This window comes from Limnohabitans sp. T6-20, assembly GCF_003063505.1.
Taxonomy (GTDB): domain Bacteria; phylum Pseudomonadota; class Gammaproteobacteria; order Burkholderiales; family Burkholderiaceae_C; genus Limnohabitans_A.
Map to the genome: position 1 here is coordinate 843,445 of NZ_NERW01000002.1, position 55,077 is coordinate 898,521.

The 55,077-nt window shown below is 58.6% G+C and carries 58 protein-coding genes and 1 riboswitch (2 of these 59 cut by a window edge); of the genes, 40 read left to right on the top strand and 18 right to left on the bottom strand.

What is annotated here, in order from left to right; translation table 11 throughout:
- The 3 genes in view from pheT to B9Z33_RS09960 are tightly spaced (at most 23 nt apart) and all read left to right on the top strand, a layout consistent with a single transcriptional unit that may run on beyond the window.
- Nucleotides 1-844, top strand: the final stretch of a protein-coding gene (gene pheT / locus B9Z33_RS09950) for a phenylalanine--tRNA ligase subunit beta (protein ID WP_108286816.1). Its footprint begins 1,586 nt before the window's first position; the window shows 844 of its 2,430 coding nt (coding positions 1,587-2,430); the start codon falls outside the window, past its left edge; its stop codon occupies nt 842-844.
- A 7-nt stretch (nt 845-851) separates the two neighbouring features.
- Complete coding sequence (locus B9Z33_RS09955; RefSeq protein ID WP_108286817.1) at nt 852-1,202, top strand: integration host factor subunit alpha; 351 nt, start codon at nt 852-854, stop codon at nt 1,200-1,202.
- A 23-nt stretch (nt 1,203-1,225) separates the two neighbouring features.
- Nucleotides 1,226-1,561: a DUF1840 domain-containing protein gene (locus B9Z33_RS09960; RefSeq protein ID WP_108286818.1), complete on the top strand. Its 336-nt coding sequence runs from the start codon at nt 1,226-1,228 to the stop codon at nt 1,559-1,561.
- A gap of 9 nt (nt 1,562-1,570) precedes the next feature.
- Here the strand turns inward: B9Z33_RS09960 and B9Z33_RS09965 are convergent, their stop codons facing one another.
- Entirely contained in the window at nt 1,571-2,053 is a 483-nt protein-coding gene (locus B9Z33_RS09965; protein ID WP_108286819.1) for a DUF192 domain-containing protein, read from the bottom strand.
- A 93-nt stretch (nt 2,054-2,146) separates the two neighbouring features.
- Nucleotides 2,147-2,410 carry a cold-shock protein gene (locus B9Z33_RS09970; protein ID WP_108286820.1) on the bottom strand — a complete coding sequence of 88 codons (264 nt, stop codon included), beginning with the start codon at nt 2,408-2,410 and terminating at the stop codon, nt 2,147-2,149.
- Between the two features lie 156 nt (nt 2,411-2,566).
- Here B9Z33_RS09970 and clpS point away from each other — a divergent pair, with 156 nt between their 5' ends.
- The gene (gene clpS / locus B9Z33_RS09975) at nt 2,567-2,926 is read left to right on the top strand and encodes an ATP-dependent Clp protease adapter ClpS (protein WP_108286821.1); all 360 of its coding nucleotides are present in this window, start codon (nt 2,567-2,569) and stop codon (nt 2,924-2,926) included.
- A 57-nt stretch (nt 2,927-2,983) separates the two neighbouring features.
- Nucleotides 2,984-5,323: an ATP-dependent Clp protease ATP-binding subunit ClpA gene (clpA, locus tag B9Z33_RS09980; protein WP_108286822.1), complete on the top strand. Its 2,340-nt coding sequence runs from the start codon at nt 2,984-2,986 to the stop codon at nt 5,321-5,323.
- A 152-nt stretch (nt 5,324-5,475) separates the two neighbouring features.
- Here clpA and B9Z33_RS09985 read toward each other — a convergent pair whose 3' ends face one another.
- Nucleotides 5,476-6,450: an NADPH:quinone oxidoreductase family protein gene (locus tag B9Z33_RS09985; protein WP_108286823.1), complete on the bottom strand. Its 975-nt coding sequence runs from the start codon at nt 6,448-6,450 to the stop codon at nt 5,476-5,478.
- 145 nt (nt 6,451-6,595) lie between these two features.
- On the opposite strand from B9Z33_RS09985, the gene surE reads away from it, so the two are divergent.
- The 5 genes from surE to rlmD all read left to right on the top strand — a co-directional run bounded on the left by surE (nt 6,596) and on the right by rlmD (nt 11,316).
- Nucleotides 6,596-7,366 carry a 5'/3'-nucleotidase SurE gene (gene surE, locus B9Z33_RS09990; protein WP_108286824.1) on the top strand — a complete coding sequence of 257 codons (771 nt, stop codon included), beginning with the start codon at nt 6,596-6,598 and terminating at the stop codon, nt 7,364-7,366.
- Nucleotides 7,363-8,154: a protein-L-isoaspartate(D-aspartate) O-methyltransferase gene (locus tag B9Z33_RS09995; RefSeq protein ID WP_108286825.1), complete on the top strand. Its 792-nt coding sequence runs from the start codon at nt 7,363-7,365 to the stop codon at nt 8,152-8,154. Before surE ends, B9Z33_RS09995 begins: the two co-directional genes overlap by 4 nt.
- A 14-nt stretch (nt 8,155-8,168) precedes the next feature.
- On the top strand, nt 8,169-9,005 hold the full coding sequence (locus B9Z33_RS10000) for a peptidoglycan DD-metalloendopeptidase family protein (protein ID WP_108286826.1): 837 nt from the start codon (nt 8,169-8,171) through the stop codon (nt 9,003-9,005).
- Nucleotides 9,006-9,016: 11 nt separating this feature from the next.
- A complete protein-coding gene (locus tag B9Z33_RS10005) occupies nt 9,017-9,814 on the top strand; it encodes a 3'-5' exonuclease (RefSeq protein WP_108286827.1) in 798 nt (265 codons plus the stop codon).
- Nucleotides 9,815-9,879: 65 nt separating this feature from the next.
- On the top strand, nt 9,880-11,316 hold the full coding sequence (gene rlmD, locus B9Z33_RS10010; RefSeq protein WP_199220323.1) for a 23S rRNA (uracil(1939)-C(5))-methyltransferase RlmD: 1,437 nt from the start codon (nt 9,880-9,882) through the stop codon (nt 11,314-11,316).
- Nucleotides 11,317-11,388: 72 nt separating this feature from the next.
- Here the strand turns inward: rlmD and B9Z33_RS10015 are convergent, their stop codons facing one another.
- A complete protein-coding gene (locus B9Z33_RS10015; protein ID WP_108286828.1) occupies nt 11,389-12,081 on the bottom strand; it encodes a Bax inhibitor-1/YccA family protein in 693 nt (230 codons plus the stop codon).
- A 182-nt stretch (nt 12,082-12,263) separates the two neighbouring features.
- Here B9Z33_RS10015 and B9Z33_RS10020 point away from each other — a divergent pair, with 182 nt between their 5' ends.
- The gene (locus tag B9Z33_RS10020; RefSeq protein WP_108286829.1) at nt 12,264-12,671 is read left to right on the top strand and encodes a heme-binding protein; all 408 of its coding nucleotides are present in this window, start codon (nt 12,264-12,266) and stop codon (nt 12,669-12,671) included.
- 87 nt (nt 12,672-12,758) lie between these two features.
- Here B9Z33_RS10020 and B9Z33_RS10025 read toward each other — a convergent pair whose 3' ends face one another.
- Nucleotides 12,759-13,064, bottom strand: a complete 306-nt coding sequence (locus tag B9Z33_RS10025) for a c-type cytochrome (protein ID WP_233252787.1) — start codon at nt 13,062-13,064, stop codon at nt 12,759-12,761.
- A gap of 197 nt (nt 13,065-13,261) precedes the next feature.
- Here B9Z33_RS10025 and ilvD point away from each other — a divergent pair, with 197 nt between their 5' ends.
- From ilvD to B9Z33_RS10050, 5 genes are all read left to right on the top strand, one after another.
- Nucleotides 13,262-15,118 carry a dihydroxy-acid dehydratase gene (gene ilvD, locus B9Z33_RS10030; RefSeq protein WP_108286831.1) on the top strand — a complete coding sequence of 619 codons (1,857 nt, stop codon included), beginning with the start codon at nt 13,262-13,264 and terminating at the stop codon, nt 15,116-15,118.
- A gap of 59 nt (nt 15,119-15,177) precedes the next feature.
- Nucleotides 15,178-15,984, top strand: coding sequence for a prolipoprotein diacylglyceryl transferase (lgt, locus tag B9Z33_RS10035; protein ID WP_108287097.1), 807 nt, complete (start codon nt 15,178-15,180; stop codon nt 15,982-15,984).
- A gap of 72 nt (nt 15,985-16,056) precedes the next feature.
- On the top strand, nt 16,057-17,439 hold the full coding sequence (locus B9Z33_RS10040) for a twin-arginine translocation pathway signal (RefSeq protein ID WP_108286832.1): 1,383 nt from the start codon (nt 16,057-16,059) through the stop codon (nt 17,437-17,439).
- Nucleotides 17,440-17,756: 317 nt separating this feature from the next.
- The gene (locus B9Z33_RS10045) at nt 17,757-18,752 is read left to right on the top strand and encodes a tripartite tricarboxylate transporter substrate binding protein (protein WP_108286833.1); all 996 of its coding nucleotides are present in this window, start codon (nt 17,757-17,759) and stop codon (nt 18,750-18,752) included.
- A gap of 59 nt (nt 18,753-18,811) precedes the next feature.
- Nucleotides 18,812-20,353, top strand: a complete 1,542-nt coding sequence (locus tag B9Z33_RS10050; protein ID WP_108286834.1) for a malonyl-CoA synthase — start codon at nt 18,812-18,814, stop codon at nt 20,351-20,353.
- Between the two features lie 50 nt (nt 20,354-20,403).
- On the opposite strand, the gene B9Z33_RS10055 is transcribed toward B9Z33_RS10050, so the two are convergent.
- Together B9Z33_RS10055 and B9Z33_RS10060 are read right to left on the bottom strand one after the other, a co-directional pair.
- Nucleotides 20,404-21,726, bottom strand: coding sequence for an ABC transporter substrate-binding protein (locus tag B9Z33_RS10055; protein ID WP_158270207.1), 1,323 nt, complete (start codon nt 21,724-21,726; stop codon nt 20,404-20,406).
- Nucleotides 21,727-21,820: 94 nt separating this feature from the next.
- Complete coding sequence (locus B9Z33_RS10060) at nt 21,821-22,264, bottom strand: universal stress protein (protein WP_108286836.1); 444 nt, start codon at nt 22,262-22,264, stop codon at nt 21,821-21,823.
- 105 nt (nt 22,265-22,369) lie between these two features.
- Between B9Z33_RS10060 and B9Z33_RS10065 the strand changes: the two genes are divergently transcribed.
- The 9 genes from B9Z33_RS10065 to B9Z33_RS10105 all read left to right on the top strand — a co-directional run bounded on the left by B9Z33_RS10065 (nt 22,370) and on the right by B9Z33_RS10105 (nt 30,318).
- Nucleotides 22,370-24,757, top strand: coding sequence for a cation-translocating P-type ATPase (locus B9Z33_RS10065; RefSeq protein WP_108286837.1), 2,388 nt, complete (start codon nt 22,370-22,372; stop codon nt 24,755-24,757).
- 10 nt (nt 24,758-24,767) lie between these two features.
- Nucleotides 24,768-24,905: a cbb3-type cytochrome oxidase assembly protein CcoS gene (gene ccoS, locus B9Z33_RS10070; protein WP_019428923.1), complete on the top strand. Its 138-nt coding sequence runs from the start codon at nt 24,768-24,770 to the stop codon at nt 24,903-24,905.
- 71 nt (nt 24,906-24,976) lie between these two features.
- Nucleotides 24,977-26,413, top strand: a complete 1,437-nt coding sequence (gene ccoN / locus B9Z33_RS10075; RefSeq protein WP_108286838.1) for a cytochrome-c oxidase, cbb3-type subunit I — start codon at nt 24,977-24,979, stop codon at nt 26,411-26,413.
- 13 nt (nt 26,414-26,426) lie between these two features.
- Nucleotides 26,427-27,053 carry a cytochrome-c oxidase, cbb3-type subunit II gene (ccoO, locus tag B9Z33_RS10080; protein ID WP_108286839.1) on the top strand — a complete coding sequence of 209 codons (627 nt, stop codon included), beginning with the start codon at nt 26,427-26,429 and terminating at the stop codon, nt 27,051-27,053.
- Nucleotides 27,054-27,065: 12 nt separating this feature from the next.
- Nucleotides 27,066-27,206 carry a cbb3-type cytochrome c oxidase subunit 3 gene (locus B9Z33_RS10085; protein WP_108287098.1) on the top strand — a complete coding sequence of 47 codons (141 nt, stop codon included), beginning with the start codon at nt 27,066-27,068 and terminating at the stop codon, nt 27,204-27,206.
- A 36-nt stretch (nt 27,207-27,242) separates the two neighbouring features.
- Nucleotides 27,243-28,160 (top strand): cytochrome-c oxidase, cbb3-type subunit III, encoded by a 918-nt coding sequence (ccoP, locus tag B9Z33_RS10090; protein ID WP_108286840.1) that lies wholly within the window; start codon nt 27,243-27,245, stop codon nt 28,158-28,160.
- Nucleotides 28,161-28,234: 74 nt separating this feature from the next.
- A complete protein-coding gene (ccoG, locus tag B9Z33_RS10095; RefSeq protein ID WP_108286841.1) occupies nt 28,235-29,701 on the top strand; it encodes a cytochrome c oxidase accessory protein CcoG in 1,467 nt (488 codons plus the stop codon).
- Between the two features lie 45 nt (nt 29,702-29,746).
- Entirely contained in the window at nt 29,747-29,995 is a 249-nt protein-coding gene (locus B9Z33_RS10100; RefSeq protein ID WP_369916728.1) for a nitrogen fixation protein FixH, read from the top strand.
- A 29-nt stretch (nt 29,996-30,024) separates the two neighbouring features.
- Nucleotides 30,025-30,318 carry a hypothetical protein gene (locus tag B9Z33_RS10105; protein WP_108286843.1) on the top strand — a complete coding sequence of 98 codons (294 nt, stop codon included), beginning with the start codon at nt 30,025-30,027 and terminating at the stop codon, nt 30,316-30,318.
- 47 nt (nt 30,319-30,365) lie between these two features.
- On the opposite strand, the gene fnr is transcribed toward B9Z33_RS10105, so the two are convergent.
- Nucleotides 30,366-31,091: a fumarate/nitrate reduction transcriptional regulator Fnr gene (gene fnr, locus B9Z33_RS10110; protein WP_108286844.1), complete on the bottom strand. Its 726-nt coding sequence runs from the start codon at nt 31,089-31,091 to the stop codon at nt 30,366-30,368.
- A 208-nt stretch (nt 31,092-31,299) separates the two neighbouring features.
- Here fnr and hemN point away from each other — a divergent pair, with 208 nt between their 5' ends.
- From hemN to B9Z33_RS10125, 3 genes are all read left to right on the top strand, one after another.
- Nucleotides 31,300-32,682, top strand: coding sequence for an oxygen-independent coproporphyrinogen III oxidase (gene hemN, locus B9Z33_RS10115; protein ID WP_108286845.1), 1,383 nt, complete (start codon nt 31,300-31,302; stop codon nt 32,680-32,682).
- A 69-nt stretch (nt 32,683-32,751) separates the two neighbouring features.
- A complete protein-coding gene (locus B9Z33_RS10120) occupies nt 32,752-33,429 on the top strand; it encodes a sulfite exporter TauE/SafE family protein (RefSeq protein ID WP_108286846.1) in 678 nt (225 codons plus the stop codon).
- 92 nt (nt 33,430-33,521) lie between these two features.
- On the top strand, nt 33,522-34,244 hold the full coding sequence (locus B9Z33_RS10125) for an SIMPL domain-containing protein (protein WP_108286847.1): 723 nt from the start codon (nt 33,522-33,524) through the stop codon (nt 34,242-34,244).
- Nucleotides 34,245-34,274: 30 nt separating this feature from the next.
- Here B9Z33_RS10125 and B9Z33_RS10130 read toward each other — a convergent pair whose 3' ends face one another.
- The 3 genes from B9Z33_RS10130 to B9Z33_RS10140 all read right to left on the bottom strand — a co-directional run bounded on the left by B9Z33_RS10130 (nt 34,275) and on the right by B9Z33_RS10140 (nt 35,888).
- Nucleotides 34,275-35,090, bottom strand: coding sequence for a sulfite exporter TauE/SafE family protein (locus B9Z33_RS10130; RefSeq protein WP_108286848.1), 816 nt, complete (start codon nt 35,088-35,090; stop codon nt 34,275-34,277).
- A gap of 247 nt (nt 35,091-35,337) precedes the next feature.
- The gene (locus B9Z33_RS10135; RefSeq protein WP_108286849.1) at nt 35,338-35,664 is read right to left on the bottom strand and encodes a cell division protein ZapA; all 327 of its coding nucleotides are present in this window, start codon (nt 35,662-35,664) and stop codon (nt 35,338-35,340) included.
- Complete coding sequence (locus B9Z33_RS10140) at nt 35,661-35,888, bottom strand: cell division protein ZapB (RefSeq protein WP_108286850.1); 228 nt, start codon at nt 35,886-35,888, stop codon at nt 35,661-35,663. Before B9Z33_RS10140 ends, B9Z33_RS10135 begins: the two co-directional genes overlap by 4 nt.
- Before the next feature lie 71 nt (nt 35,889-35,959).
- A riboswitch (cobalamin riboswitch) is annotated at nt 35,960-36,207 on the top strand.
- Between the two features lie 67 nt (nt 36,208-36,274).
- Between B9Z33_RS10140 and B9Z33_RS10145 the strand changes: the two genes are divergently transcribed.
- From B9Z33_RS10145 to wrbA, 8 genes are all read left to right on the top strand, one after another.
- Nucleotides 36,275-38,257: a TonB-dependent receptor gene (locus B9Z33_RS10145; protein WP_108286851.1), complete on the top strand. Its 1,983-nt coding sequence runs from the start codon at nt 36,275-36,277 to the stop codon at nt 38,255-38,257.
- A gap of 3 nt (nt 38,258-38,260) precedes the next feature.
- A complete protein-coding gene (locus tag B9Z33_RS10150) occupies nt 38,261-39,067 on the top strand; it encodes an ABC transporter substrate-binding protein (protein ID WP_108286852.1) in 807 nt (268 codons plus the stop codon).
- 19 nt (nt 39,068-39,086) lie between these two features.
- Complete coding sequence (locus B9Z33_RS10155; RefSeq protein WP_233252788.1) at nt 39,087-39,935, top strand: ABC transporter substrate-binding protein; 849 nt, start codon at nt 39,087-39,089, stop codon at nt 39,933-39,935.
- Nucleotides 39,932-40,948: an iron ABC transporter permease gene (locus B9Z33_RS10160; protein ID WP_233252789.1), complete on the top strand. Its 1,017-nt coding sequence runs from the start codon at nt 39,932-39,934 to the stop codon at nt 40,946-40,948. Before B9Z33_RS10155 ends, B9Z33_RS10160 begins: the two co-directional genes overlap by 4 nt.
- Nucleotides 40,945-41,709: an ABC transporter ATP-binding protein gene (locus tag B9Z33_RS10165; protein WP_108286854.1), complete on the top strand. Its 765-nt coding sequence runs from the start codon at nt 40,945-40,947 to the stop codon at nt 41,707-41,709. The genes B9Z33_RS10160 and B9Z33_RS10165 overlap by 4 nt, the downstream gene beginning before the upstream one ends.
- A 4-nt stretch (nt 41,710-41,713) precedes the next feature.
- Nucleotides 41,714-43,213, top strand: coding sequence for a cobyric acid synthase (locus tag B9Z33_RS10170; protein ID WP_108286855.1), 1,500 nt, complete (start codon nt 41,714-41,716; stop codon nt 43,211-43,213).
- A gap of 9 nt (nt 43,214-43,222) precedes the next feature.
- Nucleotides 43,223-43,465 carry a glutaredoxin gene (locus tag B9Z33_RS10175; RefSeq protein WP_108286856.1) on the top strand — a complete coding sequence of 81 codons (243 nt, stop codon included), beginning with the start codon at nt 43,223-43,225 and terminating at the stop codon, nt 43,463-43,465.
- A 143-nt stretch (nt 43,466-43,608) separates the two neighbouring features.
- Nucleotides 43,609-44,211: an NAD(P)H:quinone oxidoreductase gene (gene wrbA / locus B9Z33_RS10180; RefSeq protein WP_108286857.1), complete on the top strand. Its 603-nt coding sequence runs from the start codon at nt 43,609-43,611 to the stop codon at nt 44,209-44,211.
- A gap of 101 nt (nt 44,212-44,312) precedes the next feature.
- On the opposite strand, the gene B9Z33_RS10185 is transcribed toward wrbA, so the two are convergent.
- A complete protein-coding gene (locus B9Z33_RS10185) occupies nt 44,313-45,785 on the bottom strand; it encodes an RNB domain-containing ribonuclease (protein WP_108286858.1) in 1,473 nt (490 codons plus the stop codon).
- 213 nt (nt 45,786-45,998) lie between these two features.
- Between B9Z33_RS10185 and B9Z33_RS10190 the strand changes: the two genes are divergently transcribed.
- A complete protein-coding gene (locus B9Z33_RS10190) occupies nt 45,999-46,982 on the top strand; it encodes a TauD/TfdA family dioxygenase (protein WP_108287100.1) in 984 nt (327 codons plus the stop codon).
- 36 nt (nt 46,983-47,018) lie between these two features.
- Here the strand turns inward: B9Z33_RS10190 and B9Z33_RS10195 are convergent, their stop codons facing one another.
- The 5 genes from B9Z33_RS10195 to nth form a co-directional block, all read right to left on the bottom strand.
- Nucleotides 47,019-47,603 (bottom strand): DUF2894 domain-containing protein, encoded by a 585-nt coding sequence (locus B9Z33_RS10195; RefSeq protein ID WP_108286859.1) that lies wholly within the window; start codon nt 47,601-47,603, stop codon nt 47,019-47,021.
- On the bottom strand, nt 47,600-48,274 hold the full coding sequence (locus tag B9Z33_RS10200) for an OmpA family protein (protein WP_108286860.1): 675 nt from the start codon (nt 48,272-48,274) through the stop codon (nt 47,600-47,602). The genes B9Z33_RS10195 and B9Z33_RS10200 overlap by 4 nt, the downstream gene beginning before the upstream one ends.
- Nucleotides 48,274-50,643, bottom strand: a complete 2,370-nt coding sequence (locus tag B9Z33_RS10205) for a DUF802 domain-containing protein (RefSeq protein WP_233252790.1) — start codon at nt 50,641-50,643, stop codon at nt 48,274-48,276. The genes B9Z33_RS10200 and B9Z33_RS10205 overlap by 1 nt, the downstream gene beginning before the upstream one ends.
- Entirely contained in the window at nt 50,640-51,431 is a 792-nt protein-coding gene (locus tag B9Z33_RS10210) for a DUF3348 family protein (RefSeq protein WP_108286861.1), read from the bottom strand. The genes B9Z33_RS10205 and B9Z33_RS10210 overlap by 4 nt, the downstream gene beginning before the upstream one ends.
- A 197-nt stretch (nt 51,432-51,628) precedes the next feature.
- Nucleotides 51,629-52,261 carry an endonuclease III gene (gene nth, locus B9Z33_RS10215; RefSeq protein ID WP_108286862.1) on the bottom strand — a complete coding sequence of 211 codons (633 nt, stop codon included), beginning with the start codon at nt 52,259-52,261 and terminating at the stop codon, nt 51,629-51,631.
- 53 nt (nt 52,262-52,314) lie between these two features.
- On the opposite strand from nth, the gene B9Z33_RS10220 reads away from it, so the two are divergent.
- From B9Z33_RS10220 to B9Z33_RS10230, 3 genes are all read left to right on the top strand, one after another.
- A complete protein-coding gene (locus B9Z33_RS10220) occupies nt 52,315-53,511 on the top strand; it encodes a PLP-dependent aminotransferase family protein (RefSeq protein WP_108286863.1) in 1,197 nt (398 codons plus the stop codon).
- 160 nt (nt 53,512-53,671) lie between these two features.
- Nucleotides 53,672-54,484 (top strand): alpha/beta fold hydrolase, encoded by an 813-nt coding sequence (locus B9Z33_RS10225; protein WP_108286864.1) that lies wholly within the window; start codon nt 53,672-53,674, stop codon nt 54,482-54,484.
- A complete protein-coding gene (locus B9Z33_RS10230) occupies nt 54,481-54,696 on the top strand; it encodes a DUF3820 family protein (protein ID WP_108286865.1) in 216 nt (71 codons plus the stop codon). Before B9Z33_RS10225 ends, B9Z33_RS10230 begins: the two co-directional genes overlap by 4 nt.
- Nucleotides 54,697-54,854: 158 nt before the next feature.
- On the opposite strand, the gene serB is transcribed toward B9Z33_RS10230, so the two are convergent.
- Nucleotides 54,855-55,077 carry the final stretch of a phosphoserine phosphatase SerB gene (gene serB / locus B9Z33_RS10235; protein ID WP_108286866.1) on the bottom strand. The gene runs 500 nt beyond the window's last position, so the window shows 223 of its 723 coding nt (coding positions 501-723); the start codon falls outside the window, past its right edge; its stop codon occupies nt 54,855-54,857.

Sequence of the window (55,077 nt, forward strand, 5' to 3'; positions counted from 1 at the left end):
CTTGGCGGGCAACGCCAACCCTATCCGCTTGCTCAACCCCATCGCCAGCCAGATGAGCGTGATGCGCTCGAGCCTGATCGGCTCCCTGCTGCAAGTGGTCAAGTTCAATGCCGACCGCAAGGCCGACCGCGTGCGTGTGTTCGAGCTGGGCCGTGTGTTCCTGCGCAACGCCGCAGTACAAAGCACCGACACCACGGTGGAGGGTTTTGACCAACCCATGCGTGTGGCAGGGATGGCTTGGGGCCCGGTTGAGCCTTTGGGTTGGCAGGGCAAGTCCCGCAACGTCGATTTTTACGACGTCAAAGCCGACGTGGAACAGCTGCTGGCCCCGCGCCAAGCCGAATTTGTGGCCGCCGACCACCTCGCCTTGCACCCCGGTCGTTCGGCGCAAGTGCTGCTGGACGGCGTGGTGATTGGCCATGTGGGCGAATTGCACCCCCGCTGGCGTCAGGCCTGGGAGCTGAGCAGTGCGCCCGTGGTGTTTGAGCTGTCTCTGGACGCTGTGATCGCCCGCGTGGTGCCTGTGGCTCAAAGTGTGGCCAAACACCAATCAGTGGAGCGTGACATCGCGGTCATCGTGAACGAACAGGTCACGCATGCCCAACTGATGCACGCCATCCACACTGCACCGACACAAGGCCTGCTGCGCGACGTTGTTTTGTTTGACATCTACCGCCCCAAGGCCGAGTCAGCCGGTGGCTTGGCTGTGGGCGAGAAAAGTTTGGCTGTGCGCCTGAGCTTGCACAGCGACGAGGCCACGCTGACCGAGGCACAAATCGACACCGCCATGAACGCCGTGCTGGCCCAGTTGACGCAGCAAGTGGCTGCCCGACTGCGCTCCTGAGATCGCCATGCAAATCAGTTTTGAATCACTGGAAACGCCGGCGCTGACCAAAGCGCACCTGGCCGATTTGTTGTTTGAGCAGATTGGCCTGAACAAGCGCGAGTCCAAAGACATGGTGGACGCCTTTTTCGACCTCGTGGTGGACAGCCTGATCTCGGGCGACGATGTCAAGATTTCAGGTTTTGGCAACTTCCAAATACGCACCAAGGCGGCGCGCCCAGGGCGCAATCCTCGCACGGGAGAATTGATCCCTATTGATGCACGTCGTGTGGCCACCTTCCATGCCAGCCATAAACTCAAGGCCTTGATTCAGGGGGATGCCGACGAAGACGATGGCGTGGAGACCGTCGGCCGCTGAGTCTTTCTTTTCAGGAGCCTCGCATGCTGTTCAAATTCAAATCCCAGGCGACCAGCGATCTGATCATGCTGGAAGCAGATGCCCGCCGATTGCTCAAAATCATCTTGGGTGATGATCCCGTCAAGGGAATTGTTCCATTCCATGCCTTGCCACAAGCGATTGCGGCACTGGAGTTGGCGGTTGCCCAAGATGAGTCGGACAGAAAACAAAGAGCACAGAAGACGCAGCCCTTGGTTTCCGGGGAAGACGAAGACCCCGTGCCTTTGAATTCTGTGAGCTTGTCACAACGTGCTGCACCGATGCTCAAATTGCTCAAGCGTTGTCTGACCGAGGAGTCAGACGTGGTTTGGGGCGTCTGAGTCGCTGTTTCAGCGGGTGAACGCAGGGCCAGCCAGTTTGTAGCCGGCTTTGATTTGTCGCTTGGCAAACCAGCCCACATTCATTTCGAGAACGTAGCGCACGGGCTTTTCCGAGCAGTGCGAGTCATCGCTCTGGGGCTTCATGTCTGCGATGTTGACGATGGTTCCGTCGTCGGCCACGAAGGCTGCGGACAGTGGAATCAAGGTGTTTCGCATCCAGAAGCACTGCGTGGCGGGTTGCTCAAAAACAAACAACATGCCTTCGTGCTGAGGCATTTCCTTGCGCCACATCAGGCCGATTTGGCGCTGATCAGGGGTTTGGGCCAGCTGAACGTCCAGAACGTGCATGCCCGCGCTCAGTTTGGTGCGAGGCAATTGAAGTTGGGGTGACGGTTGTGCGGTCGCTGCAAATGCCCAAGCCGCCAGGCACAGGGCGCTGGTGCGACGCAAACGGCCAAGGCCCAGGGAAGCCGAAAATGCTGAAAAAATCATGGTCAGAAGCGATTTTGGACGGTGGTCAAGCTTGAGAGGATAACTGCTCTGCCCGTGTTTTGGCCGCATGGACCGCGCTTCAAACCGCTCCTTTTAAGGCCTTGGCTCTGTGTCGCCAGGTTCGGCTGGCAGCTCGGGGGCTTCGTTGCTGGCATTTTCAGCCTGGATGTTGCCCGCCATGAGGCCTTTGCTGCCCTGGGTCAGCTCAAAACTGACCCGCGCACCCTCTTTCAGGCTTTTATAGCCTTCGGACTGAATGGCCGAAAAGTGGGCAAAAGCGTCAGGCCCGCCACCGTCTGGTTGGATGAAGCCAAACCCTTTGGCATCGTTGAACCATTTGACCGTACCACTGGGCATACGATGTCTCCGTTATTGTTGGCCTCAGTGTGAATCGCACTTGTCAATTTTGTCAATGTGAGGTTTTCCCCGATACCTGTTTCATTGACCACAAGCATTCAAGACTTTTGTATCCCTCTGGGTCGAGAAGGCTCAAAGCGTCGATAGAATGAATTCATGGCAACGAAAAAACCTGTAAATCCCACGCTGCCGACCGTGACACCCCGAACGCCCGATGGCGGTGATTCGGTGGTGCTCGAGAGACGCGCCCAAAAAATTGAACCGCCCCAGATGTACCAGGTGGCGATGCTGAACGATGACTACACCCCCATGGAGTTCGTGGTGATGGTGATTCAGGAGTTCTTCAGCAAAGACCGTGAAGCGGCGACACAAATCATGCTCAAGATCCACCTGGACGGCAAAGGCGTTTGCGGGGTTTACTCCCGCGACGTGGCCGCCACCAAAGTGGATCAGGTGCTGGATGCTGCGAAGCAGGCGGGACATCCCTTGCAATGTGTCAGTGAACCTATTGAATAGTGGGCATTCCCCCCCACATCGTCTTTATCTCTCTCAGCAAGGCAAAAAGGAAATCACATGATTGCCCAAGAATTGGAAGTCAGCTTGCACATGGCCTTTGTCGAGGCCCGTCAGCAGCGCCACGAATTCATCACGGTCGAGCACCTGCTTTTGGCCTTGCTGGACAACCCCAGCGCAGCGGAGGTTCTGCGCGCTTGCGCCGCCAACATCGATGATCTGCGCAACGCCTTGAGCAATTTCATCAAGGACAACACCCCACAGGTCGCTGGCACCGAAGAGGTGGACACACAGCCCACTTTGGGATTCCAGCGTGTCATACAGCGCGCCATCATGCATGTGCAGTCCACAGGCAGTGGCAAAAAAGAAGTGAACGGGGCCAATGTGCTGGTCGCCATCTTTGGCGAAAAAGACTCGCACGCCGTTTATTACCTGCACCAACAAGGCATTACCCGCCTCGATGTGGTGAACTTCATCGCCCACGGCATCCGCAAAAGCGATCCACCCGAAGCGGCCAAATCCGCTGAAAATCCATCGAGTTCCGAAGGTGAAGAGGGCGGAAGTGGTGGCGAGCGCAACGAAAAAGCCTCGCCCCTGGAGCAATTCACCAACAACCTGAACCAGGCCGCCAAAGAGGGCAAGATCGACCCGTTGATCGGGCGCGAGTACGAAGTCGAGCGCACGATTCAGATTTTGTGCCGTCGCCGTAAAAACAACCCACTTCTGGTGGGCGAGGCCGGTGTGGGCAAGACCGCGATTGCTGAAGGCCTGGCCTGGCGCATCACACAGGGCACGGTGCCCGAAATCCTGGCCGAAGCCACGGTGTATTCGCTCGACATGGGCGCACTGTTGGCAGGCACCAAATACCGGGGTGACTTCGAGCAGCGCCTCAAAGGCGTGCTCAAGTCACTCAAGGACAAGCCCAACGGCATCCTTTTCATCGACGAAATCCACACCCTGATCGGTGCAGGTGCGGCTTCGGGCGGCACGCTGGACGCGTCCAATTTACTCAAGCCAGCGCTGTCCAGCGGCCAGCTCAAGTGCATCGGCGCCACCACCTTCACCGAATACCGTGGCATTTTCGAAAAAGACGCCGCTTTGAGTCGCCGCTTCCAGAAAGTGGACGTGGTCGAGCCCACGGTGTCTGAGACCGTGGACATCCTCAAAGGCCTCAAGAGCCGCTTTGAAGACCACCACAGCGTCAAATACACCATTGCCGCGTTGCAAGCCGCCGCCGAGTTGTCGGCCAAGTTCATCAACGACCGCCAACTGCCAGACAAGGCCATTGACGTGATCGACGAGGCCGGTGCGGCCCAGCGCATTTTGGTGGCTTCCAAGCGCAAAAAGACCATTGGCAAGGCGGAAATCGAAGACATCGTGGCCAAGATCGCCCGCATTCCTCCAGCCAATGTGTCCAACGACGACCGCAGCAAGTTGCAGACCATTGAGCGCGACCTCAAGTCGGTGGTGTTTGGCCAGGACAAGGCGCTTGAAGTGCTGGCCTCGGCCGTCAAGATGGCCCGCTCGGGCCTGGGCAAGACCGACAAGCCGATTGGCTCGTTCTTGTTCTCCGGTCCCACGGGCGTGGGCAAGACCGAGGCGGCCAAGCAACTCGCTTACATCTTGGGCATCGAGCTGATCCGCTTTGACATGTCCGAGTACATGGAGCGCCATGCGGTGAGCCGCCTGATTGGCGCGCCTCCGGGCTACGTGGGTTTTGACCAGGGCGGCTTGCTGACCGAGGCCGTGTCCAAGAAGCCGCACTGCGTTCTCTTGCTCGACGAGATTGAAAAAGCCCATCCGGACATCTTCAATGTGCTGTTGCAAGTCATGGACCACGGCACGCTGACCGACAACAATGGGCGTAAAGCCGACTTCCGCAACGTGATCATCATCATGACCACCAACGCGGGGGCCGAGACCATGAACAAGGCCACCATTGGCTTCACCAACCCGCGTCAGGCCGGGGACGAGATGGGCGACATCAAGCGCCTGTTCACGCCCGAGTTCCGCAACCGCCTGGATGCCATGGTCAGCTTCAAGCCTCTGGATGAGCAGATCATCTTGCGTGTGGTCGACAAGTTCTTGTTGCAACTGGAGCAGCAGTTGGGCGAAAAGAAAGTGGAGGTCACGTTCACCGATGCTCTGCGCAAGCACCTGGGCAAGAAAGGTTTCGATCCTCTCATGGGTGCCCGTCCGATGCAGCGCCTGATTCAGGACACCATCCGAAAAGCGCTGGCCGACGAATTGTTGTTTGGTCGCCTGACCGACGGTGGACGCCTGACAGTGGACATCGACGACAAGAACGAGGTGTTGCTGGACATCACGCCCAATCCGAAGAAAGAAAGCCGATCTTCGCGTTCTGAGCCTGCTGAGCCGGAAGAAGCAACTGCGAGCTGATGGATCCAGCTGATCGCGCCAGCGGGTAGCCTGAAAGGCCCATGGCGCGAGACGAAAAAAAAGGAGGCCCGAAAGGCCTCCTTTTTTCATGTGCGGGGCGCCGATGCCTCAGTGCTCAGCGCCGCGCCCTGTGGCGCGCTGGGTGCATTCGCTCAATTGACCATGACCAGCTTGCCCTTGACGCTGCGCGAGCCCATCAAGGTGTAAGCCGCTTTCAAATCGTTCATGGGCATTGTTCGGTCGATCACGGGTTTGATCTTGCCTTGACCGTACCACTGGGCCAATTCGCCCATCATGGCCGCGTTTGCCTGCGGTTCGCGCTTGGCAAACTCACCCCAGAACACCCCAACCAAGGAAGCGCCTTTGAGCAAAGGCAGGTTCAAGGGCAGGGCAGGGATGGGCCCGCCCGCAAAGCCCACCACCAGGTAGCGCCCGCGCCAGGCGATGGAGCGGAAAGCAGGTTCGGCCAGATCGCCACCCACGGGGTCGTAAATCACATCGGGGCCACGGCCTTCTGTGAGCGTTTTCAGGGCTTCGCGCAGGTTTTCGCGGCTGTAATTGATGGTGGCGTCTGCGCCAAGCGTTGTGCACAGTGCACATTTTTCATCGGTGGACGCGGCCGCAATGACCTTGGCCCCCATGGCCTTGGCGATCTGTATCGCGGCAGTGCCCACACCTCCTGCCGCGCCCAGCACCAGAACGGTTTCTCCCGCTTTCAGTGCCGCACGGTCCACCAGCGCATGGTGCGAGGTGGCGTAGGTCATGATGAACGCCGCGCCATCGATGGCCGAAAAACCGGCGGGCAAAGGCATGCACAGCTTGGCCGGGGCCAGGGTGTGTGTGCCAAAGCCGCCCGTGCCCGACAGGCAGGCCACGGTTTGGCCAACTTGAAGGTGCGTGACGCCTTCACCTGTGGCTCGAACCACGCCCGCGTATTCAGAGCCCGGCACAAAGGGCAGATCGGGCTTCATTTGGTATTTGTTTTGAACAATCAGCAAATCCGGAAAATTCAGACTGGCCGCCTGGATTTCGATCAGGACTTGGCCAGGGCCTGGTGTGGGCGTGGACAGTTCTTTCCAGGTCAGCGCTTCCACCCCGACAGGGTTCTCGCAAAGCCAAGCGTGCATGCATGTTCTCCTTGTGTGATGTTCAAAGTTGTCGGCTGCATCTTAGGTAGACAGGTGGGCTCGCCATGTCCCCCTAGCGACGAATTGCGAGCTGGGGTGTTGGCTTGCCTGCCGCCTACAATCGAGCCATTGACAGGGGCAACGCATGAAAATTCTCATTTCCAACGACGATGGCTTTCGCGCCGAAGGGATTGTGGCCCTTTACGAGGCACTCAAAAGCATGGCCGATGTGGAAGTGGTGGCGCCTGAGCACAACAACAGTGCCAAATCCAATGCCTTGACCTTGCACACCCCTTTGTATGTGAACCGGGCCGACAACGGCTTTCGCTACGTCAATGGCACGCCCGCCGACTGCGTTCACATCGCCTTGACGGGCTTGTTGGGCTACCGACCGGATCTGGTGATTTCCGGCATCAACAACGGCGCGAACATGGGCGATGACACCCTCTATTCGGGCACCGTGGGCGCGGCCATGGAAGGGTATCTTTTTGGGATTCCGGCCATGGCCGTGTCTCAAATCGACAAAGGCTGGGCGCATGTTGACGCGGCTGCGGCCAAAGTCAAAGAGCTGGTGCAACAAATGCAAGCGGGTGAATTGATGGACACCAAGCCTTGGCTTTTGAATGTGAACATTCCGAACCTGCCGCTGCAAGACATCAAACCCGCCAAACTCTGCCGCCTGGGTCGACGCCATGCTGCTGAGCCAGTCATCACCCAGGTGGACCCCCGTGGGCAGACGATGTACTGGATTGGCAATGCGGGCCCTGCCATGGACGACAGCGAAGGCACTGACTTTCATGCCGCAGGCTTGGGCCATGTGGTCGTCACGCCACTCAAGGTGGACTTGACGGAACACGCGCACCTGGACCACTGGGCCCAGACGTTCAACCGCATGGCATCGCAAGGCCAGACATGACCCAGCGTCCTGGTTTCCCGGTCAAACTGGCCCAGACGGGTGCTTCGGGCCCCTCCGGTAAAGCCCCTGCGACCTTGCCTGTCCGTTCAAGCCAGCCACCGGCAGCGCTTGCACCTCGGGTGGCTTCAAGCGTCTCGGGCTTGGGCCTGGACTCTGGTGCGGTTCGGGCGCGCATGGTGCGCAAACTGGCAGAGCAGGGCGTCAAAGACCCCCGCGTGCTGGATGCGATGGGACTCGTTGAGCGGCACCGTTTTGTCGAGAGCGCGCTGGTGAACCAAGCCTACGAAGACACCAGCTTGCCCATCGGCTTGGGGCAGACCATCTCCAAACCCAATGTGGTGGCGCGGATGATCGAACTGCTTTGCCAGGATGCCACCGGTAAATTGGGCCGCATTTTGGAAATTGGCACCGGCTGCGGCTACCAGGCGGCGGTGCTCAGCCATGTGGCCACCGAGGTTTACAGCATCGAGCGTTTGCGTGGTCTGCACGAAAAAGCCCGAACCAACTTGCGCCCCTTCAGATTGCACAATGTGCACCTGATCTTTGGCGATGGCATGTTGGGTTACCCGAAGGGCGCCCCCTACGCGGGCATCATCTCGGCTGCAGGCGGTGACGCTGTTCCAGAAGCCTGGCTGGACCAGTTGGCCGTGGGGGGGCGACTGATCGCTCCGACCATCACCCCGGCAGGCCATCAGGCCTTGGTGGTCATTTTGAAAACCGCACAGGGCTTTGAGCGCCAAGTGCTCGAAGCGGTTCATTTTGTGCCTCTAAAATCAGGCGTTGCCTGAACAAATAAAGCCCGATGACTTCATCCTTTCAATTTCGTCCCATGGTTTTGATGGCTTTGGCCATTGCCCTGCTTGCAGGATGCACCTCCTCGCCGCGCACACCGGCCCCCGTGGAGGACCGAACCGCCATGAGCCGATCGTCCACACACACGGCAACACCGACGGTTGAGGCAAGCAAGCCTTTGCCGGGCAGTGAAAACGCGGGCAAGCCCGGTTACTACACCGTGCAGCGCGGCGATACGCTCACCCGCATTGGTCTGGACAATGGCCAAGGATGGCGAGATCTGGCCCGCTGGAACAATCTGAGCAACCCCGATGTGATCGAAGTGGGCCAAGTGCTGCGCGTATCACCACCGGGTGGTGCTGTTGAAACATCCGGCGTGGTGGTTCGGCCGATTGCGCCTTCTGCCAACTCATCTGCCAGCGCTACTCCTGCCAAACCAGAGCCAGCGTCTGCCTCGCCATCAACGCCTGCAGGGGATGAAGGTGTCGCTTTCATCTGGCCAGCCAATGGTTCGCTGATTGCCGGATTTGACGAAGCCAAAAACAAAGGCCTCGACATTGCGGGCAAGGCAGGGGATCCCGTCATAGCGGCTGCCGACGGCCAAGTGGTGTATGCCGGTGCGGGCCTGCGGGGGTACGGCAACCTCATCATCCTCAAACACAACAACACCTTCTTGACCGCTTATGCGCACAACCAGGCCCTGTTGGTAAAGGAAGATCAAAAAGTGCGCAAGGGTCAGAAGATCGCAGAAATGGGCAAATCCGATTCGGACCGCGTCAAACTTCACTTTGAGGTTCGCCGCCAAGGCAAGCCAGTAGACCCCGCCAAACTTTTGCCTGCCCGCTGAGTGGCCAGAGGATGTCCTGGCCCGTCCTGGTTTTTGACATCGAGTCCTTGCCCGACATTGCAGGCTGGCGACGGCTGAACCCGGCATCACCCGATCTGACCGATCTGCAAGTGCACGCGCAATGGAAAGCGGAGCGTGCCGAGCAAGGCAAGAGCGATTTCATGCCTTTGTATCTGCAGCGAATTTTGGTGATCAGCTGTGTCTTTCGCAATGCAGATGGGCTGCGCGTCCATTCTTTTGTGGACCGTGATGGCCAAAGCGAAGGCCGGATCATCCAGACATTCTTCAACACCATTGAAAAGCACGAGCCCCAACTGGTCAGCTGGAATGGCAGCGGGTTTGACCTGCCGGTATTGCATTACCGAGGCATGCAGCATGGCGTGGTGGCCGATAAATACTGGGACATGGGGGAGGGCGGTAACGCCAGCGACCGGGGGTACAAGTGGAACAACTACATCTCGCGCTACCACATGCGCCATCTGGACCTGATGGACTTGTTGGCCAAATACACGCCCAAAAACAATGCGCCCATGGACGCCTTGGCCAAATTGTGTGGCTTCCCGGGCAAACTGGGCATGGACGGCTCCCAAGTCCATGAGCAATTTCTGGACGGAAAAACCGAGGACATTCGGCGCTATTGCGAAACCGATGTGATGAACACCTACCTTCTTTACTGCCGGTTCCAGAAGATGCGTGGTGGTTTGACCGAGGCCGAATACGAGCAGGAAATCGCTTTCGTCAAAGACAGCGTGGCCAACTTGGCCGAGCAAGAGCCGCATTGGCAGCAGTATCTTCAAGCCTGGAACTGAGCTGGAAGTCACAAAGCGTGACGCGAAGTGCCTGGGCAGGCTCGACATCCTGAGACAATCGGGGCATGAGCGAACAAGACATTTCCCTTTCCCAACTCCCCGAAGAATCCGGTACCCCTGACGACGCAGGCTTGCCCGAAGGTTGGCTGCGCGTGACCTCCCTGGACATGGAGGCCCAAGGCATTGCCCGACGGCCCGATGGCAAAGTGGTTTTCATCGAAGGCGCTTTGCCTTTTGAAGTGGTTTCGGTTCAAGTAGGCCGCAAGAAGAGCAGCTTTGAACACGGCACCGTGACCGAAATCCATCACGAATCATCACAGCGCGTGCGGCCAGGCTGCCCCCATTTCGGCTTGCACGCGGGCTCTTGCGGCGGCTGCAAGATGCAGCACCTGGAGGTCTCAGCCCAGGTGGCCATCAAGCAGCGGGTGCTGGAAGACAATTTGTGGCATTTGGGCAAGGTCAAAGCCGACACCATGCTGCGCCCCATTGAAGGCCCCGCTTGGGGCTACCGTTACCGAGCCCGTTTGTCGGTGCGCTATGTGATCAAAAAAGGCGAAGTCCTGATTGGTTTTCACGAACGCAAAAGCCGCTACATCGCCGACATGAAAGTCTGCCCGGTCTTGCCGCCCCATGTGAGTCGCATGCTGTTGCCCTTGCGGGAGCTGATTGGCCAGATGGACGCCCGCGAGACTTTGCCTCAACTGGAGCTGGCTTGCGGCGACGAAGTCACCGCCTTGGTGCTGCGCCATCTGGAGCCTTTGAGTGAAGGCGACAAGACCTTGCTGCGTGCGTTTGCTGCAGAACAAAATGTGCAATGGTGGTTGCAGCCCAAAGGGCCAGACACTGTGCATCTGCTGGACGAAGGGGGGGCGCAATTGAGTTACGGTTTGCCAGACTTTGGCATCACCATGCCTTTCAGGCCCACCGATTTCACCCAGGTCAACCCGTTCATCAACCGGGTTTTGGTGGCCCGAGCCTTGCGTTTGTTGCAGGCAAAAAAGAAAGAACGCGTGATTGACTGGTTTTGTGGTTTGGGTAATTTCACCTTGCCCATCGCCACGCAGGCTGGCGAGGTCTTGGGCATCGAAGGTGCCGAAACACTGGTCGCCCGGTCCCGCGACAACTACGCACGCAACCAGGCTGACCGAGTGGCCGGGCAAGCCTTGGCACCCACGCAGTTCGTCGCACGCAACCTGTTTGACATGACGCCAGAGATGCTGGTCGCCGATGGCACGGCCGACAAATGGCTGGTGGATCCACCCCGTGAAGGTGCATTTGCCTTGAGCAAGGCACTCGCCGAGCTGAACGAAAACCCCGATTTACGCCAAGGCTGGACACCACCCCGGCGCATTGTGTATGTGAGCTGCAACCCGGCGACCTTGGCCCGTGACGCCGATATTCTGGTGCACCGAGCAGGTTACCGCTGCGTCAGCGCGGGCGTGATCAACATGTTTGCCCACACGGCGCACGTCGAGAGCATGGCGGTGTTTGAGCTGGCCTGAGCGGCTGATTCTCGGCCCCAAAAAGAAAGGCTCCCGAGGGAGCCTTTCTTGTGGGCGCTAGGCCGCGGCACTTCAGTCGCGCTCACCGCCCATGATGCCCAGCAGGGCCAGCAGGCTTTGGAACACGTTGAAGATGTCCAGATACAAAGCCAAGGTGGCGCTGATGTAGTTGGTTTCACCGCCATCGATGATCTGCTTGAGGTCGTACAGCATGTAGGCGCTGAAGATGCCGATGGCCATGACCGAAATCACCATCATGCCGGCGGTCGAGCCAACAAACACGTTGATGATGCCGCCAATCATGATGGCCAAGGCACCAACAAACAGCCACTTGGACATGCCTGAGATGTCACGTTTGATGGTGCTGGCCAAACTGGCCATGACGAAGAACACCCCGGCGGTGCCGGCAAAGGCGGTCATGATCAGGTCGGAGCCGTTTTTGAAGCCCAGCACCATGGCGATCATGCGCGAGAGCATCAGGCCCATGAAGAAGGTGAATCCCAGCAACACGGGAACGCCGGCTGCAGAGTTTTTGGTTTTCTCGATGGCGAACATGAAGCCGAAGGCGCCGGCCATGAAAACAACCAGCCCCAAGCCGCCCGACAGCGAGCGGGTGATGCCTGTGGCCACGCCCAGCCAGGCGCCCAAAACGGTGGGCAGCAGGCTCAAGGCCAAAAGCCAATAGGTGTTGCGCAAAACGCGATGGCGTGCTGCGGGGTCGACTTGGCCCCAGTCAGCGGTATTGAGAGTGCGAAGGTCGCTCATGGTTTATCTCCTAAACATGCCTTTGAATCGGGCTTGGTCATTGTAGGGGGCCAGGCAAACAGACCTCAATTTCCGGCAGACGATGGGGTTATCCGGGTGAATCAGTTTTGCGTTCAGGTGAGCAATGGACAGGCTTTTGCCCGTGTATGCTTGCGTTTTTCAAACTCAGCCTTCTTAAAACCATGAAAACACAAGCCACCCTCGAACTGTCCGATGTCAAAGCGATTGCCGCAGCCGCTGAAGCCGAAGCCATCAAAAACAACTGGGCCGTGAGCATTGCCATTGTGGACGCTGGCGGTCATTTGCTGCATTTCGCCCGCCTCGATGGTGCCGCACCGGTGTCCTCGCACATCGCCCCCGCCAAAGCCAACACGGCTGCGTTGGGTCGCCGCGAAACCAAGGGTTACGAAGACGTCATCAACGGTGGCCGCACCTCCTTTTTGTCGGCTCCCACCATCAAGGGCATGCTTGAAGGTGGTGTTCCGATCATGAAAGATGGCTTTTGCCTGGGCGCGGTGGGTGTGAGCGGGGTCAAATCCAATGAAGATGCACAGATTGCCAAAGCCGGTATCGCGGCCATCGGACTGTGATGTCGCAGGGTTGATCGGCAACTTGAACGCCGATATCCCGCAAAAAGGCCCGCTGAGCAGCGGGCCTTTTTGCTTTTGGCGGGGCAATTACTTCAGGCTCAGTACCCAGGTTGCCAATTTTCGGGCTTCCGCTTCATTGACATGGTCGTTGGCGGGCATGACGGCGATGCCCCAAACACCGGAGCCACCCCTCCTGATTTTGTTGGCCAGTTGATCGACAGTGGCGTTGTCCGCTTTGTATTTTGCCGCCACCGCCTTGAAACTGGGGCCCACCACTTTGACTGCCACGTTGTGGCATCCCATGCATTTTTTTGCGTTCGCCAAAGCCGGGTCGGCCAACGCAGGTGTGGCCACTGCAACGGTCATGGCCAGGGCAATCAAGGGGTATTTCACGGCGGACCTCTCAAATGAAAGCGGGGACGACCACAGGTTCATGGCCTTTGCGGCAAACGGCAGCCGACTATAGCGATTTTGGACCGGGTTTTGTTTGACTTGCAGGTGACTGCACCTTTCCCGCGAGCGGCGTCAGGGCTATCGCGCTGGGCCATAATCCGTTCAGTTATTTCTTGAATCCCTGACTGGAGCCCCTGATGCCCGCTTACCGTTCCAAGACCTCCACCGCCGGCCGCAACATGGCGGGTGCCCGTTCCCTGTGGCGCGCCACCGGCATGAAGGACGATGACTTCAGCAAGCCGATCATCGCGATTGCCAATTCCTTCACCCAGTTCGTGCCCGGTCACGTGCACCTCAAGGACCTGGGCCAGTTGGTGGCACGCGAGATCGAGGCCGCAGGCGGTGTAGCCAAGGAGTTCAACACCATTGCTGTGGACGACGGCATCGCCATGGGCCACGACGGCATGCTGTATTCGCTGCCCAGCCGTGACATCATTGCCGATTCGGTCGAATACATGGTCAACGCCCACTGCGCCGACGCGATCGTGTGCATTTCCAACTGCGACAAGATCACCCCCGGCATGCTGATGGCCGCCATGCGCCTGAACATTCCCGTGATTTTTGTGTCGGGTGGCCCCATGGAAGCGGGCAAGGTGCGCCTGGCCAACCCCCAGACGCAAGTCATGGAGTTCAAAAAGCTCGACCTGATCGACGCCATGGTCATGGCGGCGGACGACAAAGTGAGCGATGCCGATTTGGCCGAAGTCGAGCGTTCGGCTTGCCCGACCTGCGGTTCTTGCTCGGGCATGTTCACCGCCAACTCGATGAACTGTTTGGCTGAGGCCTTGGGCTTGGCCTTGCCGGGCAACGGCACCGTTTTGGCGACACACGCTGACCGCGAGGAACTGTTCAAGCAAGCGGGCCGCACGATTGTGGACTTGTGCAAGCGCTATTACGAGCAAGAGGATGCGTCGGTGTTGCCGCGTTCCATGGGGTTCAAAGCGTTTGAAAACGCGATTGCCCTTGACATCGCCATGGGCGGCTCGACCAACACCATCTTGCACATCTTGGCGATTGCCCAGGAAGCCGAGATCGAATTCACCATGGCCGACATCGACCGCATGTCCAAAATCGTGCCCCAGCTGTGCAAGGTGGCACCCAACACCAACAAGTACCACATCGAAGACGTGCACCGCGCTGGCGGCATCATGGGCATCTTGGGTGAACTGGACCGTGCAGGTCGCTTGCACACCGATGTGGGCACTGTGCTGGGCAAGACCATGAAAGAGGTCCTGGATCAATGGGACATCGCACGCAACCCCAGCGACGCGGTCAAAAAGTTCTACATGGCGGGCCCTGCTGGCATTCCCACGCAAGTGGCCTTCAGTCAGAACACCCGCTGGCCCAGCCTGGACACGGACCGCGCCGAAGGCTGCATCCGCTCACTGGAACATGCTTTCAACAAAGAAGGTGGCTTGGCGGTTTTGCGCGGCAACATCGCGCTGGACGGCTGTGTGGTCAAGACCGCAGGCGTGGACGACAGCCTGATGGTGTTTGAAGGCCCGGCCCATGTGGTCGAGAGCCAAGACGAAGCTGTCGAAAACATCCTGAGCGACAAGGTCAAGGCGGGTGACATCGTGGTCGTCCGCTACGAAGGCCCCAAGGGCGGCCCCGGCATGCAGGAAATGCTCTACCCCACCAGCTACATCAAGTCCAAAGGTCTGGGCAAAGCCTGCGCCTTGCTGACCGATGGTCGCTTTTCGGGCGGTACTTCGGGCTTGTCGATCGGCCACTGCTCGCCCGAAGCGGCTGCGGGCGGCACGATTGGCCTGGTGAAAAACGGCGACCGCATCCGAATCGACATCCCCAACCGCAGCATCAATGTCTTGGTCAGTGACGAAGAGCTGGCCAAGCGCCGTGTGGAACAAGACAAGCTGGGCTGGAAGCCTGCCTTGCCCCGTCCGCGCAAGGTGTCGGCTGCGCTCAAGGCCTATGCCCTGCTGGCCACTTCGGCCGACAAGGGTGCCGTGCGCGATCTGTCGCTGCTCGATTGATGCAGCCCAGTGGCCAATGACAGGCATTGCGCCTGCATTGGCCACCACAACGCAACACCATGCTGATTCACCCACAAATTGACCCCATTGCACTGCAATTGGGGCCCTTGGCCGTTCATTGGTATGGCCTGACTTATCTGGCCGCTTTTGGCCTGTTTTATGGGCTGGCCATTCGGCGGCTGGGGCATTTGCCTTTCAAAAACCTGCCGCAATGGCAAAAACATGACATTGAAGACATCCTGTTTTTAGGTGTGTTGGGTGTCATCCTGGGTGGACGCATCGGCTATTGCCTGTTTTACAAACCGGCTTATTACCTGTCCAACCCGCTGGAGATTTTTGCGGTTTGGCAAGGTGGCATGAGCTTTCATGGCGGCATGCTGGGCGTGATCGCGGCGATGGTTTGGTTTGCCTGGTCGCGCAAACGGCCGTTCATGCAGGTCATGGACTTTGTGGCGCCTTGCGTGCCCACAGGTCTGGCGGCGGGGCGCATCGGCAATTTCATCAACGGCGAACTCTGGGGTCGCGTGGCCGACCCGAGCCTGCCCTGGGCCATGCTGTTTCGCGGCGCAGGCGATGTGCCGCGCCACCCCTCGCAGATTTACCAGTTCCTGCTGGAAGGCGTGTTGCTGTTCGTGTTGCTGTGGCTTTATGCCCGCAAGCCACGGGCGCAAGGGCAGGTGGCTTCGGCTTTCCTTTTTGGCTACGGCGTGTTCCGCTTTGTGGCCGAGTACTTCCGCGAGCCCGATGCGCACTTGGGGCTGCTCAGCTTGGGCATGAGCATGGGCCAGTGGCTGTGCGTGCCCATGATCGTCTTGGGTGCGGCTTTGTGGGCCTGGTTCGGTCGGGCGGCAAACCAAGCCCACTGACGCGAAGGAGTCAGGCTTTCGGCACCTCTTGCCGGAGGATGTGTGCTTTGCCAAGCACACGATTGGAATGCCATGAACCTTCAGCGTCGCACATTGGGACTTGTCTCGGCCGCCTTGCTCCTGCTGAGCGCTTGCGCAGGGCCAGCGCCCAGCCAGCAGGCAGAGCGGACCCCCATCGTGTTTGTGCATGGCAACGGCGACACGGCCGCCCTGTGGCAGTCCACCATTTGGCGTTTCGAGTCCAACGGCTGGCCCACCGACCGTTTGCATGCCATTGACGTGCCTTACCCACTGGCGCGAGACGCCGACAACAAAACGCAAGCCGGGCGCTCGTCGACCCAAGAACACATGGCCTTTTTGCGGGACGAGGTGCAGGCCGTCTTGCGCCGTACCGGGGCCAAACAAGTGGTTTTGGTGGGTAATTCGCGGGGTGGCAATGCAATCCGGAACTTCATTTGCAACGGCGGCGGTGCGGCGGTGGTCAGCCATGCCGTGTTGGGCGGCACGCCCAACCACGGGGTACAGGCCATTCCCGGTGTGAACGAGGCCAACGAGTTTTCCGGCACGGGCCCGTTCCTGAAGCAACTCAATGCCCCCAAAAACGCGCAAGGCGACGAGGTCTGTGGCCCCACACGCTGGATGACCATCCGCTCGGACAACAACGACAAATTCGCGCAGCCCGATGGCCTGTGGCTGGGCATGAAAGGCAAGCCCACGATGGTGGGCTTTGAGGGCCCCGAACTCAAGGGTGCCACGAATGTGGTCATTCCCAAAATTGACCACCGGGAAACGTCTTATTCGCAAGCCGCCTTTGAGGCCACCTACCGCTTCATCACGGGGCAATCGCCAAGTGCAGGCATCGTTCGCCAAGCCGAGGTGGTGCTGAACGGCAAATTGGTCGGCCTGGGCCTGGACCCGATGGATGCGACCAGCGGCAACTTCGTCAACAACCTGCCTTTGCGCGGTGCCCGCATGAAGATCTTTGCCACCAACGCTGCCACCGGGCAGCGCCAGGGGCCAGCTGTGCATGTCCAAACCACGGGGGCCGATGGGCAGTGGGGGCCATTTCGGGGGCGCAGCGACACGGCTTATGAGTTCGTGATTCAGGCGGCCGGATACGCCACCACTCACATCTACCGCAGCCCATTGCCCAGATCGAGCCAGTGGCTGCACATGCGACCAGAGCGCGTGAACGATGCCGACCGCGCCGCCCAAGCGGTGCTCAGCTTCACGCGGCCTCGGGGTTATTTCGACCCGGCGCGCGACACCCTGAGCCTGGATGGGCAAAGCAGCTTGCCCGGCGTGCCGCCCGGGGCCGGTGTGGCATCGAGCCGCTTGCGCCTGAACGACACCACGCCGCGCAGCGTGACGGCCAGCTTCAATGGCGAAAAAATCGTGGGCTTGACCTGGCCCATGGCCCAGGGGCACACCACCGTGCTCGAACTGACCGATTGAGCACTCCGCAGGTGGGCACGATAGCGCTGAATGGGCTTGACCTTAACACGGGTCACGGCACACTGGGCTGGACCATGGCTGGTGGCAGCCTGACATGGCGAAGGCTTGAGCCAGCTTGTCTGAGTGACCCTAGGCAAGTTCCCATCGCTTGTTGGTTTGTGCATGGATGAAACACCCATGGCTTCTTCCCTGAAGCAACGGTGCGTTATCTGCCAGATGGCATCGTCATTTGATGAGACGAGGGTGAATTCCTTGTGCCAGTCAGGTGTCATATCTGCCTTTATGATGCGTTCATTATTCAAAACAAGAGACATTTCATGACCATTCAATTCAACGCGCAACAGCGCCGGGATTTTCTGAAAAACCTGGCGGCCTTGTCGGGCAGTCTGCCTTTGTGGGCTCAGGCGCAAAGTACCTGGCCTGCCAAACCCGTGACCATGGTGGTGCCGTTTCCGGCAGGCGGCGGCACAGACGCTTTTGCGAGACCCCTGTCAGCCCAGTTTGCCAAGTTGACCGGCAAGCAGCTCATCATTGACAACCGTGGTGGTGCTGGCGGTACTTTGGGTGCGGGCGTGGCTGCCAAGGCCGCGCCCGATGGCTACAACCTGTTCATGGGCGCGGTGCACCACACCATTGCGCCCAGCATGTACCCCAAGCTCGACTACGACTTGGAGCGTGACCTGACCCCCCTGATCTTGGTGGCCAACGTGCCCCAGGTGCTGGTGGTCAATCCCAAAAAGGTTCAAGCGGCTGATTTCAAGGCGTTTTTGGACTTTGTCAAAAAGAACCCCGGTCGCCTGAACTACGGTTCAGCAGGAGGCGGCACTTCGCACCACTTGGCAGGCGAGCTGTTCAAGCTGCAGACCAAGACCTTCATCACCCACATTCCCTACCGTGGCGCTGGCCCCGCCTTACAAGACCTGATTGCGGGCAATGTGGACATGATGTTTGATGGTTTGGGATCGTCGGCAACACATATCAAAGGAGGTCGCATCAAAGCCATGATGGTGTCCGGTGCCAAACGAAACCCCGCATTTCCGGATGTTCCATGCTCAACGGAGCTGGGATTGCCCGATTACACCGTGTCGACTTGGTATGGCGTTTGGGCCCCCAAAGGGACGCCAGCGGATGCGCAAAGCCGCGCTGTTGAGGAAATCCGCCGCGCGTGTCTGACCGATGACGCCAAAGCCGTCTGGGCCGGGCAGGGCGCCGAGTTCCCCAATCTGACAGGGGCTCAGTTTGACGCCTTCATCAAAAAAGAACTGAGCAAATGGTCTCAAGTGGTCAAGGCTTCGGGTGCCAAACTCGACTGACTGGCCTGATCGTTTTCAGCCTTTTGCCCCGATATGTTTGATCCTTTCGTTTTGAACCCATGAGCCATCACAACCTGTTTTCCGCCCTGAGGGCTGCTTTTCCTGCCGATTTGAACGCCACCGCGGTTGAAACTGATGAGGGCTTGCACTACAGCTGGCAAGACCTGGATCGGGCGACCGCCATGATGGCCAACTTGCTGAAGTCACTTGATCTGCCAAAAGGCAGCCGGGTCGCTGTGCAGGTCGAAAAATCGGTCGAAGCCATGATCTTGTATTTGGCCACCTTGCGCGCGGGCTATGTGTTTTTACCTTTGAACACGGCCTACCAAAGCGCCGAGATCGAGTATTTCATTGGCAACGCCGAGCCTGCCGTGGTGGTGTGCAGTTCGGTCAACTTTGGCTGGGTCAGCAAAATCGCTTTCAAAGCGGGGACACAGCACGTTTTCACCTTGAACGATGACCGCACCGGCAGCTTGCTTGACCGGGCCTCTAACCAGAGCGATCAGCACACGCCTGCGTCTTGCCAAGCCGATGACCTGGCAGCCATCCTCTACACGAGCGGCACCACAGGCCGAAGCAAGGGTGCCATGCTCACGCACGGCAACATGCTCAGCAATGCGCTCACACTCAAGGATTATTGGGGCTGGACAAAGAGCGATGTGTTGATTCACGCCTTGCCGATCTTCCATGTGCACGGCCTGTTTGTGGCCATCCATGGGGCGCTGATCAATGGCAGCAAGATGATCTGGATGGCCAAGTTTGATCCCAAACGTGCCATTGCCAGTATGGCCAAAGCCACCGTGTTCATGGGGGTGCCCACCTTGTATGTCCGCATGCTCGCGGAGCCATCACTCACGCGGGACGCGGTCAAAAACATGCGCCTGTTCATTGCAGGGTCGGCGCCTTTGTTGATCGAAACTTTTGCAGACTGGCAAACCCGCACCGGGCACACCATTCTCGAACGCTACGGCATGAGCGAGACCGCCATGCTGACCTCGAACCCCTATGCCGCAGACAAGCGTTACGCGAACCAGGCCGAGCGGCGCGGAGGCACCGTGGGCTTTCCCTTGCCCGGCGTGTCTTTGCGCGTGCGCGGTGACGATGGGCAGGATTTACCGGTGAGTGAGATCGGCGGCATCCAGGTCAAGGGACCGAATGTGTTCAAGGGCTACTGGCGCATGCCCGAGAAAACCGCAGAAGAGTTCACCACGGACGGGTTTTTCAAAACGGGTGATGTTGGCAAGATCGATGAGCGCGGCTATGTGACCATTGTGGGGCGCAGCAAAGACCTCATCATCAGCGGCGGCTACAACGTCTACCCGGCTGAGATCGAGGGCTACATCAACGAGATGAAGGGCGTGGCTGAAAGTGCCGTGGTCGGCGTGCCTCACCCGGATTTTGGTGAAGTGGGTGTGGCGGTGGTCATTGCCAAACAGGGGGTCACCTTGCAACCCGATGCCATCGTGGCCGAACTCAAGTCCAAATTGGCGAATTTCAAAATTCCCAAAAAGTGCTTTGTCGTGGCAGAGTTGCCGCGCAACACCATGGGCAAAGTACAAAAGAACCTGCTGCGAGAGCAGTACAAATCCTTGTTTGCCTGAGCGGCTGATGTCACCTAAAAAAGACCGCATTGACGGTCTTTTTTACGTGCTCAAGGGTGCATTTGTTTGATGTAAGCGTTCTTTTCGTGGATGCGCTGGATGTACTGTGCCGCTTGTTCGGGTGTCATTTCCTGGTTGATGACTTTGACATTCACATACCAGAGTTCTTCTTCCATTGAGGGCCAGACGCGGTTGAGCTTTTCAGCATTGATGCGGATGGTGTCATCGCATTCTTGACGCCAGTTCATCATCTCCAGACTCAAGGGGTCATTGATCGTCACGGCATGTTTGGACAATGAAAAAAATCCACTCAAGGTGTCGGTCATCAGCTGCGCAAATTCTTGCGAAGCCAACCATTCGAGAAAAACTTGGCTTGCTTCAGGATGGCGTGTGTTTTTGTTGATGCCGATACCGAAATCGGGGTGAACCGATAAATGACAGCGCTGGTTCTTGTTGTCGACGGGGGGCTTGAAGACACCCATTTCGATCTGTTTTTTGTAGGCGAAACTGGTGCTCCGCAAAAAATCAATGTCCCAAGAGCCTGTGGGATAAATGGCCGCATTGCCCGTCGCAAACAACACTTGGATGTCGCTGTTGGACATTTCACTTTGCTTGGGATGCATGTAAGGCTTGAATTGCCCCATCATTCGCCAGGCTTTGATGAATTCAGGATCGGTGAATTTCTTGCTGCCATTCATCAGCCCATGCCGTGCTTTTTCGCCGCCCCAAAAGTTGGGCCCCATGCCCGTGAAGATCACCTGAGTCGCCTCCCACATGTCGGCCGTTCCCAGGGCCAAGGGCGTGACTTGGCCTGCAGCGGCCACTTTCTGAAGCCTGTCCATGAATTCGGCCAAGGTGTTCGGTGGTTCGAGTTGCAGCTTACGGAAGACCTGCTTGTTGTAGAAGATGCCGTGGATGACATAGGCCACGGGGAGGCAGTAGGTGGTTTTTCCGTCGTCAGCGGTCCAGGCTCTGCGCGCATCGAGGTCGAAATTCACGAGCTGTTTTTCGGTCAGGGCTTGGAAGAAGCCCTTGTCATTGAGACGCAAGCCTCCGTCAAATGGGCGACAAAAAACGACATCGCCAGCTGCCCGAGTGGACAAACGCGAGTACAGCCGACCGTCGTAGAGCAGGGCTTCTTCGGGCGCGAACTTCAATCGGATGCCGGGATGCTTGCGCTGAAAAGCAGGAATGATCACCCGGTCCCAAAAAATCTGGTCATCTTTGCGCCAGCTTTCGATGACCAGTTCCTGTGCAGACAGGTTGGCGCTGAAGAAGAGACTCCAACAGCTGGCCATAAAAGCGGCCTGCAACCATGCGCTTAGCGCAGACCACTTGGCGCTGAATGCGCGTTCTACCCATCGGATCACCACATCTAGTCCTCTTTTTAATAGAGAACCATTGTAGTTATTTGTATCTTCAACTGAGGGGGACGAAACACGCATTCAGCGCGTCATCCCAACACGTTCAGCGCAAAACGAGCACAGGAATGTGTGAATGCGTCAGGACTTGCTGGGTCTCGCTGCCCAGTAACAAGCGTTTGATGCCTTTGCGACCATGGGAGGCCATGACAATCAGGTCGGCTTTTTGTTTTTTGGCTGCGGCAATGATGGCGTCAGAGACCACATCCGATTTGACCGTGACCATTTTGGAGACCACACCTTTGGCTTTTGCAGCTTTTTCTACAGCCGCCAGCTGCACTTGTGCAGACTCTGTCCATTGCGTTTCAATGCGTGAAATTTCTTCGGTGGACAAAGGAATGCTGCCTTCAAAGTACGCTTGAGGGTAGCGGGGCACCACCTTGAGTGTGACCAATTCCGCACCGCAAGTTGCTGCGAGCTCAATCGCGCTGGCAACGGCTTTTTTGGACAAGGCAGAACCATCGGTGGCTACAAGAATACGTTTGTACATGAAGTGCTCCTCACAGGTTGTAAAACGCCAGCATAAAAGAGCGAGGTCTTGGATCAATTGATGCACGTCAAGCTTTCTTCGCCTCTTCTGTCGTATCGTCAGGACATGACACAAGTCAATGTTTTGCCATCTTTGACCGCAGCCAACCTGACTGATCAGGCTGCGCCGCCAATGGGAAGCGCTGACCGTTTGAAACTGCTGGACGATCCAGCGGAATGGGCGGCGTTCAGCTTGCCAGAAAAAGACACGGCAGGGCACTGGAGTTCGAGTGTGGTGTTCGAAGGCATGCATTGCGCGGCTTGTGCCATCACCCTCGAAGATGCCTTGCGTGCCGTACCGGGGGTTTCCTCGGTCCAAATCAGCTCGGCCAGCCACAGGGGCCGCATCGTCTGGTCGCCAGAGCAAACCCGCCCCTCGGAGTGGATGCAATCGGTTGAGCGCTTTGGTTACAAGGCCGTGCCCGCCAACGACGCACGCGCACACGAACAACGACGCCAGGAGGCTAGGCGCATGGTTTGGCGCTTGTCTGTGGCGGCCATGTGCATGATGCAGGTGATGATGTATGCCACACCCGCTTACGTGTCGGCACCTGGCGATATCTCGCCCGAATCCATGCATCTGTTGCGCTGGGCTTCATGGGTGTTGTCTTTGCCTGTGATGTTTTTCTCATGTGCTCCTTTTTTCGGCAGTGCATGGCGCGATTTGAGAGAGCGCCAGATCAGCATGGACCTGCCCGTGGCACTGGGCATGCTGGTGACCTTCGTTGTCAGCAGCTTGGGTACTTTTGAGCCGATGGGGCCATTCGGTGCAGAGGTCTATTTCGACTCACTGACCATGTTTGTGTTCTTTTTGCTGATGGGCCGCTGGCTGGAGTTGCGCTTGCGCGACCGCACGGCTGGCGCGCTGGAAGCGGTGCTCAACCGCTTGCCAGACAGTGTCCGCAAGCGTCAGCAAGATGGTTCGTGGGAGCGCATCTCCATCAGGCGTTTGGCTGTGGGCGACGTCATCGAGGTCTTGCCTGGCGAGGCTTTTGCGGGTGATGGCCGTGTGCTGTATGGGCAATCCCAAGTGGACGAAGCCTTGCTCACGGGGGAGTCGCTGCCCTTGACTCGCCAGGCGGGGGACCGGGTCGTTGCCGGCAGCCACAACCTGAGCGGTACCCTGGAAGTGCAAATTGAACAGGTCGGGGCGGCCACCCGCTATGCCCAAATCGTGGCACTGATGGAAAGCGCCTCGGTGTCCAAGCCCTCGATGGCCCTGCTGGTGGACCGCTGGGCCAAACCCTTTTTGATGGCGGTGTTGCTGGCCTCTTTGGCCTCGGCCATTTACTGGTGGCCGACCGATCCAGCGCACGCCTTGATGGTGGCCGTTGCCGTGTTGATCGTCACGTGTCCTTGCGCCTTGTCGTTGGCGACCCCCGCCGCAATGCTGGCAACGGCTGGCGCTCTGGCCCGCAGCGGTGTGCTGGTCAGACGGCTGGAGGCTCTGCAAAACCTGGCCGCTATCGACACCATCATCTTTGACAAAACAGGCACCTTGACCCGTGACGCGTTCGAGGTGGCTCAGATTCATACGCGTTCTGGCGTGCAATCTCAGCAGGCACTGACTTGGGCCTCCGCTTTGGCTCGGCACTCATTGCATCCGGTTTCCCGTGCCTTGCGGTCTGAAGCGCGCCGCCAAGCCCAGCTTGTGGGTGATTTGCCTGCGCTGGATGCCTTGTTGGCCCAAAACGTGAGTGAAGCAGCAGGGCAGGGCCTGCGTGGCCATCTGGCTATTTCGGGTGGTGTCGGGCTCACTTTGCGATTGGGCTCGGCCTCTTTTTGCCAAGCCCCCGCTTTTGATGGGCACCATTTGCAAGTCAGTTTGGCCGATGATGCAGGCTGGTTGGCAACGTTTGAATTGGCCGAAGAGCTTCGTCCCGAAGCGCCCACCGTGGTAGCTGAACTCCAAAAAATGGGCCTCACGTTGAAGGTGTTGTCCGGCGATGGACATGCTGCGGTTGCCCAGGTCGCGCAATCGGTAGGCATCTCAGATGCTCGGGGCGGGTGCAGTCCGCAAGATAAATTGCAGGCGCTCAAGCAATGGCAGGCTCAAGGCCATCGGGTGGCCATGGTGGGCGATGGCCTCAACGATGGCCCGGTATTGGCGGGCGCTGATGTGTCGTTTGCGCTCGGTCAAGCCGTCCCCTTGGCGCAGTCCAAAGCTGATTTTGTCTTGATGGGTGGGCAGTTGGGCGTATTGGTCAGCACCGTCTTGCGCAGTCGCCAGACTTTGCGCATTGTGAAACAAAACCTGGTTTGGGCTGCCGTCTACAACGCAGCTTGCGTGCCCTTGGCCTTAATGGGATTTTTGCCCGCATGGGCTGCGGGCTTGGGCATGGCACTCAGTTCGCTGTTGGTTGTGCTCAATGCGCTGCGCTTGGCGCAAGGCTTGACCCCGCACCCACCGCAAAATGCGGCCCTGACCCAGTCAACCAAGTTGACCCCCACATAAGAACAGCACGATGGACATCCTTTATTTATTGATTCCTTTGTCGGTCGCTTTGGTGTTTTTCATCCTTGCCGGGCTCTGGTGGGCGATCCACAGGGGGCAATTTGAAGATATTGAGGCCGAAGGCGAGCGCATTTTGCGCAACGATTGATTTTGATCAAGTGCCCTCGGTGTATACCCGGTCAAACTCTGGCAGTAGTTTTTAAAAAAGAAGAGGTGAAAATGAAATTTGCCAATATGCAGGCGACGTCCTACAACGATACCGTTGTCAGGCAGTTCGCCATCATGACGGTGGTTTGGGGTGTGGTGGGCATGCTGGTTGGCGTGATCATCGCGGCCCAGCTGACCTGGCCGGAGCTGAATCTGGGTATTCCATGGCTCAGTTATGGCCGCTTGCGCCCACTGCACACCAATGCCGTGATTTTTGCGTTTGGCGGTTGCGGTCTGTTCGCATCGGCCTATTACGTGGTGCAGCGCACCTGCAACGTCCGTCTGTTCAACGACAAATTGGCCGCTTTCACCTTTTGGGGCTGGCAACTGGTCATCTTGCTGGCGGCCATCACCTTGCCTTTGGGTTACACCAGCGGCAAGGAATACGCCGAACTCGAGTGGCCCATTGACATCCTGATCACCTTGGTCTGGGTTTCATTTGCCATCGTATTTTTCGGCACCGTGGGCACCCGCAAAGTGCGTCACATCTATGTGGCCAACTGGTTCTTTGGCGCGTTCATCATCGCCGTGGCCTTGCTGCACCTGGTCAACAGCGCGGCACTGCCCGTGGGCATGATGAAGTCTTACTCGGCCTATGCCGGTGTGCAGGACGCCATGGTGCAGTGGTGGTACGGCCACAACGCGGTGGGCTTCTTCCTGACGGCGGGCTTTCTGGGCATGATGTATTACTTCATTCCCAAGCAGGCCGAGCGTCCTGTGTACTCGTATCGCCTGTCGATCGTGCACTTCTGGGCTCTGATCTTCACCTACATGTGGGCCGGTCCTCACCACCTGCACTACACCGCTCTGCCTGACTGGACCCAGTCGATCGGCATGGTCTTCTCGCTGATCCTTTTGGCCCCCAGCTGGGGCGGCATGATCAACGGCATCATGACCCTGTCGGGCGCATGGCACAAACTGCGTGACGACCCGATCCTGCGCTTTTTGATCGTGTCCTTGTCGTTCTACGGCATGTCCACCTTCGAAGGCCCGATGATGTCCATCAAGACCGTCAACGCCTTGTCGCATTACACCGACTGGACCGTGGGCCATGTGCACTCGGGTGCCTTGGGTTGGGTGGGTCTGGTGACCATGGGCTCCATGTATTACCTGATTCCCCGCCTGTTCGGCCAGAAGAAGATGTACAGCGTCAAAGCCATTGAAATCCATTTCTGGACCGCCACCATCGGCATCGTGATCTACATCGCCGCGATGTGGATTGCCGGTGTGATGCAGGGCCTGATGTGGCGTGCTGTCAACGCCGACGGCACCTTGACCTACACCTTTGTCGAGTCGGTCAAAGCCACCTTCCCGTTCTATGTGTTGCGTTTGCTGGGCGGTTTGTTGTATCTGGGTGGCATGGTGATCATGCTCTGGAACGTGATCAAGACAGCGACACAAGGTCGTTCTGTTGAAGTCCAGATTCCCAGCCTGACTGCCCACGCCTGAGGAGAAATAAAACATGGCTGAAAACCAAAAAACGGGCGGTCTGTCCCACGAAAAAATCGAGACCAGCAACTTCCTGATGATCGTGCTGATCCTCATCGTGTTGCTGTTCGGTGGCATGGTTGAAATCGTGCCGCTGTTCTTCCAGAAATCCACCACCCAGCCTGTGGAAGGCCTGAAGCCCTACACCGCGCTGCAAGTGGCCGGTCGTGATGTGTATGTGCGTGAAGGTTGCTACAACTGCCACTCGCAGATGATCCGTCCCTTCCGCGCAGAGACTTTGCGCTACGGCGCCTACTCGGTGGCTGGTGAGTTCGTTTATGACCACCCCTTCCAGTGGGGCTCCAAGCGCACCGGTCCTGACCTGGCCCGTGTGGGTGGCCGTTACAGCGATGAATGGCACCGCATCCACCTGAACAACCCGCGTGACGTGGTGCCCGAGTCCAACATGCCCGCTTATGCGTGGCTTGAGAAGAACCCGGTCGACGGTGCCAGCTTGCCTGCGCACATGAAAGGTCTGCGCACACTTGGCGCACCTTACAGCGACGAAGAAATTGCCAAGGCAAGCGAAGACGTCAAGGGCAAAACCGAACTGGACGCTGTGATCGCCTACCTGCAAGGCATGGGCATCCACCGCAAGTAAATGGAGCAAGTCATGGACATCAACACACTGCGTTCGATCGTGACGGTGCTCACCTTTGTCATCTTCCTGGGCATCATTTGGTGGGCCATGTCACGCCGCAACCAAGCCAACTTTGACGAAGCTGCACAGTTGCCGTTTCGTCAGGAAGACTGAATTGTCCTCAGCACATAAAAAATTAAAGGAATCAAAATGAGTGACTTCATCAGCAATTTCTGGCACTTGTATGTGGCCGGCATCACGCTGGTCAGCATCATTGCCTGCCTGATCCTTCTGTGGTTCAGCGGCAAAGCCAAGGCCATGACGGCCAATGACAACACCACCGGTCACGTCTGGGATGGCGACTTGCGTGAGATGAACAACCCGCTGCCACGCTGGTGGGTGGGTCTGTTCATCATCACCATCGTGTTCGCCCTGGTTTATCTGGCCATGTACCCTGGTGTGGGCAATCTGGCTGGCAAGTTCGGTTGGACATCGGCCGGTCAATACGATGCCGAAGTCGCCAAAGCCAATGCCGAAGTGGCGCCTTTGTATGCCAAGTTCTCGGGCATGCCCCCTGAAGAAGTGTCCAAAGACCCGCAGGCCATGGCCATTGGTGACCGTTTGTTCATGAACAACTGCGCCCAGTGCCACGGCTCTGACGCACGCGGCAGCAAAGGTTTCCCCAATTTGACAGACGCCGACTGGTTGCATGGTGGCTCGCCCGACAAAATCAAGGAAACCCTGGTTCAGGGCCGCATTGGCCAGATGCCACCCATGGCTGCGGCTGTGGGTTCGCCTGAAGATGTTCGCAACGTGGCGCACTACGTGCTCAGCTTGTCTGGCAGCCCGCACGACTCACTGCGCGCTTCTTTGGGCAAGTCCAAGTTCGGTGCATGTGCCGCCTGCCACGGCATGGACGGCAAAGGCAACCAGGCTTTGGGGGCACCCAACTTGACGGACGACATTTGGCTCCACGGCTGGGGCGAGAACGCCATCGTCAACATGATCAACAACGGCAAGGTCAACCAGATGCCTGCGCAAGCTGCCAAGCTGACCGAAGGCCAGATCCATGTGTTGGCTTCCTATGTCTGGGGTTTGTCCAACAAGACAGCCACAGCAGCCAAATAAGGCTTGCCAGACAAGTCGGTTAACGAATTCAGGACACCCCTTGTGGGTGTCTTGTGCATTTGAAAGCAAGTGTTTTGGACTCCAAAGAAAAGCCTTCCCGCAAAATCGTGCCCATCGTCCCGGCAGAGGCCGTTGCGGGCTCCGGTGATGACGTGCAGATGGTGTCGCTGTATGCCGCCACGCAGAAGATATACCCGCGCAGCGTGCACGGCATCTTTGCCAAATGGCGCTGGTTCATGGTGGTCCTGACACAACTGGTTTTTTATGGCTTGCCCTGGCTTGAATGGGGTCAGCGTCAGGCGGTGCTGTTTGATCTGGGCGCACGCCGTTTTTATATTTTTGGCCTGGTGCTGTACCCACAGGACTTCATTTACCTGACCGCGATCCTGGTGATCTCGGCTTTTTCGTTGTTCTTGTTCACCGCCGTGGCCGGGCGTTTGTGGTGCGGCTATGCCTGTCCGCAGACGGTTTACAGCGAGATTTTCATGTGGGTGGAGCGCAAAGTCGAAGGCGACCGCAGTGCCCGCATGCGGCTGGACGGCGAAAAAATGTCGCTCGAAAAGCTGTTCAAGAAAGTCTACAAACACATCTTCTGGCTGGCCATCGCCATGTGGACTGGCTTCACCTTTGTCGGCTACTTCACGCCGGTCAAAGAATTGGGCATGGAATTTTTCCTTGGCAACATGGGGTCCTGGGAAGTGTTTTGGGTCTTCTTTTATGCGTTGGCCACTTATGGCAATGCCGGCTTCATGCGCGAGCAGGTCTGCAAATACATGTGCCCCTATGCGCGCTTCCAGAGCGCGATGTTCGACAAGGACACCCTGATCGTCACGTACGACGCTGAACGTGGCGAGCCCCGGGGTGCCCGATCCAAAAAAACCGATCTCACCAACCTGGGTTTGGGGGCCTGTGTGGATTGCACCTTGTGCGTGCAAGTGTGCCCAACGGGTATCGACATCCGTCAGGGCTTGCAATACGAGTGCATCGGTTGTGGTGCCTGCGCCGACGTCTGCGACACCGTCATGGACAAAGTCGGTTATCCACGCGGGCTGATCAAATACTCGACCGAACACGCCATGGCAAATGGCTGGACCAAAGAGCAGACGCTGCGCCATATCTTCCGGCCACGCGTCATTTTGTATGTGGGGATTTTGTTGCTGGTCATCGCCGCCTTGTTCACCAGTCTGGGCTTGCGCAAGCCGTTCAAGGTCGATGTGGTGCGAGACCGTGCCTCGCTCGCCCGCATCGTGGCCGGCGGCAACATTGAAAACGTGTACCGCCTGCAAATCATGAACGCAGCCGAAACGCCACTTGATTTCCGGTTGGCCGTCAAAGGGCTGCCCCATTTGACTTTGGCTACGGACAGCCATGTCCGAGTCGCACCGACAGAATCGCTTTGGGTTTCGGTTCGTTTGCAGTTGCCCTACGATGCCGCACCGGCAGGGTCACACCCCATTGAGTTCACCATCCAGTCGGTCCAAGAGGACGGTCAAGTGCGCTCGGAATTGCAGGAAAAGTCTGTATTCCTGGTGCCTCGCTGATATTTTTACAAAGGCTCAAGCATGTCAAACCCCAAAAATTCCCCATTGGATAAGCGCCCCTGGTGGTCCTATGGCCATGTTTGGCTGGTGATCTCCGGTCCATTGATTGTGGTGCTGGCATCCTTCACCACGTTTTATCTCGCAGCCCATGGGCAAGATCCTGTTCTGACCTCACCCAGCGCTGAAACTCAGGGTAGCGCAACAACGGATGACCGGACCAGCTTGGCACCCGCAATGCAGGCCCGCAACCATGCCGCCACAGGCGAGTTGCCTGTCAAGGATTCCAAAAAATAAGCCCTCTGGGGCCAACAAGGAGACAAAACATGAAGGCGCAAAGAATGATGTGGATTGCCTGGCCCGCCTTTTTGGTGGCAAGCTTGCTGGAGGTGGTGGTATTTGGTCTGGTCGATCCACAAGACCTGCATTGGTTTGGGCATCCCTTGGCACTGTCGCGACAAGGGGTTTACACCTTGGCCTTTTTTGTCTTTTGGGCGCTGACCATGCTGTCCAGTGGCTTGACGACCTTGCTGTCCATGTCACCCTTTGAGGTCAACCGTTGCCCGGTGCCCAGTCATCAACGTCCCAGTGATTGCGCCCGTACCGATGGCTGCTGCTGACATGCAATCGAGTTGAGCGGCGCGACGCCGCTCAACACTGGGCCACCTCAATGGCAATGGTTATTTTGGTTGTTGACCAAACGCTGCAAGCCATCGGTGTCCAAGATGCGAACATGCCGCTGCTTGACTTCGACAGTGCCGTCTTCGACGAATTTTGAAAAAGTCCGGCTCACGGTTTCGAGCTTGAGTCCCAAGTAGCTGCCAATTTCTTCTCGGGTCATGCGCAAAACCAATTCGGATTGCGAGAAACCCCGGGCGTGCAAGCGCTGCACCAGGTTCAACAAAAATGCGGCCAACCGTTCCTCGGCCCGCATGCTGCCCAACAGCAACATCACACCGTGTTCTCGCACAATTTCGCGGCTCATGATCTTGTGCACATGGTGCTGCAGCGCGGTCACTTCGCGCGAAATTTCTTCAATCCGGTCAAAAGGCATCACGCAAACTTCGGCGTCTTCCAATGCCACCGCATCGCAGGTGTGCTGGTCGTTCACGATGCCATCCAGCCCAATGATTTCACCCGCCATCTGGAAACCCGTGACTTGGTCGCGGCCGTCTTCCGTGGCCAGGCAAGTTTTGAAAAAACCTGTCCGGATGGCGTAGAGGGATGTGAACTTTTCACCATTGGTGAACAAAGTGTCGCCGCGTTTGATCTTGCGCCGCACGGCCACCAGATCGTCCAGGCGGTTCATATCCTGGTCTGTCAGGCCCATGGGCATGCACAACTCACGCAGATTGCAGTTGGAACAGGCGACTTTGATGGCTTGGGGATTCATGGTTTATCTCATGGTTGAGCAATGGATTTGCCTTGGATCAAGCCTTGAGCTTAAACCTAAAAAACGACATAAATTCAGGGTATACCCTGTCTGTGTGAAAAATCACCAAAAACAAGTATTCAGTTTGACCTGAGTCAATACCGATGTGGCTGTAAGCAGGCAAAGTGCTTCACTTGTTATGAACACGATTTAATTAAGGGGCAGCCACATGTCCGTCATCACGCCTGAATTGCTGACACGTTTCGATGTGCCGGGCCCACGCTATACCTCTTACCCGACGGCGGATCGTTTTGTCGAGGCCTTCGGCGAGACCGACTATGTTCAGGCCTTGACACAGCGCAAATCTGGCTTGGTAGGCAAGCAACTGCCTTTGTCCTTGTATGTTCACATTCCGTTTTGTGAATCGCTTTGCTACTACTGCGCCTGCAACAAAATCATCACCAAGCACAAAGAGCGCGCCGCTGACTATTTGCGCTACCTGACCAAAGAGGTTGAACTGCACACCCGGCATTTGGGGCAGGGGCAATCGGTCAGCCAATTGCACCTCGGTGGCGGTACGCCGACCTTCATGAGCGACGATGAATTGCGTCAGCTCATGGCCATGTTGCGGAAAAATTTTGAATTCGTGCCCGGGGGAGAATACTCGGTCGAAGTGGACCCACGCACTGTTGACGAAAGCCGCTTGGCCGTTTTGGCCGAACTGGGTTTCAACCGCCTGAGCTTTGGAGTGCAAGACTTTGACCCCGCAGTGCAAAAAGCGATTCACCGAATTCAGCCAGCCGAGCAAGTTTTCAAGCTGGTGGAGGCTTCACGCCGTTTGGGTTTCGAGTCGGTCAATGTGGATTTGATTTATGGCTTGCCACTGCAAACCCCCGAGTCGTTTGATCGGACTTTGGCGCAAATCAACCGCTTGCGCCCGGACCGCATTGCTTTGTATGCGTATGCCCATTTGCCAGAGCGTTTCAAGCCCCAGCGGCGCATTCATGCCCAGGAACTCCCCTCTGGGGGAGACAAAGTGGCCATGCTTTCGCGATCGCTGGATGCGTTTGTGGATGCCGGTTATGTTTATGTCGGCATGGACCACTTTGCTTTGCCGGATGACGCTTTGGCTGTGGCCAAGCGGCAAGGGCGTTTGCACCGCAATTTCCAGGGCTACAGCACACAGGCCGATTGTGATTTGATCGCATTGGGGGTGTCTTCCATTGGTCGGATCGGCACCACTTACAGCCAAAACGCCAAAACCATGGACGAGTATTGCGACCTGCTCGATCAAGGTCATTTGCCCGTCGTTCGAGGCTTGGCGTTGAGCCGTGACGACCTGATCCGCCGCTCGGTCATCATGGCACTGATGTGCCAGGGGCATTTGCAATACGAGGCCATCAACCTTGCGTGGTTGGTTGACTTCAAAAGCCTGTTCACCAAAGAATTGGAGCAGCTGCAAGCACTGCAGGACCAGGGGCTTGTGCAGTTGAATGAAACAGGCATTCAGGTCACCGCCATGGGCTGGTTTTTTGTACGCGGTGTGGCCATGGTGTTTGACCGTTATTTGCAGGCCGACCGCAACCGGACAAGGTTTTCCAAGATCATCTGAGTCCCTCTTGCGCAAGCGCATGGCCTGCATCGCAGACAATGCGGTAGACAACATTCAGGCAAAAATTCAATGCAAAGTTCTTTGGCCATCACAGCCTTGATGATGGGGGTCTTGGGTGGCCCCCATTGCGTTGCCATGTGCGGAGCAGCTTGTGCAGGCTTGGGTCAGGCCGCAGGTGCGCAACGCGGGCAAGCGCTGCTGGCCTTCCAGGTCGGGCGGGTGCTGGGGTATTCCTTGCTGGGTGCCGTGGCGGCTGCCAGTGTTCAGGGCTTGGGCTGGCTCACGGTCCAGTCAGCCGCCATTCGACCCGTGTGGACGCTGTTGCATGTGGCGGCGGTTGTCTTGGGCCTGTTGCTCATGGTGCAGGCGCGTCAGCCGCTGTGGCTCGATGGTGCGGCACGGCAACTTTGGGCACGCGTGCGCGCTTTCAATGCCCGTTGGGGCCGCGCCGCCCCATGGATGGTGGGGGGGCTTTGGGCTTTGATGCCTTGCGGCCTGCTTTATTCCGCCTTGATGGTCGCGGCCTTGACCAGCCAGCCCCTGGAGGGCGCTGCCACCATGGCCTTGTTTGCGTTGGGCAGCAGCATCAGCTTGTGGGCAGGCCCCTGGTTGTTTTTACGCCTGCAAAGTTTGGGGGATGGCGCTTGGGGCATGCGTGTCGCGGGCTTCGCTTTGGCCGCTGTCTCAAGCTGGGCTTTGTGGATGGGGTTGGTTCACGATCAGGCGCCTTGGTGCGTTACACCCTGACACCAAAGAACGCTCAAGCTTGTCTCGGCAGCCAAGCCCAGCGTACACAATTGAATCTCTTTTGACGGGGCACTCTCACCCCCTACAACACCATGAAATCTGTACGCCTTGTTCTGACTGCCCTTGGATTGGTTTCGGCCTTGACTCTGTCACACGCGCAAAGTGAGGTCTCGGGCACCTCGCACGCCAATGTGCCTCATCAAGTGCTCCACTTGAGCGCATCGGCTCAAACCGAAGTGCAACAAGACTGGCTCGTCATGACCTTGGCAGTGCAAAAAGAGGGGCTTCAGGCACCGGGGGTTCAAAAGCAGTTGAATGCGGTTGTCGCGGCCGCCTTGGCCGTGGCCGCCCCATCGATCAAGTCAGGCGTGCTGGAACTGAGCACGGGCAGCATGAATGTGTCACCGCGTTATGGACGCGACGGCAAAATCACGGCTTGGCAGGGCGTGGCCCAGGTCGTCTTGCAGGGCAAAGATGCCGAACAGATCACTTCGCTTGCGAGCAAGCTTCAGGATTTAACGGTGTCGCAAATCGACTGGAAGTTGAGCGCCGAGCAGAGAAAAGAGGCTGAAACGCGAATTCAGGCTGAGGCGGTCGCGGGCTTCAAAAACAAAGCCCGAACTTTGACCCAGCAGTTTGGCTTTGCCGACTACACACTCAAGGAAGTGCGCGTCGGCGGTCAAGAAACAAATGAGGGCGTCATGCAGCGCATGGCCATGGTGCAAATGGATGCCCCGTCGACATCCCCCGTGCCCACATTGCCTGGCAAGTCCCGCGTTGTGGTGAACATGACGGGAAGCATCCAGCTGCGCTAACTGAATCGGGCCTGCTTGGCGCCTGATGGCTCAGGCGGCCAAGCCCTTGTAGAGCATGTAGGCTGCCAGCAAGTACAAGACACTGGCAAAAACGCGTTTGAGCTGCTTGACGGGTAACTTGTGCGCGGTGGCGGCACCCAACGGGGCCATCAGCACGCTGCAACTGGCGATGACCACCAAAGCCGGCAGCCAAAGGTAGCCGAAGCTGTAATCGGGTAGATTCTGAATGCTTTGGCCGCTGACGATGTAACCGGCCACGTTGGCCAACGCGATCGGGAATCCCAAGGCCGCACTGGTGGCCACGGCGTTGTGAATGGCCACATTGCACCAGGTCATGAAAGGCACGCTGATGAAGCCGCCGCCAGCGCCCACCAGGCCCGACAGCAAACCGATCAAACCGCCCGCACCCAGCAGGCCTTTGAACTCTGGCACTTGGCGGGTCGGCGCAGGCTTCTTGTCCAGAAACATCTGGGTGGCAGAAAAGCTGACGAACAACGCGAAGAAAAGGGCCAAATACGTGCCTTTGGCAAACGCAAAAATCCCCAAGCTGCCGATCAGGCTGCCCATCACGATGCCAGGTGCGAGGCCTTTGACGAGATCCCATCGCACGGCTTTTTTCTTGTGGTGCGCCCGCACGCTGGAGATCGACGTAAAAATGATGGTGGCCATCGACGTGGCAATGGCCATCTTCACTGCCAGATCCGGGCCCACACCACGCGACCCGAGCATGTAGGTCAGAAACGGCACCATGATCATGCCGCCACCAATGCCCAGAAGGCCCGCCAAAAAGCCTGTGCACAGGCCAAGAACAGCCAATTCGGCCAGCAAGAGTGGTTCGATGATCATGTTGGGTATGGGAGAGAAATAGAAGGTGTCTGCGAGTGCCACCGGACCGGCATCCTGAACCGGGGTTCAGGTGGGCGAGGGCAGACTGGCGTTGGGTTCATCTGACGCGAGATGATCACGCTCACCAGCCAATGTACCAAGCCCGGGCTCTATGAGCATTGGTTCAAGGAAATATAAAGCCCGGCATGCACCGCAGACAGCGCGATTGTAGGTCTTTCTCAAGACCCGCAATGGTGCAGTGTCAGGCTTAGATCAATTGACCGTCTTGTTCCAGGACCTGATCCAGCCGTTTGAGCAATTGCGTCAGGCGTTGCTGGGACTCCGGGGTGATGTCTGGCACAGCCGTGGCGGCAACGGGTTGGCTGCTTGGCGCTTCGGGCGACTCAAAAGCCAGATTCAAGGCAGCCAAAACTGCAATGCGATCTCGCGCCTTGATCTTGCCCGCATCGCGAATTTTGCACATGGCCACATCGACCTTGGCCACGGCGGCCAGCAAACGTTCTTCGCCACCCTCTGGGCAACCCAGAATGTAGCTTTGGCCCATGATCTGGACGTCCAATTGTTTGTTGCTCATGCGGAAGCCTCAGGAGATGCAGGTGCGGATGTGGGCAAGCGCTCAATCAAGGCATCTACACGGGCTCTGGCTGCGGCCAGTCGTGACTTGAGCTGATCGCGCTCGGCGCTGAGTGCTTGAACTTGCTGTGCCAGCAAAGCGTTGGTCCGTTGAAGCTCTTCGTGGCGCAGCAACAAATGATCCACACGCTCGGCAATTTGATCAATGGTGTCGGAATGGGCCATGGCAGACAATGAAAAAGAGGTTTCACATTGTAGAGGGTGGGGCCGTTTGTAGGCTGGCAGACAGGTTACAACATAAAATAGGCTTTGTTGGTGCTCGCGCAGCCGGTTCACGGCACGCAGTTCAACGGGAAGCAGGAGGGATGTGCCACCAAGGCCCACCTAACCTGCGCTGCCCCCGCAACGGTAAGCAGACGGGTTTTTGTTCACGCAAAAACTCAGCTTTCATCTCAAACCACTGGTCGCCCTGAAACAGGCAGCCGGGAAGGTGATGAAGGTCGCTCTGTCAGCCCGGATACCGGCCAACAAGGTGACCTGTCGAAAGACAGGTCGTAAAGCCCATGCACTGTCGGGGAAGGCGGTGAGGGCGTTTCACTTGTTAGTTTTTCATGAAAAAATCATCCCTACTGATGGCGGGCGTTGCTACGCTGGCTATCTCATCGCATGCACAGACTGTCGGTGCAAATACATCGCAATCAGATCAATCGACAGATCCCATCGTCATTTCAGCGTCTCGCGTACCGCAACCTCGGTCTGTTGGATCCGTTGTTGTTGACGTTATCTCCCGGCAGCAGATTGAACAATCGGGTGCATCCAATATTGTTGAATTCCTCGACTCCGTTTCAGGTTTGACCGTGAATCGTTTGTACGGCCGGCTGGGCATTGATGCATCTGTGGACGTCGGCTATATGGGGGAGGCAGGCTCTCAAAACGTACTTATTCTGGTTGACGGTCAACGCGTCAACAACCTGGATTCCTCGGGCGTACGCTTTGCACAGATTCCGATGAGCAGCATAGAGCGAATCGAAATCCGCAAGGCGGGTGGCGGGGCCCTTTATGGAGAGCGTGCGCAGGGTGGCGTAATCAACATCATTAGTCGTGCAGATGCCGCCAAAGAAGTTAGCCTCGCTCTGGGAAGCTTTGGCTATCGAAAGGTCGATGGATACCTTGGCTTCAGGTCGGATGAGTTCAGCGGTGGACTTTCATTGATGAGTGCGCACTCGGATGGTCATCGAGAGCACAGCGATGCCCGCCAGGAAAGCGCACAGCTTCGTCTTTCTCACACATCTGCTCTGGGGAAGGTGTCCGTAATGGCCCGCGGTTTTGAGGAGACCGCCAACCTGCCGGGATCTTTAACTTCCGATGAATATGCAGCAGATCCTAAAAAAGCAAGCTCATCTTATGCGCCGCATACGCACAGAACAGGTAACTCCCTGGGCATCAAATACGATCGAACTGTCGGAGCTGACGATTTGTTGACTGTTGACGTTTTGCAGCAAACATCCAAAGACGAAAGCTACGGCACGTATTACTCTACTTGGAACGGCATGCAATTTGCCAGTTACTCTGCTAGCACCATTACCAACAAGCGAATTTCCGTGAATCCCGAATATCGGATGAAACTCGGCAGTGGGCAACTTGTGCTTGGGGGAGAGTTTTCCACTGCAGATGCGAATACGGATTCCGGCAAACAGGTTCGGCGTGCAAGTGAGTCTGCATATGTCCAAGCTATGCAGCCCATGGGGTATGGCGTCACGCTGGATGGCGGCGCACGCACACAGCGAATGCACAGCGATTTTCAAAAATCAATAACTGAAACACAAACGGGTTCAAGTGACAGAAAAAGTGCATTTTCTGCTGGCTTAAAGGCGCAACTTTCCGATGCAACTTCCGTGAGGCTGGGAGCGCTGACCGGTTTCAGATTTGCAAATGCGGACGAGCTGTACTTGTTTGACAGAGGCACGTTCGCCATGCTGGAGATCAATCCCAATCTGCGTCCAATGACCACACAAGAGTATTTTTTACAGGCAGAGCAGAAATACGCAAATGGCAAGGTGGAAGCCCACTATCGACGCATCAATGCCCAGGATGAAATAGGTTACCAAGAAATTTGTGGATCGGTGGGTGCAACTTTGGCGTCATGCAACGCCAACCTGTACGACACAACCCGGTCGATATTCTCTCTTGCGTCGGAATGGTCGGTGACGTCCAGTCTTTCGGTTAAAGCTTCTGTTGACTTCATCAATGCCACAATTGCAACGGGAAGCAATGCAGGCAATCGCTTGCCGATGACCCCGAAAGAGGTGGTTCGCATCACTGCAGAAAAGCGATTCCAGGACTTTTCGGTGATGGCTTCTTCACATTACCGCAGCAACATGGTCCAAGCGAGCGATCAAAGCAACTCCAATCCTTTTGTTCCTTCGCGAAATCTGATTGATTTGGGTACAAAAATGCAAGTGAGCAAAACCATCACGGTGTCTGCATGGATTCGTAACCTAACGAACAAAAACTACTACGACTACGCAAGTAGTAATGGCTTTTATCCTGCTGATGTGCGCGGTTTCTACCTAAACCTCAAGGCTATTTTGTAATTCATGCTGAATGTTCCCGGCCCCCAACGCATCGTCTGTCTCACCGAAGAGACAACGGAGTGGCTCTATTTGTTGGGGCAGGAGCACCGCATCGTCGGGATCTCGGGTTACACGGTGCGGCCGCGCCGTGCCCGGGATGAAAAGCCCAAGGTCAGTGCTTTTTTGAGCGCCAAGATCGACAAGATCCTGGCGCTCAAGCCCGATTGCGTTTTTGGCTTTTCGGATTTGCAGGCCGACATCGCGGCCTTGTTGATCCGCGCAGGCGTGCAGGTGACGGTGTTCAACCAGCGCAGCGTGGACGAGATTTTTTCGATGCTCTACCAGGTTGCGGCCATGGTGGGGGAGGCGGAGCAGGGTTTGGCAAGGCTGGCGGTCATGCGCGCCGATCTGCACGCGATCCGCCAAAAAGCAGCGGGCTTCAAACGCCGCCCCAAGGTGTTTTTTGAAGAATGGGACGAGCCCCACATCAGTGGCATCCGCTGGGTGTCCGAGTTGCTGGGCATCGCGGGGGGCGACGACGTTTTCCCTGAGTTGGCGGTGCAGTCACTGGGCAAAGACCGCATCATCGCCGACGGGCAGACCATCATTGACCGTGCGCCCGACATCATCATTGGTTCGTGGTGCGGCAAGAAGTTTCGCTCCGAAAAAGTAGCCGCTCGCCAGGGTTGGCAAGACGTGCCCGCCGTGCGCAATGGGCAGTTGTTTGAAATCAAATCGGCCGACATTTTGCAGCCAGGTCCTGCGGCTTTGACCGACGGCGTGGCACAGATGCACCGCATCATCAGCCAGTGGGTGGACCGGTATGCGTGATCTGCGGTCTCTTTGCCTGATGGGCTTGATGCTCTGCTCGGCGTGGGTGCAAGCCGTGACGGTGCAGGACGACCGCCAGCAAAACGTCGAGATGACTAAGCCGCCGCAGCGGATTGTGAGCTTGTTGCCGTCGCTGACCGAAACCGTTTGTGCGTTGGGTCAATGCCACAAGCTGGTGGGCCTCGACCGTTATTCCAACTGGCCTGAATCTGTGCGCCAACTGCCGCGCATGGGCGGCGGCCTGGACCCGAGTATCGAAGCTGTGGTGGCCCAGCGCCCTGATCTGGTCTTGATGGCCACATCGGCGCGGGGAGCCGAGCGTTTTGAAGGCCTGGGGCTCAAGGTGCTGATGCTGGAGCCGCGCACGCATGCCGATGTGCAGCGGGTGTTGCACACGGTGGCCCAGGCGCTGGGCGTGCCCCAAGCCCAGAGCGATGCCGTTTGGCGGCAAATCGATGCAGGCGTGGTCGCCGCTGCGCAGTCTTTGCCGCCCCAAGTCAGAGGGCAAAAAATCTACGTGGAAGTCAGCCCTGCGCCTTACGGTGCCAGCGAGTCGTCTTTCATTGGCGAAACGCTCACGCGTTTGGGCATGCGCAACATCCTGCCCGCCAACCTCGGGCCGTTCCCCAAAATCAACCCCGAGTTCGTGGTGCGCGCTCAGCCCGATGTGATCATGGCTGGCGACAGCAGCCGCGCGAGCATGGTGCAAAGACCGGGTTGGGCGCAGCTCAAAGCGATCCAGTCGGGCAAGGTCTGCGCCTTTTCGTCCGAAGAGTCCGACATGCTGGTGCGCGCAGGCCCCCGCATGGCCGAAGGGGCGCGCCTCATGGTGAAGTGTTTGCAACGCACGGCCGGGGGCAAATCTTGAACCCTTCGCCCAAGCCCTGGCTGTTGAGCCTGGCCCTCTCGGTGTTGGGTGCGTTGGGCATCGCCTTGGGCAGTGCCATGGGCAGCACAGGCTGGGAGTCTTGGTGGCAGGCCGTGCAACAGGGTGGTGTAGACCCGGTCAGCTGGCAAATCGTGTGGGACATCCGTTTACCCCGTTCGCTGGGCGCTTGGGCGGGCGGCGCTTTGTTGGGGCTGGCGGGGGCCTTGGCGCAAGGTTTGTTTCGCAACCCGCTGGCCGATCCTTATTTGCTCGGCAGTGCCTCGGGCGCGTCGCTGGGCGTGGCCATTTACCTGAGCCTGTTCGGCGGCAGTGTCATGGCCATGGGCTGGTTCGTGAAAGTGGGCATGACGGGCGCTGCGTTTGTGGGCGCGGTGCTGGCCGTGATGCTGACTTTGGTGTTGGCGCGTGGCGTGCAACATACCCTGCGCTTGTTGTTGGCCGGTGTGGTGGTGGGTGTGGTGTTGGGGGCCATCACTTCGTTTTTGAATTTGTGGCGGCCCGAGGTCTGGCAGGGCATGCAAGGCTTCATGCTGGGCTCCACAGGCTTCATCGGCTGGACCGCGTGCCTGTTGATGTGCGGCGTGTTGCTGCTGTGCAGTGCATTGGCGGTGGTGATGGCGCGTGTGCTGGATGCGCTCACGCTGGGCGAAAACACCGCGCTCAGCCTGGGTTTGCCGCTGGCACAAGCGCGCGTGTGGCTGATCGCCGTGATCGCTTTGGCCACGGGCACTGCAGTGGCACAAATGGGACTGATCGCCTTTGTGGGCCTGGCTGCGCCGCATGTGGTGCGGGCGATGGTGCGTGCCACGCACCGCTGGACGGTGGTGCTCGCCGCGCTGACGGGCGGCTTGCTGTTGTTGTTGGCAGACCTGTTGGCACGCGGCCTGATCGCTCCACAAGAAATGCCGGTGGGCGTGCTCACAGCAGTGTTGGGTGGCGGTTATTTGTTCTGGCGCATGTCGCGCATGTCTTCTGTTGGGGGACGCTCATGAGCACCGCATTGCAAGCGCGGGATTTGCGCGTTGCCCTTGGGGGGCAAGAGGTCCTGCATGGGGTGAACCTGTCCATTCCTGCTGGCCGCTGGACCAGCATTGTGGGCCCCAACGGGGCTGGCAAATCCACCTTGCTCAAGGCCTTGTCGGGTTTGTTGCCCATGCAAGGCCAGGTGCATTGGTTTGACAAACCCTTGGTCAGCATCAACCGACGTGAACGGGGGCAGCAGTTGTCTTGGCTGGGGCAGGGCGAGGGCGCGAGCGATGACCTGCGGGTGTCCGATGTGGTCATGCTGGGCCGCTTGCCTTTTCAGGACTGGTTGTCGCCGCCGAGTGCCATGGACCACCAAATGGTCGAGTCGGCCCTGAAAGCCACGCAAGCCTGGGATTGGCGCGAGCGCACTTTGGGCCAGTTGTCGGGCGGTGAGCGTCAGCGCGTGTTGCTGGCCCGTGCCCTGGCGGTCAATGCGCCCATCATGCTGATGGACGAGCCGCTGGCCAATCTGGACCCACCGCACCAAGTGGACTGGCTGGAGCAGGTGCACTGCCTGCTGGCCCAAGGCACCACCGTGGTCAGTGTGTTGCACGAAATCGGCATGGCTTTGCACGCCGACGATGTGCTCGTCATGCAAGCCGGGCGCGTGGTGCACCACGGTGCTTGCGTTGATGAAGCTACCCAGCGCGCCATTGAAGCCGTGTTCGACCAGCGCATCCGCATTGTGTCCGTGGAGGGGCAAAGCGTGGCGTTGCCTCGTTTGTGATGCCATGACCACCACCCCAAAAGCAAGTTGCATCATGGTGCTGGGCACATCCAGCGGCGCAGGCAAAAGCTGGCTGTCCACCGCACTGTGCCGCCATTACGCCCGCCAGGGCCTGAAGGTGGCCCCCTTCAAAGCGCAAAACATGAGCAACAACGCGCGGGTGGTGGCCAGTGCCAGCGGACTGGGCGAGATCGGCAGTGCGCAATATTTTCAGGCGCTGGCCGCCCGTGCCGAGCCCGATGTGCGCATGAACCCTTTGCTGCTTAAGCCGGAGGCCGACACCCGCAGCCAGGTCGTGCTGCTGGGCCAGGTGCACCCCGAGCTGACCGAAACGCCTTGGCGCGGGCGCAGTGAAAAAGTCTGGCCATACATTGCGGCGGCGCTTGATGCGCTGATCGCCGAGAACGACGTGGTCGTGATCGAAGGTGCGGGCTCGCCTGCCGAGATCAACCTGATGGCCAGCGACATCGTCAACCTGCGCGTGGCCCGCCATGCCCATGCCCAATGCCTGCTGGTCACCGACATCGACAAAGGCGGGGCCTTCGCGCACCTGTATGGCACCTGGGCGCTGCTGCCAACCGAAGACCAACAACGCATCAAAGGCTTTGTACTCAACAAATTCCGGGGCGACGCCAGTTTGCTGGCCCCCGCACCCGAGATGCTGCAGGCGCTGACGGGCGTGCCCACTGTGGCCACCTTGCCCATGTGGTGGCAGCACGGCCTGCCCGAAGAAGACGGCGTGTTTGACGACCGCAGCCGCGCCAGTGGGGCGGTGACCTGCACCGTGGCGGTGATCGCTTATCCCCGCATCAGCAACCTCGATGAATTTCAGCCGTTGAAAAATGTGCCCGGTGTCTGCCTGCTCTGGGCGCGAACGCCTGCCGACTTGGCTGGCTTGAAAGCGGGTGATTGGGTCATCCTGCCCGGCAGCAAACACACCAGCAGCGACCTGGCTTGGCTGCGGCAGCAGGGACTCGATTTGGCCATCACCGAACACGCTCAACGGGGCGGCGCGGTGCTGGGCATTTGCGGCGGCCTGCAAATGCTGGGTGAAGCGTTGATCGACACCCACGGCATCGATGGCAACGCCCCCGGGCTGGGCCTGTTGCCACTGGTGACCCAGTTTGCGCAGGACAAAACCGTGACCCGAACCGAAGCCCGATTTGGCTCCGTGCAAGGCGCATGGGCCGCCTTGAGCGGGGTGGCTGTAACCGGCTATGAAATCCACCACGGTCAGACCCAAGGGCACAGCGCCATGCTCGAGGGTGGGGCTGTTTTGCACGAAGTCATGCCCGGTCTGGCCTGGCAAAGCGGTGTCGGGCCGTTCAAGGGCCAGGTGTTGGGCACCTATTTGCACGGCCTGCTCGAATGCCCTGCGGTGCTGCATGCCCTCTTTGGTGCGCAGGCGCCCACGCTGGAGACGGTGTTTGATGGCCTGGCCGATTTCATCGCGCAGCATTTTGGCCCTGATGTGCTCGACAGCCTGCTGCTGCCGTCTGGTTAAACTTGAGCCATGCAACTCAAAATCGTCGTCTACTCCAAGTCCGCATGCCCCCAATGCGAGTCCGCCAAGATGCTGCTCAAAACCCGTTCGCTTGATTTCGAAGAAATCAAGATCGACGGCGAAGCCGAGCGCATGGCGTTTTACGAAAAATGCGGCCCTTCGGTGCGCCAGATGCCCCAGATTTTCATCAACGACCAACGCGTCGGTGGTCTGGCAGGCTTGCAAGCCGCATTGGCGCAATTGGGTCAATAAAGCCTGACGGTTATCGTCCGCTTGCGGCCATGCGCTGCAAGCTGGGTTCATGCTTTGTGTCTGCGTGTGTTGGCAGACAGATGACCGGGAACAACTGATGAATGATGGCGGCAAGGCAGTCGTTATCCACTTCGGGAGTTTTCATGTCCAAAGTACTGGCTCTTTACTATTCCACTTACGGCCACATCGAATCCATGGCGCAGGCGGTGGCCCAAGGGGCCCGGTCTGTGGGTGCGCAAGTGGATCTCAAAAGAGTGCCGGAAACCGTGCCGATGGAGATCGCCAAAAGCGGTCATTTCAAGTTGGACCAAACCGCTCCGGTGGCTACGGTGGCAGACTTGGAAAACTACGACGCCATCGTCGTAGGTGCACCGACGCGATTTGGCCGGATGCCTTCACAAATGGCCAGCTTTCTGGACCAAGCCGGAGGCCTTTGGGCTCGGGGGGCCTTGCACGGCAAGGTCGGCGGAGCCTTCACATCCACAGCGACCCAGCATGGCGGGCAGGAAGTGACGCTGTTTTCCATCATCACCAATTTGCTGCACTTTGGCATGGTCATTGTGGGCTTGCCTTACAGCCACCAAGGCCAGATGAGCCTTGACGAAATTGTCGGCGGCAGCCCTTACGGGGCCACGACCATTGCTGGCGGTCAGGGGCAACGCCAACCCAGCGCGATTGAGCTTGAGGGCGCACGTCACCAAGGCATGCTGATTGCGCAGACGGCCAACAAGCTTTTTGGCGTTTGACGTTGTTTTAGCGATCAACCGGTTTTGTCGGCATCGTCCGTCTGGGCTGGACGTGTTGGCAAGCTGCCACGCCGATCACGCGTGGGCCAAGGCAGCCTGCATCAATGCACCAGCACAAAATCAATGAACCCTCGCTCGACCGAGGTTGAAACCAGTTTGACGGTGAGTGCCTGTCCAACCCGCAGCTCAGGCAGTGCACCAGTCAGCCGACCTTCTGCAGGCGGTTCAATGATGCGAACCCAAACGCCATGGTCGCCAATGCCTGTGACCAAGCCACTGAAGCGTTGCCCGATGCGTGAATGCAGCAACAATGCTGCCTCGGACTTGCGAACTTGGCGCTCCACCTTTTGGGCCGCATCTTCCTGTGCCGTGCAATGCACTGCCAGATTGGCCAATTCGTTGTGGGAGTAGGCTTTCTTGCTGCTGCTCAGCACCGACTTGATCAGCCGTTGAGTGACCAGATCGGGAAAGCGTCGATTGGGTGCCGTGGAGTGCATGTAGTCGTGCACCGCCAAACCGAAATGACCAATGGGGTCATGGCCGGGGCGTTCCACCACGTATTCGCCCGACCCCATGAGTTTCACGATCACCAGAGACAGATCTGGAAAACGAAGCGGATCACGTTTGTGTTGATTCGCCAGGAAAGCTTCAAGAGCCTTGCCATCGGGTTCATTGGGCAAGGTGACACCGTATTCGTGCGCCACCTCGACGATGCGCGACCAGCGCTCGGGTGAGCGCACGACACGGCGCAGCGATGCACAGCCATGGGCCGCGAGAAAACGGGCGGTGCAGCCATTGGTAGCGATCATGAATTCTTCGATCAACTGCCTGGCCCGATTCTGTGGCTGCTGCTGAATGTCCGTGATTCGATCACCATCAAACTGGGCCTTGGGCTGAAAAGTTTCAAATTCCAGAGAACCTTCCGCACGCCGCAAGACCCTTAACTTTTGGGCCAATTCGTCTTGCAGTCTCAGCTGAACATGCATGCCCTTGACCCGGCGAGCAGGCTCTGGCAAGTCACCTTCGCCCTCTATCCAGGCCGAGACGGCGTCGTACGCGAGTTGCGCTTTGTTGCGCACCCGTGCCCGATAGATCGATGAGTCCAGCAAAACCCCATCCTCGCTGAATGCCATTTCAACAACCAAGGCCATGCGGTCTTCGTCCTGATTGAGAGAAGTCAAATCGGTGCAAAGTCGCTCAGGCAGCATCGGAAAGATCAGGGCCGAGGTGTAGACCGATGTGGTGTTCTGGCGTGCATGCTCATCGACGGGTGTGCCCTTTTTCACCAGCGCATCGACATCGGCAATCGCCACATAGACCTTGATCTTGCCTTGGTGCAGTGGCTCAATGGCGCTCAATTGATCCAAGTCGCGCGAGTCGTCGTTGTCGATCGAGCACCAAAGCAAGGCAGTCAGGTCCGTGATGCTGTCGTCAGACTCGATGGCGGGGCCTTTGAGTGAGGCGACTTGCCGCTGAACTGCGTGAGAAAACTCCGGCTCAAGCCCTCGGCTGAACATGGCCCAGGTGGCGATGGTCGAGAGGTTGGCCCTGTGGTTCGACAGGATGTGGCGCATGAGCGGCCTTTCGCAGTGTTATCTCATTTTGCGTCATTCAAGGTGATCAAATCTGTTCACCAAATCCCAGAAGGTTATTTGAGCTGAGTGACCTGGATTGCTTGTCGTGTCGCTTTGGTGCAGGGCAAATTTTCAAGCCCGGTAAACTGGATGTCACTTGGCGCTTTGCTGCCAATGCAGTCAGCGACTGACACAAATGTCAAAGGAAACACCATGAGCCTGATCCTTAAACAAGTTATTACCGGACCGGCCGCCTGGAAAGGTGCCGACATGGTGGGCGACACCTCGTGGGTGCACCCCCTGTCTGGGGAGGTGATTGCCACACTCGACGCCGCTTTGGCCCACGTCAAAGCCAAGGGTCTCACGTTCCCGAACTTTGGACGCGAAGACTTTCCAATTGGCGACTGGGCGCACGATCTGAAGGCGCACAGCGACGAGCTGGAAAACGGGCGGGGTTTTCTGGTGCTGCGTGGCTTGCCGATCGAGCGCTACAGCGAAGAAGACATCCACATCATCTATTACGGCATTGGCCTGCACATGGGCGTGCCTGTACGGCAAAACCCCAAGGGTGATTTGCTGGGGCTGGTGATGAACGTGGGCGATGTCACGAAGAAAACCACTCGCGTTTACGAGACCAACCTGTATTTGCCCTACCACTCGGACCCGTCGGACGTGGTGGGTCTCTTGTGTATTCGCAAGGCCAAGCAGGGCGGCTTGAGTTCTCTGGTGAGTGTGGCGGCGATCTACAACGAGATTTTGCAAAAGCACCCCGAGTACCTGGGCCTGTATTACCGTACGTGGTATTTTTCGCACCTGTGCGAAGACTTGCCCAGCCTGTCACCCATCTTCAGTCACCACCAAGGCAAACTCAGTTGCCGCTACCTGCGCCAGTACATCGAGCTGGGTCATGAGGTGCGTAATTTGCCGCTGTCCAAAGTCGAAATCGAGGCGCTCGATTTGTTTGACGAGATCATGCACCGTGAAGATTTCCGCCTGAGCATGATGCTGGAGCCTGGTGACCTGCAGTTTGCCAACAACTACGCTGTGCTGCACTCGCGCAATGAGTTCGAAGACCACGGCGTGCACGAACTCAACCGCAAGATGCTGCGCCTGTGGGTCAAGATGCCCAATGCGCGAACTTTGGCGCCCGAATTTCCGGGACGCAACGGTTTCCCGGCGCCCGCAGCCCTTCTCTGAACGCCCAAGCTCAAGCCCTCAGGCTTGTGGACAGGCTTATGAACGTGTTTTAGCGGCCGATGCGGCTTTTTTGGGCGTTACCTTGCCCTTGTCAGCTTCATCCAGACACAGCAGCGTATCCACATGCGCCATGAAACGGTTCAGGTAGTCCGGTGAGATGTCGCGCATCAGCCCCAGCGAGCGCAGCACCAGCATGTGCGAGTTGATGGGGCCTGCGTTTTGCGGCGCTTGGGCGATGGCTTGGGTGACCTGTTTTTGTACGCTGATCTTGCTCAGCTGCTTTCTGAACTGCTGAATGCGCGGGTTCTCGGTCTGCCAAACCTGTGCTTTGCCTGCTGCTTGCGGGGCACTTTTCGGCCCCATGTCTTGCAACAGCGTAGCCAGGGGGGAGGGCACGGGTGCGGGCGCTGCTTGGGGCTCTGCCGCTGTGTTCATGCGCGCATCGAATTTTTGCAGTGTTTCTTGCAGCTTGGCTTGCAGCAAAAGCCGCGCTTGGCCCGATTGGGCTTGCGTGCGCTCGGCCAGTGTTTCAATGTAATGCCAGCCCACCGCATCCACCCGCGCTGCGCCCGCCGCCCGCAAGGCGTCCAGGTCTGGCAGCGTTGGGAGTGCTTCGTTCATGGCTTGCTTGTATCGGGCTTTGCGCTGGCCGTGTTCGCCGAGTTGGCCGCATTTGAGGCTTTGGGCACAGGCGCCATTTCCACGCGGCGGTTCTGTGCGCGGGCTTTTTCATTGGTGTTGGCCACCAAAGGTTGTTCCTGCCCAAAGGCGGCGGCAAACAACATCCAGGAGGGCATGCCTTCTTCGATCAGGGTGCGCGTCACGGTCAAGGCCCTTTGCGCCGACAGCTCCCAGTTGTCTTCAAACTGGCGGTTGCGACTGGTGACCGCTTTGTCGTCGGTGAAGCCGCTGACCATCAACATCTCGTCACGCGACTGCAGGTAGCTGCGCAGGGGCAGCACCAGGCTTTTGAGCAGTTGGCGGCCTTCGGGTTGGAGCCCGTCAGAGTTCAACTCGAACAAAAGCTTGCCGCTGATGCCGATGCGGCCGTTGTTCAAGGTGATGCGTCCACTGGCCAGTGGGCCCGCCAAAGCCTGCTCCAGCGACAAACGTTTTTGCTCTTCCACTTGGCGCTTTTGCACCTCGTTTTCAAGTTGGGTGGCCATGTCCAGCTGCGCCGCCATCACGCCGACCAGCAGCAGCACAAACGCGCCCAGCAGACCCGTCATCAAATCAGCAAACGAAATCCACGTTGGGGTGGTGGATTCGCTTTCGGCTTCAAGTTCGAGCATCAAGCAGCTCCTTCGGCCTGGCGCTGTTGCAGGGCCTCCAGCACGTCTTTCTGGCTGCCAATGCTCAGGTCAATCATTTCACGGGCTTGCGCCACGTAATAGGCCAGCTGTTCATCGCTGCGCGTCATGGATTTCTCGATCGCCTGCTCGATGCGTTGCAAGTTGGCCATGAGCTTGTCATTGGTTTCGCTGAAGCTGCGCACCGCAAAGCCAAAGGTTTCGCCCAGGCTGGCCACGTCCACCGCGCTGGCCGTGACTTGCGCGGCGATGTCGCCGAGCTTGCCGGTCTCGGCTGCCACGTGTTCGTGGAACTGGCCGCTGGTTTGCTGGAGCGACGCCTGGCTGGCCGTGACCATGGCGTCGATCACGCCGCGCTGTTCGGTCGATGCGTGGTTGATCGCGTCCAGCAAAGTGCTGAGTGTGCCCAGGATGCGGGTGCGCTCTTCGAGCAAGGCGTTGTCTCGCGCCACGCTGACCGAGATTTCCTGACGCAGCTGGCCAATGACCTCGGCGGCGGCTTTGGGCGCTTCGGAGGCGGTTTCGATCAAGCGGGTGATCGGATCTTCGAGTGCAGTGCCCAGCGTGGTCAGGTGCGCGGTCACGGCGGTTTGCAGCTCGCCCAAACGGGCCACAGCGGTCTGACCGCGCGCGTCTTCTGCGTCGCGCAGGGCCGACAGCTCCTGGCGCAGCACGGCGGCGAGCTCTTGGGCGCGCTGCTGGTGCCCTGCAGTCCACTGCGCTTCGGAGGCGATGCGCTCGCGCATCAGCGTTTCGCTGCTGGCCATCAGGCGCGTGATTTCGGCCAAGGTCTGCGTGGCCTGGGTTTGCGTGTGGGTGGTGATCTCTTGCGCCGTGCGGGTCAGGGTGTCGCAAATGGCTTGTTGTTGCGCCAGTGTTTGTGCGCCCGCGCTTTGCCATTGTTGGCCCAAGCTGCCCGCAGTGGCCTCAAGAGAAGCCTTCCAGGCGTCCAGGCGCGCCTGATCGGCGGTGGCGCGTTCATCGTGCAAGCGCGTGATGTCGGCCAGCGTCTGGCTGGCATGGGTGTGTGCGTGGGCCTGGATGGCTTGGGCCGTTTCGCCCAAGGTGTCACAAATGGCTTGCTGTTGCGCCAGGGTCTGTGTGCCCGATGCTTGCCACTGGCTGTGCAACTCGGTGGCCATTTGCGCCAGCGAGGCTTGCCAGGCTTGCAGGCGCTGCTGGTCGGCGCTGTCCTGCTGTGCCATTTGCTGTGTCTGGGTGGCACTGACTTGGGCGACCAGGGCCTTGGCATTGCCCTCGAAATTCTGGCTGAACGCGTCCAGCGTCTGGCCAACGCGTTCGGTCATGCGGGTGCTGGCTTGCTCGTGGCGTGTGAGTGTCTCGACGCTGGTCTGCGCCACGGCGGCGGCGGTGGCGGTCATTTGGGTTTGCAGCTCGCCCAGTTGTTGCTGCGTGTTGAGCAGCAGGCGCTCGTTCATGCCCTGGGCTTGTTCGGCCAGTTGCGCCATGGTGGCTTGCACCACAGGTCGAATGCCGTCGCTGGCCATTTGCATGCTTTGACTCAGGCTGCTGCGCAGCGATTGGTCAACCGACTGGGCCAGCCCCGTGTAGGCGGTGTGTACTTGGGCGTGAAAGCTTTGCTGGTTGGCCAGCAAACGCTCGTTCATCTGCTGGCTGGTTTCGGCCATTTGCGCCATCAGGGTCTGCAGTTGTTGCACCACTTGTGGCAGCGCTTGCGACTGTTGCTGCAGCGCCCTGAAGGTTTCTTGCCGCTGGTGCACCAAAGAAAAGCCGCGCAGGCTGGTGGCCGTGTGGGTGTCCAGCACCTGGGTGGCTTGTGCGCGTTCGCGGCGGGCCAGGCTGCTCATCAGGCCCAGCATGGCCGAGGTGGCCACGCCCGCGACCGACGTGCCAAACGCCAAGCCCAGACCCTTGATGGGTTCAGAAAATGCCGTTCTGATGCCTGCAATGTTGGTGGAGCCTTCGAGGGCAAACACCGCGCCATTGAGCGTGACCACCATGCCCAAAAATGTGCCGAGCATGCCCAGCATGACCAACAAACCCACCAGATAAGGGGTCAGGGCCGGGCCGGGCAGGCCCACGCGTTCGCCTTCGACACGCTGGCGAATCGGGTTTTGCAAGCCCGCAGGCAGGGTGATCAGCCAATCGTTCAGGTTCTGCAAATCTTGCGGAATGTCGACCAAGGCCTGGTTCAGCGCGGCGGTGGCTGCGCGGTATTGGCGCAACTCCATAGCGCCAAAAACATAGACCCCGCCAATGACGGCGGCCATGCCCAAAACCAGCAGGTGCGACGTGGCCACAGCGGCCGCTACCCAGACGACGGCCAATGCGCCCAGCCCGAAGGCAATGTGAAAGGAATATCGTTTCATTGTTCTTGTGGTGTGTATTGGTGGAAGGCTTCAACAAGGCCGAGCACGGGTTGCAGCCGTGTGTCCAGCTCGGCCAGTAAAGCGGTGCGCATGGCTTGGCGAAGCGGCAAGAGCCAGGCCATGGGGCTCAATGCGCTGGCTGACGCCGCATCTGAACCCTCCGTTGGGGCTTCGGCTTGTTTTTTAATGTGTTGTTTGAGGGCTTGTGCAAAACGCTTTTCGTGCAGCTTGGCGACTTTGCCCAGCAACACAGCTTCGCGCTCGCTCAGGATGTTTTCAAAGGCGGCATCGAGCGAGGCCAGTTGTTGCAGGCTCGGTGCGCCCTTGCTCAGTTGCCCCCGCACTTGCGACCGCAAGGTCTGCAGGGACACTTCCATTTGCCGCTGGTGGGCGGCATAAAAACGACGGTAAGGCTCATAAGCCGTTTTCGGCTCAATCGGCTCATCCAGTTCTGCGGAGGGCATGTCGATGCGCGTCAGACCCGAACCGCTGGACGCACCCTGGGCGATGGATTGTTCAAGTTGGGCGCGCACTTTGTCCACATGCCGGGTCAGCGCCTCGGCCGTCATCAACCCCGCACGCCGCAAATACGCAGGCTGTGGCGCGGCGGGCTGCTGGTCGGGGTTGAGCACGCCATGCAAGGCAATGGCTTGGCGAAAGTTCAGCCAATCCCCCAGCTTCTGCCCCACATCGTCCGCGACAGGGGCGGCATCGATCATGGCGTTTTCGGTCAGAAAACGCGTCAGGCGGGAGCTGTTGAAGTGGGTACGCGGCAGGGCTCGCGTCATGGGCAGGTCGGATCGGGTTCGAAAAGCAGCGCAGCGCGCTCTTGAGGCGACGGCGGCACAGGCCATCCGTCAAGGGGCTGCCCAGTCGGGCAGAGGTGGCAAATTTTACCCGCCCGAGAGGGGGCTTGATGGGGGCGCGCTCAGCGGGTCAGTACAGCGACTTATGAATTACAAAGCAATCAATTCAAGTGCGTGCTTCAGGGCGTCTTGGGCTTGAAGTCGCAAAAGGCGGCCACCGCGCACTGCCCACACATGGGTTTGCGGGCCTGGCACACATAGCGCCCGTGCAGGATCAGCCAGTGGTGGGCATCGACCAGGTATTTGGTCGGAATGCGCTTGAGCAGCTTTTGCTCCACTTCCAACGGCGTTTTGCCCGGGGCCAGGCCCGTGCGGTTGCCCAGCCTGAAGATGTGGGTGTCCACCGCCATGGTGGGTTCGCCAAAAGCCGAGTTGAGCACCACATTGGCCGTTTTGCGGCCCACGCCGGGCAGGGCTTCGAGTTCTTCGCGGGTGCGGGGCACCTGGCCACCATGTTGCTCCACCAGAATCCGGCAGGTTTCCATCAGGTGCCTGGCTTTGCTGCGGTACAGGCCGATGGTCTTGATGTAGCTCTCCAGCCCCTCCAACCCAAGATCAAGGATCTTTTGCGGCGTGCCCGCCACCGGAAACAGCTTGCGCGTGGCTTTGTTCACGCCCACATCGGTGGCCTGGGCCGACAGCAGCACGGCGGCCAGCAACTCAAACACGCTGGTGTATTCCAGCTCGGTCACGGGCATGGGGTTGGCGGCTTGCAGGGTGGCAAAAAAAGATTCGATCTGTGCGGGTTTCATGGGGCGTCCGGATGTTGGCAAAATGTCGGCCAAGACAACCTGAAAGATACACCATGCCCTTGCAGTTCGCCGATCGCCTGAACAACGTCGAAACCTCCGCCATCCGTGAGCTGTTCAAGCTCCTTGGCAAGCCGGGCATCATCAGTTTTGCCGGCGGCTTTCCCGACAGCGCCATGTTCGACGTGGACGGCATCCGCGAAGCCAGCAACGCCGCCCTGACGCAAGACCCCGGCGCAGCCCTGCAATATGGCGCAACCGAAGGCTTTGGCCCGCTGCGCGAGCAACTGGCCCACTTCATGGGCCAAAAGGGCGCCCAAGACGTGACCGCCGAACAGCTGATCGTGACCACCGGCAGCCAGCAGGCGCTGGATTTGATCGGCAAAACCATGATCAGCCCTGGCGACAAGGTGATCGTGGAAGGCCCGACCTTTTTGGCCACCATCCAGTGCTTCCGTTTGTATGGGGCCGAACTCATCAGCGCCCCGGTGGACGGTCACGGCGTCAAGACCGACGAGCTGGAAAAGCTGATCGCCGAGCACAAGCCGAAATTCGTTTACCTGATCCCCACCTTTGGCAACCCCAGCGGTGCCTTGCTCAGCGCCGAGCGCCGCCAACAGGTGCTTCAAATGGCCGTCAAACACCAGACCCTGATCGTCGAAGACGACCCTTATGGCGACCTGTATTTTGGCGAAGCGCCGCCGCCCAGCCTGCTGGCCATGAGCGCAACGGTGCCCGGCAGCCGCGAGTTGCTGGTGCATTGCGGGTCCCTGTCTAAAGTGCTGTCGCCCGGCCTGCGTGTGGGTTGGATGATCGCGCCCTCCGAACTGCTGGCCCGCGCCACCATGTGCAAACAGTTCAGCGACGCCCACACCAGCACCTTTGCCCAGGCCACGGCCGCGCAATACCTCAAGGCAGGTCGCATGCCCGCCACGCTGGACAAGGTGCGCGCTGTGTATGCAAAGCGCGCACAAACCATGGGCGATGCGCTGCGCCGTGAGTTGGGCGATGCGGTGGAGTTTGTGCAACCGCAAGGCGGCTTGTTCGTGTGGGCGCGCCTTACGGGTGCAGGCGGCAAAGTGGCCGATGGCAACGTGTATGCCAAACGCGCCATCGAGCAAGGCGTGGCCTTTGTGCCGGGCACGCCGTTCTTTTGCGCCAACCCCGACCACGCCACCTTCCGCCTGAGCTTTGCCACTGTGGGCGAAGACAAGATCCTTGAAGGTGTCTCGCGCCTGGCCAAGGCTTTGTGAGCGATCGGCTCCACCATGGCGGCGGTAACCCTGATTTTGTGGGAGGCCGCCCCTGCGGCCGAATGCCGGCATGGGCTCAACACCCATTCGCGAGCACGGGCTCGCTCCCACAGGGGCGAATCGCCCATGACGGGTGTCATCGCCGCACCATGAGGCCCACATGAGCACTGAACAAAGCATTACCGTCGATGGCACTGAAGTCTTGCTGCAAGGGCGCGGCGATCAGGTCATCCTGATGCTGCATGGCTGGCCCGATACCCGAGCCTTGTGGGAGGACACCGTCCTCGCCCTCAAGGCCGACCATGTCTGTGCGCGACTGACCTTGCCGGGCTTCACCCGAGGCCCAGCATCTGCCGTGTCGCTGGAAGAGATGAACCAGTTCCTGCGCCGCGTGATCAACCGCATCAGCCCCGGCAAGCCCGTGACCCTGATGCTGCACGACTGGGGATGCGCTTTTGGTTATGAATTTGCCATTCGCCACCCTGAGCGCGTGGCCCGGGTGGTGGCGGTGGACGTGGGGGACCACAACTCGCCCCGCTTGCAGCGCAGCTGGGGGGTACGCGAAAAATTTTCGGTGTTCGCCTATCAATATTGGCTGGCCATAGCTTGGAAAATCGGCCGCAGTTTCAGCCCTGGCTTGGGCAACCGCATGACCCGCGCCATGGCCCGCTGGCTGCGCTGCCCCACGAATCCAGACAGCATCAATTACCGCATGAACTACCCTTATGCCATGCAGTGGTTTGGTGCGGCAGCCGGGTTCAAGCGGGCTGCCCCGGTGCACTTGCCCATGCCCATGCTGTACGTGTATGGCGCACGCAAACCTTTCATGTTCCATTCGCCCGAATGGCTGGAAACGTTGGCGGCACGTGAGGGCTGTGCTGTCGAAGGCCTGCCCTGCGGGCACTGGGTCATGGTGTCACAGCCCGAGGCGTTTCAGGCGCGTGTGCGTGCATGGCTGGGGAGCTCAGATTGAAACCCGACGACCTCATAAAGCTCGTTACCATGCCCATGCCTTTTGGCAAACACAAGGGCACGTTGATCGCAGATTTGCCCGGGAACTACCTCAACTGGTTTGCGCGCGAAGGTTTCCCCAAAGGCGAGGTCGGTCAGCTGCTACGCCTGATGCAGGAGATTGATCACAACGGCCTGAGCGACTTGCTCAAGCCCTTGCGCCAACCCCGGTAGGTCGGTGGCTTCAGCCTCCGACTTGGGCCTAGGCCTGGCCTAGCTCTGCTTTGTGGGAAGCCGCCCCTGCGGCCGAATGCGGGTATGGGCACAGCGCACATTCGCGAGCAGGGGCTCGCTCCCACAGGGATCGGCAACTCCCACTCGATACAGAAAGCTCAGGGCTTGACGACTTCCAGCAGACGGTCCAGCCCGCCTTCTTGAATAGCCACCATGGCCTGTTCGCGCACCTTGGGTTTGGCGTGGTAAGCAACCGACAAACCGGCAGCGCCCATCATGGGCAGGTCGTTTGCGCCGTCGCCCATGGCGATGCATTCGTGCGGTTCGATGCCCAAAAGCGACGCGACTTCGAGCATGGTGCGGCGTTTTTCGGCGCCGTCG

Excerpts from the sequence above, each read along its gene's own strand:
- B9Z33_RS09970 (WP_108286820.1), bottom strand. The coding sequence starts at position 2,410 with ATGCCCAGTGGTACGGTCAAATGGTTCAACGATGCCAAAGGGTTTGGC.
- surE (WP_108286824.1), top strand. The coding sequence starts at position 6,596 with ATGAAAATTCTCATTTCCAACGACGATGGCTTTCGCGCCGAAGGGATT.
- B9Z33_RS10130 (WP_108286848.1), bottom strand. The coding sequence starts at position 35,090 with ATGATCATCGAACCACTCTTGCTGGCCGAATTGGCTGTTCTTGGCCTG.
- B9Z33_RS10015 (WP_108286828.1), bottom strand. The coding sequence starts at position 12,081 with ATGAGCGACCTTCGCACTCTCAATACCGCTGACTGGGGCCAAGTCGAC.
- B9Z33_RS10140 (WP_108286850.1), bottom strand. The coding sequence starts at position 35,888 with ATGGCCCATTCCGACACCATTGATCAAATTGCCGAGCGTGTGGATCAT.
- B9Z33_RS10040 (WP_108286832.1), top strand. The coding sequence starts at position 16,057 with ATGAACCTTCAGCGTCGCACATTGGGACTTGTCTCGGCCGCCTTGCTC.
- B9Z33_RS10145 (WP_108286851.1), top strand. The coding sequence starts at position 36,275 with ATGAAAAAATCATCCCTACTGATGGCGGGCGTTGCTACGCTGGCTATC.
- B9Z33_RS10060 (WP_108286836.1), bottom strand. The coding sequence starts at position 22,264 with ATGTACAAACGTATTCTTGTAGCCACCGATGGTTCTGCCTTGTCCAAA.
- B9Z33_RS10135 (WP_108286849.1), bottom strand. The coding sequence starts at position 35,664 with ATGAGCAACAAACAATTGGACGTCCAGATCATGGGCCAAAGCTACATT.
- B9Z33_RS09965 (WP_108286819.1), bottom strand. The coding sequence starts at position 2,053 with ATGATTTTTTCAGCATTTTCGGCTTCCCTGGGCCTTGGCCGTTTGCGT.
- B9Z33_RS10175 (WP_108286856.1), top strand. The coding sequence starts at position 43,223 with ATGCAACTCAAAATCGTCGTCTACTCCAAGTCCGCATGCCCCCAATGC.
- rlmD (WP_199220323.1), top strand. The coding sequence starts at position 9,880 with ATGAGCGAACAAGACATTTCCCTTTCCCAACTCCCCGAAGAATCCGGT.
- B9Z33_RS10065 (WP_108286837.1), top strand. The coding sequence starts at position 22,370 with ATGACACAAGTCAATGTTTTGCCATCTTTGACCGCAGCCAACCTGACT.
- clpS (WP_108286821.1), top strand. The coding sequence starts at position 2,567 with ATGGCAACGAAAAAACCTGTAAATCCCACGCTGCCGACCGTGACACCC.
- B9Z33_RS10200 (WP_108286860.1), bottom strand. The coding sequence starts at position 48,274 with ATGCTCGAACTTGAAGCCGAAAGCGAATCCACCACCCCAACGTGGATT.
- B9Z33_RS10000 (WP_108286826.1), top strand. The coding sequence starts at position 8,169 with ATGACTTCATCCTTTCAATTTCGTCCCATGGTTTTGATGGCTTTGGCC.
- ilvD (WP_108286831.1), top strand. The coding sequence starts at position 13,262 with ATGCCCGCTTACCGTTCCAAGACCTCCACCGCCGGCCGCAACATGGCG.
- ccoP (WP_108286840.1), top strand. The coding sequence starts at position 27,243 with ATGAGTGACTTCATCAGCAATTTCTGGCACTTGTATGTGGCCGGCATC.
- nth (WP_108286862.1), bottom strand. The coding sequence starts at position 52,261 with ATGAAACCCGCACAGATCGAATCTTTTTTTGCCACCCTGCAAGCCGCC.
- B9Z33_RS10205 (WP_233252790.1), bottom strand. The coding sequence starts at position 50,643 with ATGAAACGATATTCCTTTCACATTGCCTTCGGGCTGGGCGCATTGGCC.
- lgt (WP_108287097.1), top strand. The coding sequence starts at position 15,178 with ATGCTGATTCACCCACAAATTGACCCCATTGCACTGCAATTGGGGCCC.
- B9Z33_RS10220 (WP_108286863.1), top strand. The coding sequence starts at position 52,315 with ATGCCCTTGCAGTTCGCCGATCGCCTGAACAACGTCGAAACCTCCGCC.
- fnr (WP_108286844.1), bottom strand. The coding sequence starts at position 31,091 with ATGAATCCCCAAGCCATCAAAGTCGCCTGTTCCAACTGCAATCTGCGT.
- B9Z33_RS10120 (WP_108286846.1), top strand. The coding sequence starts at position 32,752 with ATGCAAAGTTCTTTGGCCATCACAGCCTTGATGATGGGGGTCTTGGGT.
- B9Z33_RS09995 (WP_108286825.1), top strand. The coding sequence starts at position 7,363 with ATGACCCAGCGTCCTGGTTTCCCGGTCAAACTGGCCCAGACGGGTGCT.
- B9Z33_RS10155 (WP_233252788.1), top strand. The coding sequence starts at position 39,087 with ATGGGCTTGATGCTCTGCTCGGCGTGGGTGCAAGCCGTGACGGTGCAG.
- B9Z33_RS10050 (WP_108286834.1), top strand. The coding sequence starts at position 18,812 with ATGAGCCATCACAACCTGTTTTCCGCCCTGAGGGCTGCTTTTCCTGCC.
- B9Z33_RS10005 (WP_108286827.1), top strand. The coding sequence starts at position 9,017 with ATGTCCTGGCCCGTCCTGGTTTTTGACATCGAGTCCTTGCCCGACATT.
- B9Z33_RS10085 (WP_108287098.1), top strand. The coding sequence starts at position 27,066 with ATGGACATCAACACACTGCGTTCGATCGTGACGGTGCTCACCTTTGTC.
- B9Z33_RS10150 (WP_108286852.1), top strand. The coding sequence starts at position 38,261 with ATGCTGAATGTTCCCGGCCCCCAACGCATCGTCTGTCTCACCGAAGAG.
- B9Z33_RS09955 (WP_108286817.1), top strand. The coding sequence starts at position 852 with ATGCAAATCAGTTTTGAATCACTGGAAACGCCGGCGCTGACCAAAGCG.
- B9Z33_RS10210 (WP_108286861.1), bottom strand. The coding sequence starts at position 51,431 with ATGACGCGAGCCCTGCCGCGTACCCACTTCAACAGCTCCCGCCTGACG.
- B9Z33_RS10195 (WP_108286859.1), bottom strand. The coding sequence starts at position 47,603 with ATGAACGAAGCACTCCCAACGCTGCCAGACCTGGACGCCTTGCGGGCG.
- B9Z33_RS09960 (WP_108286818.1), top strand. The coding sequence starts at position 1,226 with ATGCTGTTCAAATTCAAATCCCAGGCGACCAGCGATCTGATCATGCTG.
- B9Z33_RS10020 (WP_108286829.1), top strand. The coding sequence starts at position 12,264 with ATGAAAACACAAGCCACCCTCGAACTGTCCGATGTCAAAGCGATTGCC.
- B9Z33_RS10125 (WP_108286847.1), top strand. The coding sequence starts at position 33,522 with ATGAAATCTGTACGCCTTGTTCTGACTGCCCTTGGATTGGTTTCGGCC.
- B9Z33_RS10105 (WP_108286843.1), top strand. The coding sequence starts at position 30,025 with ATGAAGGCGCAAAGAATGATGTGGATTGCCTGGCCCGCCTTTTTGGTG.
- B9Z33_RS10170 (WP_108286855.1), top strand. The coding sequence starts at position 41,714 with ATGACCACCACCCCAAAAGCAAGTTGCATCATGGTGCTGGGCACATCC.
- hemN (WP_108286845.1), top strand. The coding sequence starts at position 31,300 with ATGTCCGTCATCACGCCTGAATTGCTGACACGTTTCGATGTGCCGGGC.
- wrbA (WP_108286857.1), top strand. The coding sequence starts at position 43,609 with ATGTCCAAAGTACTGGCTCTTTACTATTCCACTTACGGCCACATCGAA.
- ccoN (WP_108286838.1), top strand. The coding sequence starts at position 24,977 with ATGAAATTTGCCAATATGCAGGCGACGTCCTACAACGATACCGTTGTC.
- B9Z33_RS10165 (WP_108286854.1), top strand. The coding sequence starts at position 40,945 with ATGAGCACCGCATTGCAAGCGCGGGATTTGCGCGTTGCCCTTGGGGGG.
- ccoS (WP_019428923.1), top strand. The coding sequence starts at position 24,768 with ATGGACATCCTTTATTTATTGATTCCTTTGTCGGTCGCTTTGGTGTTT.
- B9Z33_RS10190 (WP_108287100.1), top strand. The coding sequence starts at position 45,999 with ATGAGCCTGATCCTTAAACAAGTTATTACCGGACCGGCCGCCTGGAAA.
- B9Z33_RS10225 (WP_108286864.1), top strand. The coding sequence starts at position 53,672 with ATGAGCACTGAACAAAGCATTACCGTCGATGGCACTGAAGTCTTGCTG.
- ccoO (WP_108286839.1), top strand. The coding sequence starts at position 26,427 with ATGGCTGAAAACCAAAAAACGGGCGGTCTGTCCCACGAAAAAATCGAG.
- B9Z33_RS10045 (WP_108286833.1), top strand. The coding sequence starts at position 17,757 with ATGACCATTCAATTCAACGCGCAACAGCGCCGGGATTTTCTGAAAAAC.
- B9Z33_RS09985 (WP_108286823.1), bottom strand. The coding sequence starts at position 6,450 with ATGCACGCTTGGCTTTGCGAGAACCCTGTCGGGGTGGAAGCGCTGACC.
- B9Z33_RS10185 (WP_108286858.1), bottom strand. The coding sequence starts at position 45,785 with ATGCGCCACATCCTGTCGAACCACAGGGCCAACCTCTCGACCATCGCC.
- clpA (WP_108286822.1), top strand. The coding sequence starts at position 2,984 with ATGATTGCCCAAGAATTGGAAGTCAGCTTGCACATGGCCTTTGTCGAG.